Here is a 57,671-nt window from a genome sequence, read left to right on the forward strand (position 1 = left end):
AATGGTTTTGGCGTTGGTAATGGTACTGTCGCTGCCTTTGATATGAATGGCGGTACCGTTAGCCTGAATATTCCCGCTATTCACCAGGTGGCCGTTGTTCAGGCTGATGGCCGTATGGTCAGCGCCTAAAGATAAGTTGATGGTGCCTTGGTTATCAATCTCGCCGCCGTTCTCGGCCAAAAAGGCCGTGGAGCCGCTGCTGCCGTTGCCGGAGGTTACCGTGGCTTTATTTTCCACCAGGCTATGCTCACCGCTGGCTTTACCGACAATCGCCTTATCGCCGCTGATATTAAAGGCCGCGCCGTTTTCAATCACCGCTTTACCGGCGTTCTCTGCCAGTACACCGGTAGCATTAGTGCCGATAGTCAACAGGCTGCCGGTGGCCAGCGTCGCCAATGAGCCAACACCGCTTACCCGAATGCCAGAGGTGATTTTATCGCTACCCGCTTTACCTGACAGATTCAGGTTCAGTGCGCCGCCCAGCGTTGCGGTGTCAGTGACATAGAATAAGGTGGCCCCGTCGCCGTTGACCTGCGTCTCGGTAGTGCCGGCATCGGTAATAATCTGAGAGCCGTTTCCATCAACCCAGAAGGCAATCTGGTCGGCGTTATTGCTGTCAAAGTTCACCGCAACTTTATCATTCAGCGTGACGGTACTGCCTGCAGTAGCATGAACGCCCACCGTTCCTGCGCCGTTCAGATTNACNGCCGCNGCANTGANNCCATCACCGATNGTNACNGNGACCTGNCTGCCGTCNGCTAACACACCAGTGGTCCGGGTGGCATCATCCGCCCCGTNCCAGTTNCCGTTTAAGGTCAGGTTGCCGGTAGAACTCAATTGGGTTTCAAGGGTGCTGGCCGAGGCTTTGAGCCCCACCGAGCCTTGACCGTCTAAGGTGATATTGCCGCTGTTTACGCCAACCGCCCCTTCTTCCACCTGAATACCGGTGGTGTTATCNCCGCTAAANNNNATNNTACCNGAGTTNGTTAAGGTTGCTAAATTGCGGGCAATATAGCCNACNACGCCGTTAAGCGATGAGTTNAGNTTNGCNCCGGCGGTCAGCGAGGTGGCTTTTTTCTCCGCCTCGGTCATNNTNTTTTCNGCACCGGTCAGGTCATNGCCCTGCCCGTCGGCAATGCCGGCAATCGCCCCTTCGCCGGAGAGTTTTATGGTAGCAGTGCTGCCAATATTACCGGTCGCCCCGCCTTCAATCAGGAAGCCGGTAGCGTTTTTACCGTTCACATTGACCGTCATACCGCCCGAATCAACCTGGGTGCCGGTACCGGTCGCCACAATAACCGTGGAGTTATCGCCGGAGGCCGACATGGTCGAGGTGGATGCAGAAGATCCGGTAAAGGTCGCGCCGCCGTCAAGGCGCATCAGCGTAGAATTTTTAGTGGTAACGTCTTGGGCACCGCTACTGGTGTTATTGATTTTAGAACCGGCACCATAAATGTAATAGCCAATCTGGTTTTCACCATCGGCGAAAGTCACTCGTCCATTGCCGGTAAGATTTATCTGACCTTGATTCTTTGCATGAATGGCAATCGCATTATCACCGGTTACATTCACCGTACCGGAAACGGTGGTGATAGAACCTAAACTCTCCACCCACACGCCAAAGTTATTGAGCTTATTGGCAGTTTGTTTACCGACAACGTTAATATCCCCGGAAGAGGATGCTTGCGCGCCATTATATACATGCAGGCCAATGTTATTGGTGCCTTTTACATTGATGGTTCCGCTATTATTGATGCCGTAGGTTTTACCGGTGGCGGAAATACCGATATTTGATGCCGCCGTTTCTGACTTCTCACCTAAAATATCGATAGTGCCGCTGTTGGTAAAGTTAGCATTACCGACATGAGATATTCGCACAGCCGTAGAGCCCTGAGCTTTTTCACCCAGTATCATTTGACCACTATTGGTATTGGCACCGCCGGTGCTTGCCAGATTGACAATTTGTGATTCAACCGAGGTATTGACCGCCGTTCCGTCAGCCTTTAAGCCTAAGGTCATTAAACCTTGATTATCAAAGGTACCGCTGTTAGCAAAAATACCAAATACACGGCCCGGATTAACACGATCGGCATCAGAAAGGTTGATAATTCCCTTATTAGTGACCTTTCCACCATTGAAAAGGAAAAAACCGTAGCTTGAGTCTATCGTGAAGCTCCCGCCCGGTGATAAATTAATGATTCCCTGAGTATCATTAATGTAATGGCTGTTCTGACCGTTGACTCTGCTTAAGTAGGTAATAACCGGACTGTCATTATTGTTGATTAATCCCTGATTGATAAAGGTACTGCCACTTTTAACAATCACGCCATAGCCGAAACCCCAACTGCTTATCCTACCTTGGTTAATACCGGTACTGCCATTTTCCAGCATCACCATACTGATGCCTTCATTACTGTTGTGATTCACCGTACCAGTTAATGAGCCGGTCAATACGGCTGTCGCTTTGCTGCCGCTGGCATGAAGTGGCGCAAAAACACCCACGTCGGCAGTTAAAATCGGATCGTTAACGACAGTACCAACAGGGACTGGGTTAACAAGATAGGTCACATTTCTAACGGTATACGCTTTGGCCAATTGGCTATCGTACGCTGTACCTGCCAGTTTTCTGCCCTTGACCTGTTCGATTAGCCAATTGTTATAATTTCTTAATCCGGCTAAATCTTTAATCTCGATAGTTGAGCCATCAAATGCGGTTATTGAATTGGCATAAATATAGTATGAGGTTTGGGCAGTTTCTTGAGTTGCACTGGTGACATTAGCGCCCTGAGCAACAATATTGTCAGATGCCCAAATCACTTTTGCATCAGTGGTCGTACTCACCGCAGAAGCTAACTGAGTATCCTTAAAGCTGGCGCTAATTCTGGGGGCAACAACGTTGATAGTTGCTTCACCGTTAGTTACCTTTACGAAGCCGGCTTGATAATAATAGGGAGCGGAAGTAACCGAGAGATCGATAACGTTAACCACAGGGTTTCTGAGGCTTTGTGTGATTTTATCTGAGTGATACATATTGACCGTTGAGGTCACGCCGGACTGCGGGTCAGTTACCACAGCCGTGTTATCTTTATTGCCAAAAGCGATTAACGGTTTACCGTTCGATTTTTCCGTCGTATTGGTGATATAGCCTTGATCTATGGCGTCATCAGCGGTCATCAGTATCCTGCCGGAACTGGTATTGTCATTAAAAATTGAAGGTCCGCTGACGGTATAATTTTTACCATCATTGACGAACATGGTTTCCGCACCGCTATTGGCGAAAACGAAATCCCACGAACTGGTCAAATCACAGGTTAATGCCGTAGTGTCACAATGAGGTGATGAAAATGCGGAGGCGGATAATAGCGACAATCCAAGTCCTATTCCTGCCAGCGTCTTATTTGTAGAACTTTTAACTTTTCCACGTCCTAACTCAGAAGTAACAGTCCAAGTTCCTAACACGTTGTTCCAAATAATTCGATAGATTTTATTCACAGATACAATTCCCTATGCTCAAGTCCAATAAATCGATAGAAATCTACTTATGGACTGCTTAAAACCACACAAAGGGAATTATCATCCATAAACAAAATCGTCCTATATACAGCGACAATAGTAGATCACTATCGATTTTTTAATAAATTGTTAATAACGATCGATTAACATCATTTGATAAACATAATCTATCAAACAACTTGTATCGATCGTCACATTCAATTTAAAAGCATTCTAGCATGTGTTGCAGAGTAAGTAAAAAACACGGAAAATGATTACATCTATTTGATTAATAAATATAAATTATGATTTCATTGAAGTATTGACTTAGAATGGCATAAAAAATAGCCACTCACACAAAAGAGTTAAAACCTCTTATTTTTAAATAAAACTAATGCGTTATAGGCATGAAATATAGAATAAAAAAACGCATCTTAATATTAAGATGCGTTTTATTTTTTATAATATTAAAAGAGCGTTATTTAACCTAAAAATAGAATGGGAGTTATATAATCACCCTTCGTTATATAATTCTAAGTTTTCTGCGTTATGATGATCGATATCTGCTTTAACGTCATCATTACGTAATGAATCTAAATAATCCAGATAGTTCTGATCGATATCCTTGGTGACATAAATGCCATCGAATACTGAACATTCAAACTGTTGAATGTCCTGATTATCATCACGGACGGCGTCTATTAAATCGCCTAAGTCCTGAAATATTAAAGCATCGGCTCCGATGATTTTGGCTATTTCGTCTACTTCTCGTCCGTGGGCAATGAGTTCATTGGCGCTGGGCATATCGATGCCATAAACATTAGGAAAACGGACTTCAGGCGCAGCAGAGGCCAAATAGACTTTCTTCGCGCCTGCTTCACGAGCCATTTCAACGATCTGCTCAGACGTTGTCCCGCGTACAATTGAATCATCAACCAACAAAACGCACTTATCGCGAAATTCGGCACGATTAGCATTGAGTTTACGCCGCACCGACTGCCGACGGGCCTGCTGCCCCGGCATGATAAATGTACGGCCAACATACCGGTTTTTCACAAATCCCTGACGATAAGGCTTATCTAAAATTCGGGCGATCTCTAAGGCTATATCACAGGAGGTTTCAGGAATTGGGATCACCACATCGATGTCTAAATCATCCCATTCACGGGCAATCTTTTCACCCAAGGTTTTCCCCATACGAACCCGAGCGCTATAGACCGAGATCTTATTCATAAACGAATCAGGGCGAGCAAAATAGACATATTCAAACAGGCAAGGATGATTTTTAGGGTTATCGGCACACTGCTGGGTAAACATTTGCCCTTGTTCTGTCACGTAGACGGCCTCTCCCGGCTCCACGTCACGCATAAAGTCGAACCCTAAGGTATCAAGCGCAACGCTCTCAGAGGCAACCATATGCTCAATACGGCCATCGTCTAATGTGCGTTTACCAATGACCAGCGGTCGAATGCCGTTAGGATCGCGAAATGCCAGCATACCGTGACCAATAATCATCGCAACGCAGGCATAGGCTCCACGAATTAATTTATGGGTGTTACGGACTGAAGTAAAAACGTCGTCTGGTTTCAAAGGATAGTGGCGGAAATTATCCAACTCACTGGCCAGAATGTTCAGTAAAACTTCGGAATCAGAAGTGGTATTGATATGGCGGCGGGCGACTTCAAAAATTTTCTTTTTTAACTCATGGGCATTAGTCAGGTTGCCGTTATGAGCCAGCGTAATTCCATATGGAGAGTTAACATAGAAAGGCTGAGCTTCAGATGCCGTAGAACCACCCGCTGTAGGGTAGCGGACGTGGCCAATCCCCATATTGCCCTGAAGCCGCTGCATATGCCGCATTTCGAACACATCTTTGACCAGTCCGTTGGCTTTTCTTAGCCGAAAGCAGTTGTTCGCATCAATAGTGACAATGCCTGCGGCATCTTGTCCACGGTGCTGTAGCACCGTGAGAGCATCATAAATGGATTGGTTAACAGGTGTAAAACCAACAATACCGACAATACCGCACATGCTGTCTTTTCCTCATCAGTATCACCGCCCTCCCACCTGACGACTGTGTCTATTGCAGGGAATGCGGCAAGAAACTCGAAGTGCTCTGCAAGTAGTCAAAAAACCACTTGATGATATGACTAAATTGCGGGATTAACTGAGACTGCTTCCAGTCTGTTGTCTGCGAGAACGATGTAAATGAGTCGAGGAAAAACAACATAGCAGCAACAATCAATACCCCACGCAGCGCACCAAAACAGATGCCCAGAACGCGGTCAGTACCGGAAAGTCCGGTGTGTTTAACCAAAGAGCCAATCACATAGTTAACAATAGCACCCACAATCAGCGTAGCAATAAATAGCGCGGCAATCGCAATTCCGTTACGAACCAACTCGTCTTCGAACTGCGTGAAGTACAGGGTCAGATATGGATAAAACTGGCTGGCAATAAAAAAGGCTGCTATCCAGGTTACCAGCGACAGGGCTTCACGGACAAATCCGCGAATCAGGCTTACCAGCGAAGAGAAAGCAATCACGCCGATAATCACATAATCAACCCACATCAACATACACACATCCATGTATTCATATCATGATACTTCATAAAATCAGCCTATATAAATGCTACGCCGTCTGATTTGCAGCGCATTCTATCAGAAAAAGAAAACGTTTGCGTAGTGGAATTACGCCTTAAGCAAACGTTACCGTACGGTGCTATATGCTTTAACTTGTCCATTCAAGCCGGTGAGTTGTTTCAACTCAGGCAAGGCAGCTTCAAGTTTTTGTTTTGATGTATCCGGTCCGACTACTAATCGGGTGACTTTTCCCTGAACCGGCGTTGCCGGAACCGTATAGACCCGATAACCGGACAGCCTTAAAGTGGCGACAATTTCGTTCACTTTATCTGCATTTTTCAATGCACCAAGCTGAACAATATAGGCCTGCCCTACCGGTGGTTTTTCAGCTTCAACAGGCTTGCTTGGTTTGGCTTCAACGGGTTTAGTTTCAACGGGCTTAACGTCAACCGGTTTAGTCTGTGGCTTATTCTCAGCGGTCTTTGGCTTAACCTCTACCGGCTTTGATTCTATCGGTTTGGGATCGACAGGCTTAGTTGGCGGTTGTGGCTCAGGGTTGGCCTCCGGCTGGTTATTTCCTGCCGTTGCAGATGGAACCAACGGAGGAGGTTCAACGCTTGTCGGCCGTTGTGCTGAATTTGCACCAGCCTGACCATTTGAAGCGGCTTCGGGAGCATCGTTATCAGCAGACAAAGAATGATTTACCGTTGGTAAAATATCGGTATTTTGATCGTCGCCTTCCTTAGGAACTAAAGGAATAGAGGCGAACTCCTCTTCGTAATGCTTTTTCTTACCATCAAACAGGCTGGGAAGGACAATCACGCCAACGGCGACAATAACCACCGCTCCAATCAGCCTATTTTGAAATTGACTAGCCACACTGTTCTCCTGTGAATGACTCCAGCGCTTCCATAACATGCGCAACGGTATGGAATGAACCACAAACGATTATCACATCCTGCGTATTCGCATCCAGCAAGGCCTGCTGCCAGGCGCGCTTTACGTCAGGGAAACATCGGGATTCAGGTAAATACTGCGCCAATTGCTCAGCCGTAGCGCCGCGCGGCCCTTCAAGAGGGGCACAGTACCAAGCGTCAACCAGCGGTTTAAGCAGGGCCAGGGTACCTTCGATATCTTTATCTGAAAGCATGCCAACGACGGCATAGACCTTCCCCCCCAGATCGGGTAACGCAGCAAGACGTTCCGCCAGATAGCCTGCGGCGTGCGGGTTATGGGCAACGTCTAAAATTCGTAGCGGGTTTTCACCTACGGTTTGAAAACGCCCCGGTAATGATGCCTGCAACAGCCCCTGGTGAATGGCCTGTTCACTAACTTGAAGTGAAGAATAGTGTAAAGCAGCCAGAGCCGTTGCTGCATTGGCCAACGGAACGTTTGGCAACGGTAATCCAGTAATCGTTTGATTATCCGACTTCCAGCACCATTCGGATGCCGGTAAATTTAGCTCAAATGACCATTCATAGCCGCGTCGATAAAGCGGTGAATTCAGCCCGTTAGCCACATCACCAATAGTCGATGGCATATCAGGCTCTCCGACAACTGCCGGTTTATTTGAACGGAAAATGCCCGCCTTTTCACGCCCGATGCTTTCCCGATCGCTGCCCAGCCAGTCAGTATGATCCAGCGCTATGCTGGTCACTACCGCTACGTCGGCATCGACAATATTTGTCGCATCCAGACGCCCGCCTAAACCAACCTCTAAAATAACCACGTCTAAGCCAGACTGTTTAAACAGCTGAAGCGCCGACAATGTACTGTATTCGAAGTAAGTTAAAGAAATGTCTTTGCGGCCGGTTTCTATCAGGGAAAAAGCTTGGGTATGCAGCTGCTCAGGCAGCTCTTGCCCCTGAATTCTGACTCTTTCTGTATAACGAATCAGATGCGGGGAGCTGTAGACGCCAACGCGATAGCCCTGAGCTATTAGAATGGTTTCAAGCGTACGGCACGTTGTGCCCTTACCATTAGTACCGGCAACGGTGAATACATAGGGGGCGGGTTTGAGCAACCCAAGGCTGTCTGCCACAGAACGAACGCGATCTAAGCCTAACTCAATCGCTTTGCTGTGCAGATGCTCAAGATAGTAAAGCCACGAGGCAAGAGGCGACGTGGCTTGGGGTATATCCAGATCTTTCATGATTCCCGTTCACTTAGCTACGGTTTCATTTTTTGCAGCCCGCTGGTAATAAAATACCAGCGGGCTGTGCGTTTATCATTAGCTGTTAACTAATCAGGCATGCTCTGCATCTTCTGAAGGTGATTCAGGTTGAACCTGCTCCACTTCATGTGCCTCATGCGGCTGCGGTTGATTGGTTAATTTTGCTAAAACACTGGCTAACCGTAAGCGCATTTCCGGACGACGAACGATCATATCAATCGCGCCTTTTTCAATCAGAAACTCACTACGCTGGAAGCCCGGCGGTAATTTTTCACGCACCGTTTGTTCAATAACGCGCGGACCGGCAAAACCAATCAGCGCTTTAGGTTCAGCAACGTTAATATCACCTAACATCGCTAAACTGGCAGATACACCGCCCATAGTCGGATCGGTAAGCACTGAAATATAAGGCAGGCCGCGCTCTTGCATTTTCGCTAATGCAGCACTGGTTTTTGCCATCTGCATTAAAGAAAACAGGGCTTCTTGCATACGGGCACCGCCGCTGGCAGAGAAGCACACCAGAGGACAACCGTCTTCCAATGCTTGTTCTACGCCACGAACGAAGCGCGCACCGACAACCGATGCCATTGAACCGCCCATAAATGAAAACTCAAACGAAGCAACAACAATAGGCATTCCATACAGAGTACCTTTCATTACCACTAACGCGTCTTTTTCACCCGTTTCTTTCTGTGCAGCAGACAGACGGTCTTTATATTTTTTAGAGTCTTTAAACTTAAGCAGATCTTTTGGCTCAAGCTCGCTACCCAGCTCAACTTCACTTCCTTTATCAAGGAAGCTATGTAAACGCACGCGGGCGGTCATACGCATATGGTGATCGCACTTAGGGCAAACGTCCAAATTGCGATCTAACTCGGCACGGTAAAGTACCTGTCCACAGCTGTCACACTTAGTCCAAACACCTTCAGGGATGTTGGCTCTACGCGTCGGTGCGCTACTTTTACTTAAAATTCGTTCAATCCAGCTCATTGATGACCTTTCTGTTTGAACCTAGCATAATGCTGGTCTGTTATTCAGACGGATATCTACCCGTTGCGACAATCAGTGTCTTACACGGATAAGCCGCCCATTAAACCATATTGGCCCGAGAGAGTGGACTAAAAACTTATCAGTCCCCTTTATTCTCGCACCCATAAAAATTAATACATTGAATTATCGAGTATTTTTATTTTTTGCAGCTGCTCGTCTATGGCGTAAAACCTCAATAACGCCGGGAAGAATAGAGATAATAATAATCGCCACTATCAGTAATTTTAAATTATCTTGTACGATCTTCAAGTCGCCAAAAATATATCCTGCATAGGTAAAGAGTAACACCCACAGAAAAGCACCGATAACATTATAAGCAGCAAAACGACGATAGCTCATATGGCCCATACCGGCAACAAAAGGTGCAAATGTCCGAACGATAGGCACAAAACGGGCCAAAATAATCGTTTTACCACCGTGTTTCTCATAAAACTGGTGAGTTTTATCGAGATAGCTCTTACGGAAGATCTTTGAATCCGGATTTTTAAACAGGCTCTCGCCAAAAACCCGGCCAATCGTATAGTTGACGGCATCGCCTAAAATAGCGGCAATTAACATCAGCACAATCATCAGGTGAACATTAATATCGTTAGTTGGTAAGGCTGATAACGCCCCCGCAACGAATAACAGTGAATCACCCGGTAAAAATGGTGTTACTACCAGCCCGGTTTCGCAAAATAAAATCAGGAACAGAATGGCATATACCCAAATACCGTAATCCGCAAAAATCTGTGCCAGATGCACATCAATATGAAGAATGAAGTCGATTAAGAAAGTGATGTATTCCATAGGAGGTTATCAATCATCCACAAAGGTTGTTATCTAAGAATAGCGGACCTAAAGAGACTTCAGGCAAATTAAAATGGTCCGGGTAATCCACTGAAACTAAGTATAGCCCTTCGGCCTTTCCTGTAGCAGCGGCCAGTTTGCGATCTTTCGCCGCCAGCAATTCTGCCATCCAGTTTTCATTTTGATTGCCACAGCCAATCTCTAGCAGGCTGCCGACAATATTTCGTACCATATGATGAACAAAGGCATTGGCCTTAATATCCACCACAACATAATTACCCTGACGGGTTACTTTTAAATGTTTCACATTGCGCCAAGGTGTACGCGACTGGCACTGTACCGCGCGAAAAGAGGTAAAATCATTTTCCCCTAATAGGCTCTGACCTGCCCGATGCATACGCGCTTCATCCAAAGGCAAATGAAAGTGAGTCACACCATGGCTTAATATTGCCGGCCGAAAACGATGATTATAAATCACGTAGCGATATCGACGAGCGGTGGCACTAAAGCGAGCGTGAAACTCACTATTCACCTCAGTTACCCAACGCACGGCAATATCTGAAGGTAAGTTAGCATTTACCCCCATCGTCCAGGCGACCTCTTTACGCATCGCCTGAGTCTCAAAATGAACAACCTGCCCGGTAGCGTGAACGCCGGCATCGGTTCTGCCGGCACAGGAAACGCTGATAGGTTCATTAGCCACCTGAGTCAAAGCCTGTTCCAGATGCCCCTGAACGCTGGCAACCTCTTGCTGGCGTTGCCAGCCATAGTAACGGCTACCATCATACTCAATGCCAAGCGCAATCTTGATTTTGCCGTCGGCGGACATTAGTACATATACTCCTGGATCATCAACTCTGCCGTTTCAACGGCCATTAACGCGCCGCCAAAGCGGACGTTATCAGCAACTGACCAGAACTGAATAAGCTCAGGAATTCCGTAGTCAGTACGCAGACAGCCAATGCTCAGATGCGGATTGCCTGTGGCATCACCCACCTGAGTCGGATAATCATCGCTTTCGCTAATTTGAATATCAGGCGCATTGTCTAAGGCTTCGGCCGCTTCTTGTGCTGATAACGGGCGCAGGCCTTCCAAATGAACAATCTGGGCATTGCCATAGAAAACAGGAGACTGAATACAAGAAACTGAAATAGGTAATCCACTATCCTGTAATACTTTTCGAGCTTCATCAACTAATCGACGCTCTTCTTTTACGCTGCCTTCAGTATCAGGCAAGAGCGGTAATAAATTAAATGCGAGCTGCTTTTGGAAGAAGCCTTCTTCAACCGGTAACCCATTGAGTAAGCGTGCACTTTGTCCGGCTAAATCGTCGACGGCAGCTTTACCGTGAGCAGATGCCGCTAACATCACGGTAACCTGTAAACGAGCCAAATCGGCCAGGTCAGAAAGTGGTTTAATCGCGGTTAAAAGCTGGCTGGTTAAACTATCGGCTACGGCAACAATATTACGGTTGCGATATTCAGCCAGAGCCTGCGGATTTACACTAGGTACCACTAGCGGTACATCAGGTTCAAGTGAAAACAGACCGCTGTTATCAATCACTAAACAGCCATTACCCGCAGCCTCTTCAGCGTACAAATTAGCCGCCTGAGGACCGGCAACAAAAAAGGCCAACTGAGCCTGTGACCAGTCAAACTGGGCGGCATTTTGAACAATAATACTTTTACCGTTATAACGAATGGTTTCGCCGGCGCTACGTTCGCTGGCTAAAAGATAAAGTTCTCCTACCGGAAAATTACGCTCTTCCAATAATTCGAGCAGCGCTTCCCCTACTGCTCCGGTGGCACCAAGTACGGCAATTTGCCAACCATCAGTCATGCTAAACTCTCCGAAAAAATAACAATCAATCGTTCTGGAGCGAAATTATCTGCTGTTTTTCAAACAGAGAAAAGCGCCGTGATATAACCACGAACCCTATTGTGCTGAATTATATAAGTTTGGTACTAAAGCCAAGCTGTTGCAGTAATATTTGGCTATCAGCGTTATCGCATTTGACAGTCAAAGAAGACCACTCCCGGCGTTCAACATAGTCTTTGCGTAAACGATCAAACTCACCCGGCTGACCACCGACGGCTCTTAATGGAGCATCATCACGGCGCACATCATACACCAGATGGATCAATCGTTTGAGTCTGCTCTCATCCAGCTCGCCTTTAAATAGGATTCGGCTAAACTCCGCCTCAGGCAGTAATGAAGAAAGCTCAACGCTTTCAGGCCGTCCGAGATGCTGGCTGAGGGCGTGATAAATTTGTGTGGTTCCGCGCGCTTTGCCTTCCAGCGAGTAACCAGCAATATGAGGAGTGCCAATATCAACCCGAGCTAATAGCGGTAAAAGTAACTCGGGCTCTGGCTCCCATACGTCTAAAATAGTACTGAGTCGCTTACCCTGTTCCAGAGCCTGTAATAACGCGACATTATCGACAACCGGGCCTCGGGAAGCATTAATCAGAATTCGCCCCTCTGGCAATGCGGCTAATAATTCAGCATCAACCATATGATAGGTTTTATCCTGCCCGTCACGATAAAGTGGCGTGTGAAAGGTTAAAACATCGGCCTCTTTAACCAGCTTTTCTAACGGCCAGAAGGTTTCATTACTGTCGATACGCGCTCTTGGCGGATCGCATAATAACGTATTCACACCCAATGCCTTTAATCGAGCATTCAGACGTGACCCCACATTGCCGACACCAACAATTCCTACGGTTTTATCTCTTAGTTCAAAGCGATCCCGCTCAGCCAGCATTAATAATGCAGAAAACACATACTCAACCACCGCAATCGCATTACAACCCGGAGCGCCAGAAAAGCCAATCCCCTGCTGCTTCAACCATTGGTCATCAACATGGTCAGTACCTGCGGTAGCGGTGCCGACGAAACTGACATGAGAGCCCGCCAGTAGTGCCTGATTAACCTTAGTTACCGAACGTACCATTAGGGCGTCGGCATCTGCCAGCGTACCACTGTCTAATTGCCGACCGGCAACTAAACGCACATCCCCTAGTCGCCCAAACAAAGTTTTGGCATAGGGCATATTTTCATCAGCCACAATTTTCACGTTATTTTTCTCTTATGCATTCCGGCAGAACACCGGTGGTTTCATATTATTGAGACTATCCATCGTAAAACATGGCATCATAGCCGCCCTATGGTTCTGGTTAGAATTTGCAACTTTGCAGACCTTGGGATCCCTTTGTGCTCAAGCTTGCCATGTTATCAGCCTGACTATGCAACACAATCAAATTAAAAATAATGTACTGGTATACACCCAAAATCATTCGAGTTGCAGGACAAAAGGCCCCGGCCTTTTTTAAATAGCGCATCAGGTTGTAGCGGCTCATTATATCTGAAGAAATATCATCTTCTGCTATTGCAGCAAAAAATTAGACTAATATCGAAAATTACGGAGTTGAGATGAAACGTGCAGTAGTTGTTTTTAGCGGCGGACAGGATTCAACAACCTGCCTTATTCAAGCCCTTAAACAATATGACGAAGTACACTGTGTTACTTTTGATTATGGTCAACGCCATCAGGCTGAAATCGATGTCGCCAGAGATTTAGCTATCACTTTGGGCGCTAGCGCTCATAAAGTAATGGACGTCGGGTTATTAAATGAATTGGCTATCAGTAGCCTGACGCGTGACAATATTCCGGTTCCTAAAACCAGCGGTGACGATATTCCGAGTACCTTTGTTCCCGGTAGAAATATATTATTTCTGACACTGTCCGCTATTTACGCCTATCAAATTAAAGCCGAAGCCGTCATTACCGGCGTTTGCGAAACCGACTTTTCTGGTTATCCGGATTGTAGGGACGAATTTGTTAAATCCCTCAATCATGCAGTCTCCTTAGGGATGGCCTATGATATTCGTTTTGAAACGCCGCTAATGTGGCTGGATAAAGCAGAAACATGGGCTCTGGCTGACTATTACAGCCAACTAGATCTCATTCGTCACCAAACTTTGACTTGCTATAACGGCATCAAGGGCGATGGCTGTGGTGAATGCCCGTCCTGCCATTTAAGAGCTAACGGACTCAGCCGCTATTTAGACAATAAACAAGCCATTATGGGCAGTTTGAATACTAAGCTAATGTTGGGATCGGTCAAACCTGATTAATCTCGTCTATGTACCGCATACGATACCGTTCGGTGAAGTATGCGGTTCGTTCAGCTCACGACTAAAGCTTCAGCCGGGATAGATTACGCTCCACGGTGGCAATCCCGATACCGGGAACTTCCTGAAGCTGTTCGATTGAAGCAAACGGACCATTCTTTTCCCGATAGCCAATAATATTCTGCGCCTTTTTCAGTCCGATACCCTCCATGACCTCGGCCAGTTGCTCTGCCGTAGCCTGATTTAAACTTACCTGAGATTCTTGTGATTCGTTCTGTTCTTGCATCATCACACTGGTCGGCGAAGCAGATTCTTTAGCCGTCGATTTGGCCGGAGCCGAGTGGCTGATAGCCGGAATCAACAGTGCGCTGGAGAGTAATAAATGAATAAAGAGAGAAGATGATTTTTTCATACGGGCATCCTTTTAAAAGTTAACTGTGCCTGTTGGTCACAGAGCCCATACACTGCCGATGTCATCGCACAGCAACAATTAGGATATTCCAGATATGCAAAAGGCCACACAGGTGGCCTTTTGATATTGTTAGCTATTACAAAAATTTGCGAAGCCTACTGCACATTTTACCTACTGTGCATCACCGATATCGCCCATCTTAATTTTTGCCTGCTGACGAAGATTGCTCACCAGTGAATCCAGAATAACACCGCTGGTTTGCTTCACTAACTCATCGCTAAAGGCTTTAGCCTCTTCACCAGGAAGGACTCCGGCCTGAACGGCGTCAAGTGCCACTAAAACAACTTCGTCATCTTTATTCATTGATACGCCGTAAGTTGGCTTGCCGTCCTTTGGTGGCGCTAAGGCAAACACGCTGTCAGTCAATTGGGCATCATCTGAACGACGGGTAATGACTTGCTTATCACCAAACTTAACGTTAGCGGCTTTAAGCGCCTCATCAGCCTTATCGGTGTTTAATGCAGCCAGTAGCTTATCAGCCTGCTCACGGGCCATTTTCAGTACTTTCTGACGCTTCAGTAACCCGGCAATATCAGCAGATACTTGCTCAAATGGCTTAATCGCTTCCGGACGATGCTCTGCAATACGCAGAACAAAAGCACGATCGCCATCAACGGTAATTACATCAGAGTTTGGTCCCGGAGCTCCGTTAACGCCGAACAGGCTACCGCCAAAGATTTCTTGAGCGATTTCAGGATAGGACAACTCTTGAGGAATAGAATCACGGGTAAACCAATCACTCTGAACGGCTTTCAGGCCAGAAGCCTTTTCAGCATCTTCCAGTGACAGTTTGTTGCTCGCAGCACCATCGATCAACTTGGTCTGCAGGTCTTCATATTGGTTATATGATTTATCCTGCAGTAAGTTTTGTGCAATTTCAGCTTTAACATCTGCCAGCGGGCGCTGTTGCTCTGGCTGAGAATCATTCAGACGAACAATTAAGTAACCTAAGTCAGAAGGAATAATGCCTGAAATTTGGCCTTTCTCAGTCAGCTTAGCTTTAGCAATATCATCAGTTACTGCGCTGGCTTCAAGCCACCCAAGTTCGCCGCCTTTAGCCGCAGAATCTTTCTCAATCGATTTCTGTTTAGCGACATCAGCAAAATTAGCGCCGCTGTTTAACTGTGCTAAAACAGCCTTAGCATCATTTTCGTTTTCCAACACAATAATGCTGTAGTTGAAGCGAGGCTTTTGCATGTACATCGGTTTGTTCTGGGTATAGAACTCTGCGATTTCTTCGTCGGTGACTTTAATACCGTCATTCAGCGATGCAGCATCTACTTCGATATAATTAATTTTTACGCTTTCAGGAGCGGTAAACCGGCTCTTATTCTGCTCATAAAAATCTTTAATTTCTTGCTCTGTCGGCTCAGCATCTTTTTGAGCTGCCAGCGCTTTCATATCAATGTTGGCCGTGCGTATATCACGCTTTTGGTCAATCAGAGCAATAACCGACTGAGCTTCAGAAGGCAGTGCAAAGTTAGTACCTGAATAGCCTTCTAACAGTTGTTGAGTCAGAAGCTGCTTACGCATCAATTCAGCATATTGCGCAGGCTGATACTGAAAACGGTTTAACAGGCTAAGGTATTTATCGTTATCAAACTTACCGTCGGTCTGAAACTCTGGTGACGATTGGATAGCCAGTTTAACCTGGTCATCACTGATCATCAGACCAATCTTTGTCGCATATTGATCGAGTAGAGTGTCATTAATCATACGATTCAATACTTGCTGACGCAGTTGCTTCATATAGCCTTCGTTAGAAGCTAACTGGGAGAATTGCTCACCTAACTGTTGCTGTAAGCGACCACGTTCACCGGCTAAGGCCTGTTCGAAATTCGCACGACCGATCTCTTGCCCGTTAACTTCGGCGGCATACTGCTGGGAATCACTCCCCATATAGCTACCAACGCCGGTTAATACAAACGACAACATAATCAAGGCAAGGAGAACTTTAAGCACGACGTTATTAGCGGCCGCGCGTAGATTGTCCATCATAGGGTGACAACACTCCGCTGTAATAGGCTAAACCATGAAACCATTAAGCAGGTGAAAACACCGGCAGGTTTGCATTCTTACCTATGCATTGTTTTGCATAAGTCATGGTTATTGGGTTTATAATCACCTTCAAAAAAAGGCATAAAAAAAGCGCATCTTAATGATACGCTTATATTCTATCAGTTCATTGCCATTAGGTAATGCTTTAGCGCTAAAAATAATAGGCGCAATGAAGCAATAACCGACAAAAACTTAGTTAACTGCGTCTTTCAGTGCTTTACCAGCACGGAAGGCAGGAACTTTTGCTGCTGCGATTTTGATTTCTTTGCCAGTTTGTGGATTACGGCCAGTACGTGCAGCACGCTCACGAACAACAAATGAACCAAAACCAACTAAAGCAACCTGATCTCCGCTTTTCAGCGCTTCAGTTACAGCTTCAATAATTGCATCTAATGAACGGCCAGCTGCAGCCTTAGAAATATCTGCACCCGCAGCAATTTGGTCGATCAATTGTGACTTATTCACTATGGAATCCCCTTTACGATAAATTGTCGTCCCTGATCATCGATAGGGATACGACGCCACTGCTGTTATATCAAAGCAAGACCTGTCATAGCAAGTCATGCCGACGCACTAATTTAACGGCACATAAAAAAACTGGCAAGAGAGAATGCTCTTGCCAGTACCATTTTTATCTAGAATATTTGCTGTCTGTCACTGTTTTGGACTTACAGGTTGGGCTCCAAGAGGTGGATTAACCAGCGCAAGGGCTAATACTTCCTCAATTCGCTCAACCGGATGGATATCCAAATCAGCAATAATGTTGTCCGGAATATCTTCCAAATCACGTTTATTCTCAAAAGGAATCAGAACAGTTTTGATTCCACCGCGATGAGCGGCCAACAATTTCTCTTTCAAGCCACCGATTGGAAGCACGTGTCCACGTAAGGTAATTTCACCGGTCATGGCAACGTCGGCACGAACCGGATTCCCCGTCAGACAAGACACCAGCGCGGTACACATCGCAGTACCGGCACTTGGCCCGTCTTTCGGCGTTGCACCTTCTGGCACGTGCACATGAATATCACGCTTTTCGTAAAAGTCAGCGTTAATACCTAACTTTTCCGCTCTGGCGCGAACGACGGTTAACGCAGCCTGAATCGACTCTTGCATAACTTCACCCAGAGAACCGGTATAAGTCAGCTTACCTTTACCCGGAACACAGGCCGTTTCGATAGTCAGTAAATCACCACCGACTTCGGTCCATGCAAGACCGGTGACCTGCCCGATACGGTTTTCGTTGTCCGCACGGCCATAATCAAAGCGTTGAACGCCTAAGAACTCTTTCAAGTTATCGCCATTAACGGTGATATGCTTAACGCTCTTATTCATCAACAGTGTTTTCACGGCTTTACGGCAAACTTTAGATATTTCACGTTCCAGACTACGTACGCCAGCTTCGCGGGTGTAGTAACGAATCATCGACACTATCGCCGAATCATCAAGGGTTAACTCACCCTTTTTCAAAGCATTACGCTCAAGCTGTTTCGGCAGTAAATGCTGCTTAGCAATGTTTAACTTTTCATCTTCGGTATAGCCTGACAAACGAATTACTTCCATACGGTCCAGTAACGGCGCAGGAATATTCATCGAGTTTGATGTTGCCACAAACATGACGTCTGACAGGTCATAGTCCACTTCTAAATAGTGGTCGTTAAATGCCACGTTTTGTTCCGGATCCAGCACTTCTAGCAGTGCAGATGCCGGGTCGCCACGCATGTCCGAAGACATTTTATCAATTTCATCCAGTAGGAAGAGTGGGTTTTTAACCCCGACTTTAGCCATTTTCTGGATCAGTTTGCCCGGCATTGAACCGATATAAGTCCGGCGATGACCACGAATTTCGGCTTCATCACGAACGCCGCCTAATGCCATACGTACATATTTACGTCCGGTCGCGTTGGCAATTGACTGACCTAAAGATGTCTTACCCACGCCCGGAGGCCCGACTAAGCATAAGATAGGTCCTTTAATTTTGCTTACCCGGCTTTGAACTGCCAGATACTCAAGGATGCGATCTTTGACCCGGTCAAGACCGTAATGGTCGGTGTCTAGAATTTCCTGCGCTTTATTCAGGTCCTTTTTGACTTTACTACGGGCGTTCCATGGAACCTGAAGCATCCAGTCAATATAGCCACGTACCACGGTTGCCTCAGCGGACATCGGTGACATCATTTTTAACTTTTGCAGCTCAGCTTCGGTTTTTTCCCGCGCTTCTTTTGGCATCTTAGCCGCTTCGATTTTACGCTTCAGAGTTTCATTCTCATCAGGCGCATCATCCATTTCACCCAGCTCTTTCTGAATAGCTTTCATTTGCTCATTCAGATAATACTCACGCTGGCTTTTTTCCATCTGCTTTTTGACGCGGTTACGGATGCGTTTTTCCACCTGTAACAGATCAATTTCAGATTCCATCATAGCCATCAGAAATTCCAGACGCTCTCCGACATCTGTCATTTCCAAAACGGTCTGCTTATCGCTTAATTTAAGCGACATATGAGCAGCGATGGTGTCGGCCAGTCGAGCCGGATCTTCAATACCGTTTAACGAAGTCAGGACTTCCGGCGGGATCTTTTTATTCAGCTTGATGTAACCATCAAACTGATTGACCGCCGTCCGAATCATCACTTCTTGTTCTTGTTCATCAATACTGGTGCTTGCTAAATATTCAGCCTGTGCGGAGAAATGCTCTCCGTTATCAGCCAGCGTGGTAATGCGCGCACGTTGAATCCCTTCGACCAGTACTTTTACCGTACCGTCTGGTAATTTCAGCATCTGTAAAATAGAGGCTACTGTGCCCACAGAAAATAGATCGTTAACGCCCGGCTCATCCATAGTGGCGTCTTTCTGCGCAACCATAAGAACTTTTTTGTCCTGATCCATAGCGGCTTCAAGACAGCGAATCGATTTCTCCCTACCCACAAATAATGGGATAACCATGTGCGGATAAACCACTACATCTCGTAATGGCAGTGCCGGGATTTCAATGCGTTCGGAACGCTCAGCATTCATAGAGCTCTCTCTTTGTTTGTTTCCATTAAAAACATCAACGGAAAAGGGATACGCCATTAACGTAATACATAGAAGAGTATATGGGGACAATTAAATGACATTCAACGGTAGATTTAGATAAAAAATCAGGATAGTTGAAACACCTTCAAATAGTGTCTGCTCTCCCGCCTGTTATCCACCGAGATCGGGACCGATCAAGCGTCTTATCTATGGTATAGAATAGGATAAAAATAAATAAAATCAATATGTAAAAATGACTATCTGGTTAGTTATATTCAATTAAAGCTAGGAAAAATAGACACGACCAACCGAAAATGAAAGCCGGTTACCCATTGCTTCTGCACTCTGTTGCATCACGATAGATTTTATTTCTCTGAGGTTTCTGCCGGGAAATGATCAAATGCGGGAAGGCTATATTTGTAGCCCCGGAAAGGGGCTACAAAGGTACTTTACTATTCGCCAGAGGCCTGAGCTTCCGGTTTTCCGTAAATCAACAGAGGTTCTGAATTAGATTCAATCACCGATGCATCAATTACCACTTTCTCAACGTTTTCCATTGAAGGAATTTCGTACATGGTATTAAGCAATGCGGCTTCAACGATAGAGCGTAAGCCACGAGCACCTGTCTTACGGGACATGGCTTTCTTCGCTATTGCGACTAAAGCCTCATCACGGAACTCAAGCTCAACGTTTTCGAGATTAAACAATGCCTGATACTGTTTAGTCAGCGCATTTTTAGGCTCATTCAGAATCTGAATCAAGGCTTGCTCATCCAGTTCGCCTAACGTAGCGACTACCGGTAAACGACCGATAAACTCAGGGATCAGACCAAACTTGATCAAATCCTCAGGCTCAACCTGTCTGAACAATTCACCTTCAGTTGCTTTATCAGAAGATTTCTTCACCGTTGCGCCGAAACCAATACCGGTACCGGTTTCAACCCGCTGTGCAATGACCTTATCCAGACCGGCAAAAGCACCACCACAGATAAACAGAATTTTTGAGGTATCAACCTGCAAAAACTCCTGCTGCGGGTGTTTGCGTCCGCCCTGAGGAGGAACTGCGGCAATGGTACCCTCAATCAGTTTCAGCAGTGCCTGTTGTACGCCCTCGCCTGAAACGTCACGAGTAATCGATGGATTATCTGACTTACGTGAGATCTTATCGATTTCATCAATATATACGATGCCCCGCTGCGCTTTCTCAACGTCGTAATCACATTTTTGCAGCAGTTTCTGAATAATATTTTCGACGTCCTCACCCACATAACCCGCTTCGGTCAGCGTGGTGGCATCAGCCATAGTGAAAGGAACATCTAGCAGACGGGCCAATGTTTCAGCCAACAGCGTTTTACCGCTACCGGTCGGGCCTATCAATAAGATATTACTTTTAGCCAATTCCACGCTGTTGCTGTTACCAGCACTGCGTAGGCGCTTATAGTGGTTATAAACCGCTACGGCTAAAACTTTCTTTGCCTGTTCCTGACCAATAACATAGTCATCCAGGTGGTGACGAATTTCATGCGGTGTTGGTAGCGCACTACGATCTTTGTGCGGCACCAGTTCTTTAATCTCTTCGCGAATAATATCGTTACATAAGTCGACACATTCGTCGCAGATATACACTGACGGCCCAGCGATCAATTTGCGAACTTCGTGCTGGCTTTTTCCACAGAAAGTGCAGTACAGCAGCTTTCCTGAACCGTCTTTGCCCTTATCTGTCATCAGTAGACCTCATAAATTTAATCTTAATTCTGTGCATCCTGCGTGACTCACCTGCTCTGGCAATAGCAGCCTATTTTGCCGTTACTATGACACGCTTTGGATCAAGTAACGGCATAAATATCGCTTATTAGATACTACGACTATAGACGAGTAGATAAAACTTCATCAACTAAACCGTACTCCATCGCTTCCTGTGCAGACAGGAATCTATCACGATCGGTATCGCGTTCAATCGTTTCTAACGGCTGGCCGGTATGTTTAGCCATCAGCTCATTCATCAGACGCTTAGTTTTTAAAATTTCCTCAGCGTGAATCTGAATATCTGAAGCCTGCCCGCGGAAGCCACCTAAAGGCTGGTGAATCATTACGCGTGCGTTCGGCTGGCAAAAACGCTTACCTTTGGCTCCGGCGGCTAATAAGAAAGAGCCCATTGAGCAAGCCTGCCCCAGACACATGGTACTAACGTCTGGTTTGATAAACTGCATGGTGTCATAGATTGACATGCCCGCAGTAATCACGCCGCCCGGCGAGTTGATATAAAGGAATATATCTTTTTCAGGATTCTCGGCTTCTAAAAATAGCATTTGCGCCACAATCAGATTAGCCATGTTGTCTTCAACCTCACCGGTTAAAAATATAATACGTTCTTTTAACAGGCGGGAAAAAATGTCATAGGAGCGCTCCCCGCGAGAAGTCTGTTCAACGACCATCGGCACTAAGGCCATGCTTGGTGAAAAATTATCTTGATTGCCACTGTAAGACATGAGGATCTCCTAATAGAAAAATGGCCCGGAAACAAAGCGCCCGAGCCATAGTTAGCAGAAGTATAGAGACTAAGTCAACTATCTAACCTGCTCTCGAAAGAAGCATTATGCAGCTGGAGTCTGATTCATCAGCTCGCTGAAAGTTGTCGCTTTTTCGGTTACTTTAGCTTTAGCAAGCAGGGTTTCAACCGCTTGTTCTTCCAGAGCAACGTTACGCATGTTGTTCATCAGCTCTTTATTCTTGCTGTAGAACTCAATAACTTCTTGCGGATCTTCATACGCAGAAGCCATCTCTTCAATCAGTGCGTTAACGCGGGCTTGATCGGCTTTCAGCTCATTCTTGCTGATCACTTCACCTAACAGCAGGCCAACAACAACGCGGCGTTTAGCTTGCTCTTCAAACAGTTCGCGTGGTAATTCCATCGCTTGCTGTTGGTTTCCGCCAAAACGCTGTGCAGCTTGTTGACGCAGAACGTCGATTTCACCGTCAACTAATGCAGCCGGCACATCGATTTCGTTCGCGCTAATCAGACCATCAATAACCTGTGTTTTCACACGGTTACGAATAGCACCTTTCAGCTCGCGCTCCATGTTTTTACGCACTTCTGCTTTTAAGCCTTCCAGCGTACCGTCAGCGACACCGAAACGAGAAATAAACTCTGGCGTAAACTCTGGTAATTCGCGCTCTTCAACCTTCTTAATAACTATAGCAAATTTAGCTGCTTTGCCTTTTAAGTTTTCAGCGTGGTAGTCTTCTGGGAATGCAACGTCGATAGTGAACTCGTCACCCGCTTTATGCCCGACAACACCGTCTTCAAAACCAGGAATCATGCGGCTTTGGCCCATAGCCAATACGAAATCTGTTGCTTTACCGCCTTCAAACTCTTCACCGTCAATAGAACCAACGAAGTCAAGAGTAACGCGGTCTTCAGCCTGTGCTGCAGCATCAGTTTCTTTCCAAGTTGCCTGTTGCTTGCGTAAGGTGTCCAGCATTTCCTGAACATCTGCATCGCCCACTTCAACAACGGGTTTTTCAACTTCGATGCTTTCTAAATCTTTCAGTTCTACTTCCGGATACACTTCAAATTCAACAGCATAGTTGAAATCTTCGCCCAGCTTATATTCACCCGGTACATACTTAGGTGCGCCAGCCGGATTAATCTTTTCTTTCACGATGGCATCAATAAAATGACGCTGCATCAGTTCGCCCAGAACGTCTTGACGTGCTGAAGCACCATAGCGTTGAGCAATGATGTTCATTGGCACTTTTCCTTTACGGAAACCGTCAATGCGTACTTTCTTAGCAATATCTACGAGTTCTTTTTTTACTGCTTCTTCAATTGCGTTGGCCGCAACAACAATTGATAGACGGCGCCCAAGGCCTTGAGTTGTTTCAACTGAAACTTGCATCTTGTTACCTCAAAAAATCACAGTGCTCGGTCAACTCCAGAAGCCATTTTCAATATATGCACTGAGCTATTTTGAAAAAGCCTCTTAAAACAAGGACGGCCGCATTGCGGTACCTTGTCCCCTGTCGTCAGAAGCATCCCGAATAAAGTCCGGAAAATTAGACGCGACATTATAGCCGCGCATTGTTAATGAGTCGAGAAAAGAGCAAATATTGATGAGAGATAAATAATAATAGCTTCCCTCACCTGCTCCCGACTCAAGGTCTCAATAAGACAAAAAGGCTGTCAGAACAGCAGTCTAACACTAATAAAGCCATTTATCCTAAACGACTACCGCCGCGACATGCCGGCGAGTCTGGTGCACCATTTTGCAGCAATTCCCACTCTTTTGGCGTATATGTATGCAAAGCCAGCGCATGAATCTGCTGTTCCAGCTCTTCTTTCAGCAATTGATAAATGATTCGATGGCGGGCTAACAGACGCTGGCCTTCAAAAGATTCACTACTGATAACCACCTTAAAATGGCTTTCTGCACCAACCGGAACGCTATGCTGATGGCTTTCATCAACCACTTCGATATAAGTTGGTGACAAAGCGTCTATCAGTTTTTTTTCAACTCGATCCCGCATCATAAAAGCCTCCGGGGATTATGGCTAGCTAACAGGCAAGTCACGACATATGAGTCAAACAGACTTAACCAGTATCCTGACCCATTTATTTACAGCCCCTAATAGTAGCTGTAGTCGCTGTTTTTTGCACTGAACTGATATAAAGCGCGTTATTTTTACCAAGACGCCAATAAAATAACGATAAATTGAGTAAAGAATTTGAATTTTACCTAATGATTTAGCATCCTGCCTCTTCCTCAGCCTACGAGCAGTGATATGATATGCGCTGCTTGATATAAAGCGGGTAAAAACTAAGACACCAGATCGGCGCATTGAATAGTAATTAAAACCTGATATCGAACAAAAAGTACGGTTACACAACCAAGTAACTATTGGTAGATGCCAATAGAGTATGTATCGACTGATGATGCCATTATCAATCCGGTACACATGGAAAATAAATTAAATTTTAAAAGGTCTACCGTGAAAAAAATGACTACGCTCCAACGCCTTCTTTTCCCTTTATTGGCGCTGTTTATTCTTGCCGGTTGTTCAAACCGTCCGGAAACAACATTGACCATAGATCCGCCGATGGTTATGCCAACCCAAGATCCTGGCCTGATGGGGGCAACTATCAGCGTTAATAGCGCCGACCTTCGTCAAGATGCGGCTTTAGCCAAAGTTAACCGTAAAGGTCAGCTACTGGTATTAACCCCTTCACGGGATCTGCGTTTCTTAATGCAAGAAGCGCTTGAAAAGCAGATGCGTGCCCGCGGTTACATGGTTGGTCCTGACGGCAGCATTAACGTCCAGATCGTTATTAACCAGCTCTTCGCTGACGTACAAGAAGGCGATCTTCGCTATAACATTACCACCAAAGCTGACTTCTCTATTATCAGCCAGGCAAAGAACGGCGCTTCACAAACCAAAAACTTCCGTTCAAGCCATAGCGTTTCTGGTGCATTTACTGCCACCAACAAAAATATTGAGAAAGTCGTGAATGAAGCTTTAGCCGATATTTTTAACGAAATGGCTCAGGACACCAGCGTAAGCGAATTTATTAAACAAAATGCTCGCTGATTTCTTTATCCCATCCCCTGACTGCGCTAGCGGCAGGGGAATATCGCTATCATGATGAATAACAATCTGAAATCCTCTAAGCGGCGCGATACTCTTATACTGCTGCTGCTTGGTTTTGCCTCAGGGCTGCCTTTAGCGTTAACCTCGGGCACCTTTCAGGCATGGATGACCGTTGCCGGTTTAGATTTAACAACCATCGGATTTTTCTCATTAGTTGGCCAGGCTTACGTATTTAAGTTTCTCTGGTCACCTTTGATGGATCGCTATCATCTGCCGTTTCTTGGCCGCCGCCGTGGCTGGTTGTTGTTAACCCAGGTGGCGCTGGTTATTTTGATTTTTGCCATTGGCTGCCTGAATCCTCAAAGCGATCTCTGGCTGATGGCCGGTCTGGCTGTGCTCATCGCCTTCTTTTCTGCTTCACAAGATATTGTCTTTGACGCCTATAAAACCGATATTTTGAGCGCCGACCAAAGAGGTAACGGTGCAGCCGTTTCCGTCTTGGGCTATCGGATAGCTATGTTGGTTTCCGGTGGCTTAGCGTTATGGATTGCGCACTACTATCTTGGCTGGCGATCAACCTACTGGTTGATGTCGGCGTTAATGATTATCGGCATTATTGCAACCTTAAATGCCCGAGAGCCGACAACAGAGATACCGACCCCTCGCACAATTGAACAAGCGATTCTCGAGCCTTTAAAAGACTTCTTCGGCCGTAATAATGCTTGGCTAATTTTATTGTTGATTGTGCTCTACAAGATGGGCGATGCCTTTGCGGGTAGCCTGAGCACCACATTTCTGATCCGCGGAGTTGGATTTAACGCAGGCGAAGTCGGTCTGGTCAATAAAACTCTCGGTCTGCTGGCGACGATCGTTGGTGTACTCATCGGCGGTATGTTAATGCAGCGGTTAACCCTGTTCCGCGCTCTGATGATATTTGGGATCCTTCAGGCCGTATCAAACTTCGGCTATTGGATTTTAGCGGTTACCGATAAGAATATTATCACTATGGGTAGCGCTATTTTCTTCGAAAACCTCTGCGGGGGAATGGGAACAGCGGCCTTTGTTGCTCTGCTGATGACCCTATGTAATCGCTCCTTCTCCGCGACCCAATTTGCCCTGTTATCGGCATTATCTGCCGTTGGGCGGGTTTATGTCGGCCCGGTAGCCGGTTGGTTTGTCGAACTGTATGACTGGCCGCTGTTCTATCTGTTTACCATTGTTGCCGCCGTTCCCGGTCTACTTCTGCTGGCTATTTGTCGTCAGACGCTGGAATACACACAACAGACGGACAGTTTCTTGCCCAGAAACCTCTTCCCTGCCCAATATAATCTGGCGATTAAGTTCTTGATTGCCGGTTGCTATATGCTGGCTATCAGACTGCTTTTATTGTTCTGGGATCTGATCTTCGCCAAATTACATCCTCTGAGCTCAATGGAATCCAACCTAATGGCATATCTGAAAGAGTTTTTGATGGGTGGCGGAATGCTACTTTGCATTATCGGAGTGGTACTGGGCTGTCTGCTGGATTATATCTCGATTAGGCGGAAACAAACTCTGTGATAAAAAAAGCGCACGGCCAGTTGGCAATGCGCTTTTTTACTCATCAGTGAATGACTTACTGACCGTAATAGGCATTCTTTCCGTGTTTACGCAGATAGTGTTTATCCAATAACTCTTGCTGCATCGGACCTAAGTCAGGCGCCAATTGAGAAGTAAACAGATTCATATAGGCAATCTCTTCCAGTACCACCGCGTTATGCACGGCATTATCCGGATCGGTTCCCCAAGCAAACGGCCCGTGAGAATTAACTAATACCGCCGGTACATCTTTCGCTGTGATCCCTCTGGCGGCGAAGGTATCTACGATCACATTACCGGTTTCACGCTCATACTCACCGGCGATTTCCTGATTTGTCATACGGCGAGTACAGGGAATTGCGCCATAGAAATAGTCAGCATGAGTGGTTCCCCAAGCGGCTAAATCACGCCCGGCCTGAGCCCAAATAGTGGCATGGCGAGAGTGAGTATGAACAATTCCGCCAATTTCAGGGAATGCACGATACAGCACTAGGTGAGTTTCAGTATCTGATGACGGTTTTTTAGTTCCTTCCACCACTTTGCCGGTTTCCAGACTCACCACAACCATATCGTCAACGGTCATATGCTCATATTCAACGCCCGATGGCTTAATCACAATCACGCCGTGTTCACGGTCAACGCCGCTGACATTACCCCAAGTGAACGTCACCAGATTATGGCGAGGCAAAGCCAAATTAGCGTCAAGGACCTGTTGCTTTAGTTGGTTATACATAGAAAAAACCTTATAGAAATAGATATTTGATAAAGCCATTTTTTGAGAAAAATAAACCAGAATAAATGATTCAGTGGCCGTTCTCTTAGTTTTTGGCCTTTGCCCTTATCAATGAGCACTTGAACTCAGCTGACATAAAAAATTTAGCATCAGCAGCATGGATGCTGCGAAAGACAAAGCGACCTGAGTTCCCGTGCGGGGACGCGGGTCAAGGGGCCACTATGGCCCCTTGTCGATCGCGTGTAATGTGGGTTATGGAAACGGTTCACGATTGGCGAACCAACCTCTCGGTATTCTTACCTGTAATTACCCATCACTATTAACGACAGATTTTATAATAAACCTCATTCCAGCGGATCTGATTCTTAAAGTCCGGAATTCGGGTTTCATTATCAATCAGCAGCAGCTCGATACCACACATCTCAGCATAAATACGTAAATGCTCAATATCCAGCGACTGAGTGAATACCGTATGGTGAGCGCCACCGGCCAAAATCCACGCCTCAGCGGCAACGGCCAGCGATGGCTGAGTTTTCCATACCGCATGAGCAACCGGCAACTTAGGCAGCGCATGAGGTGGCTCAATAGCATCTACCGCATTAACCAACAGGCGGAAGCGATCGCCCATATCAATCAGGCTGGCATTCAACGCCGGACCGGCAGGTGCAGAGAAAATCAGGCGCGCCGGATCGTCTTTACCGCCAATGCCTAAGTGCTGTACATCCAGCAGCGGTTTTTCTTCACGGGCAATTGACGGGCACACTTCCAGCATATGTGAACCCAGTACCAAATCGTTACCCGGTTCAAAGTGGTAGGTGTAATCTTCCATAAAGGAAGTTCCACCTTTCAGGCCGGATGACATAACTTTCATAATGCGTAGCAATGCTGCGGTTTTCCAGTCGCCTTCCGCTCCGAAACCATAGCCTTGCTGCATCAGGCGTTGCACTGATAGCCCCGGAAGCTGTTTTAAGCCATACAAGTTTTCAAAGGTGGTGGTGAAAGCCCCGAAGTTACCCTGCTCTAAGAACTTTTTGATTCCCAGCTCAATACGGGCAGCATCTAACAGGTTAGCGCGCTTAGCGCCATTAACTTTAACTACGTCAGTCAGGCGATAGCTGGCTTCGTACTCATCAATCAACGCATTGATGTCGCCTTGAGACACCGCATCAACCACAGAGACTAAATCACCGAGCGCATACCCATTAACCGCATAGCCGAATTTAATCTGCGCAGCGACTTTATCACCGTCGGTTACGGCAACTTCACGCATATTGTCACCAAAACGGGCAACTTTTAAATTCTGGCTTTCATACAGACCGGCCGCAACGCGCATCCAGCGATCCAGCTTGTGGTGAACGTCTTTGTCTTTCCACGAACCAACAACCGCGGTGTATTCATTACGCATACGCGCACCGATAAAACCGAATTCACGGCCACCGTGGGCAGTCTGATTGAGGTTCATGAAATCCATGTCCATGGTGTCCCATGGAATTTCATTACGATATTGAGTATGCAACTGCAACAACGGTTTTTCTAACAGGCTTAAACCTGCAATCCACATTTTTGCCGGAGAAAAAGTGTGCAGCCAAGTGACGATACCTACGCAACTTTTTGCATAGTTAGCCTCACGACACAGCGTGACAATCTCATCCGGCGTGGTTGCCAGAGGCTTAATCACCAGCTTAATTGGCAATTTAGCTTCTTTATTTAAGCCATTAACAACTTCGTCAGCTTGCTGAGTGACCTGTTTCAGAGTCTGTGGTCCGTACAGGTGTTGGCTACCAATAACAAACCAAACTTCTAACTGATTAAAGACGTTCATATAAACTCCCATTATTGTGGCCTACTCTTCAGCAAGCTAATCGTAAATTCAGAGATTAACTATTGGGTTGTACGGCGTAGCAAGGCTCCGCTGCGGCACCCCATTGTTGGTAACGTTGATACAGTTTTTCGTACTGTGCTGCGCGAACCGGATCCGGCGTCAAAGTGCGTTCAATCGGGCTGGCCATATGTTCCTGAGCTTCAGGAATTGAACCATGAACGCCTGCGGCTACGGCAGCAAAAATTGCTGCACCTAACGCACAGCACTGGTCTGATTCGACAATCTGTAGCGGACGATTCATTACATCGGTACACACTTGCATAATAACCGGTGACTTACGGGCAATACCGCCCAGAGCCAAAACGTTTTCAACCGGAATATCCTGATCGATAAAGCATTCCATAATGGCTCTGGCGCCAAATGCGGTTGAGGCAATAAATCCGCCAAATAGGGTTGGTGCATCAGTGCCCAAATTCAGATCGGTAATCACGCCTTTCAGGCGCTGGTTGGCAAATGGCGTTCTGCGGCCGTTAAACCAATCAAGCACTACCGGTAACTTATCCAGCGACGTTTGCTGAGCCCATGCTTCAGTCAGTGCAGGTAACAGATTTGATTCGACTTGTTTAAGTGCCGGAGCCAGCTCCGGGTTTTGCTCAGCCGCATGTTGCAGCGGCCATGACAGTAACCGGCTGTACCAGGCATACATATCACCGAATGCCGATTGGCCGGCTTCCATACCGATAAGCCCCGGTACTACGCTGCCATCAACCTGACCACAAATACCGGCAACGGCACGATCACCGACTAATTCATTATCAGCCAGCAAAATATCGCAGGTAGAAGTACCAATAACTTTAACCAGTGTATAAGGCTGTGCACCTGCACCTACCGCACCCATATGGCAGTCAAACTCGCCGCCGGAAAGCACAACGGTATCCGGTAGGCCAAGGCGTTGAGCCCATTCTTTAGTGATACGACCAACCGCCTTCTCAGCGGTATGGGTTTCAGTGAACATCGGATAAGTCAGATTTTCGACCAGAACAGGATCCAATGCCTGCAAGAAATCCCGCGGAGGCAAGCCGTTCCATTCAGGGTGCCATAACGCTTTATGACCGGCAGCACAGCGGCCGCGCATAATATTATCCGGAGCTTGTGTACCGCTTAGCAATGCAGGAACCCAGTCGCAAAGCTCAACCCACGACGTAGCGGCTTCACTTACAGCGCGGTCAGCACGGGATACATGAAGAATTTTCGCCCAAAACCATTCAGAGGAGTAAATGCCACCGATATAGCGGGAGTAATCACCGAAACGCCCGCTATGACAAAGGCGGTTAATCTCTTCAGCTTCTTCTATTGCCGTATGATCTTTCCATAAAACAAACATCGCATTGGGGTTATCGGCAAATTCAGGCCGGAGGGCTAAAACACGGCCTTCACTGTCAATAGGCGCCGGCGTTGAACCGGTAGTGTCTACGCCGATACCAACAATATTCAGACGCTGTTCAGGCGTTAGCATCGCCACTACCGCCTTAATAGCCTGCTCCATAGACTCAATGTAATCTAATGGATGATGGCGGAACTGGTTTTCCGACGCATGGCAAAACAACCCCTGTTTCCAGCGCGGGTAATAAACCACTTCGGTGGCAATTTCAGAGCCTTCTATGCAGTCGACCGCCAGGGCCCGTACGGAATCACTTCCAAAATCAAGTCCAAGGGTAATAGCGCCTTTTGACATAAAAACCTCTAACGAATAAATGGATAAAAGACTATGGGATACCATAAGAAAATCCCACAAAATCAGCGAGGAGTCATTAGCTAGATATATGAACAATCCTGCTTTCGTAGACAAGATTGTGATCTAGTTCAAAGGATAAATACATCACATTTCCACTGAATACATGAACAATCTTGCTGTAATTTTTATTTGTGATGCCGGTCTGATAACTGTGGGTGTTTTATGGTTAAAACTTACCCTACGTTATTTGGCCAAATAAAAAATCTTCCGATAAAACAATTTATATCAGTCTATTATTTTATTCAGCCAATAGCTTAGCAATAGTGAATCTCGCTGTATCGATACCAACATGACGAAATTTCGCCACACAGAAAAGCACAGGAGAGATAAAAGATATGCATAAATTTACTAAGGCCGTTGCTGTTATAGGATTATCGCTGATTATGTCACATTCAGCTATGGCTGAAACGATGAAGCTCGGATTTTTAGTCAAACAACCGGAAGAACCTTGGTTCCAAACTGAGTGGGCATTTGCCGATAAAGCAGGAAAAGATCTTGGCTTTGATGTTATCAAAATTGCCGTTCCTGACGGTGAAAAAACCCTCAATGCAATCGATAGTCTGGCCGCCAGTGGCGCAAAAGGCTTCGTTATTTGTACACCAGATCCTAAATTAGGCTCAGCCATTATGGCAAAAGCCAATAGCTACGGTTTAAAAGTCATTACCGTTGACGACCAGTTTGTTACTGCCAAAGGCAAACCGATGGAAAATGTGCCGTTAGTTATGATGGCTGCCAGCAAAATCGGTGAGCGTCAGGGTAACGAACTGTGGAAAGAGATGAATAATCGCAAATGGAATGTGGCTGAAACTGCGGTCATGGCCATTACCTCAAACGAACTGGATACCGCTCGCCGCCGCACTAACGGTTCAATGGATGCATTAAAAGCCGCCGGCTTCCCGGAAAAACAAATCTATCAGGTTCCAAGTAAATCTAACGATATCCCTGGATCATTCGACGCCGCAAACTCAATGTTGGTACAACACCCTGAAGTTAAAAACTGGCTGATTGTCGGCTTCAATGACAACACCATTCTGGGTGGCGTTCGCGCAACTGAAGGCCAAGGGTTTAAACCTGAAAACGTTATCGGCATTGGTATCAACGGCGTTGATGCGGTCAATGAATTATCTAAATCTAAAGCAACCGGCTTCTATGGCTCACTGCTACCAAGCCCGGACATTCACGGCTATAAGAGCATTGAAATGCTTTATAACTGGGAAACTAAAGGGGTTGAGCCTGAGAAATTTACTGAAGTTACCGACGTTGTATTAATTACCCGCGATAACTTTAAAGCGGAACTGGAAAAGAAAGGCCTGAATTAATCGTTATACCGGCAGGCTGATCCAATTGGCCTGCCGATTCTCCACCATACCAATGACATAAATAGAAAGCACTGAATCCGCCTATTTAGGTGTTATCCCTGCACATTAAAAGCCGGATGCAGTCGAGCTGTAAGTCATACGAGCGTTAAGGAATATATTATGCCAACGCAGCAACCACCTTATCTCGAATTCTGTAATATCAGTAAAACATTCCCGGGTGTAAAAGCCTTACAAAACATTAGCTTTAGCTGCTCGACCGGTGAAATACACGCGCTAATGGGTGAGAATGGTGCGGGTAAATCGACGCTGCTAAAAATACTCAGTGGTAATTATGATGCCACCGAGGGTGAAATAAAAATTAAGGGCCAGCCGGTAAAGTTTAATAACACCATGGATGCCCTGAATGCCGGAATTGCCATTATTTATCAGGAGTTACATTTAATTCCGGAAATGACCGTTGCCGAAAATATTTATCTCGGACAACTTCCGACCAAGGCCGGCATGGTAGACAGAAAAATTCTCAATTTTGAATCCCGCGTTCAGTTAGAACATTTAGGGTTGGATATTGACCCGGATACGCCGTTGAAATACCTCTCTATTGGCCAATGGCAAATGGTTGAAATCGCCAAAGCACTCGCCCGAAATGCCAAAGTCATCGCCTTTGATGAACCAACAAGCTCCCTTTCAGCCCGCGAAATAGAACAGCTGTTTCGCGTTATTCGCGAACTCAGAGCGGAAGGCCGGGTCATTTTGTATGTCTCCCACAGGATGGAAGAGATCTTTGCCCTGAGTGATGCCGTAACCGTATTTAAAGACGGTTGCTATATGAAAACCTTCACCGATGTGCCAAACCTTACCCACGATGCTTTGGTTCAAACCATGGTAGGACGTGATATCGGTGATATTTATGACTATAAACCTCGCCCGCTTGGCGAAGTTAGATTTGAACTGAAATCGGTTAAAGCGCCGGGTGTTAAGCATCCGATCAGTTTTCAAGTTCGTCAGGGAGAAATCGTCGGTCTGTTTGGTTTGGTAGGCGCGGGCAGAAGTGAGCTGCTTAAGTCTCTGTTTGGTGCCACCCGCATTACCGGTGGCAGCATTGAGCTGGACGGCCACCCCATTAACATTACTACCCCTATCGACGGCATTACCAAAGGCATCATGCTTTGCCCGGAAGATCGTAAAGCTGAAGGCATCATCCCGGTACATTCAGTTAAAGACAATATCAATATCAGCGCCCGTCGTAAGACGTTAACCGCCGGTTGTCTGATCAACGAAAGCTGGGAAAACGAAAACGCGGATATCCGCATCAATGAACTCAACATTAAAACACCAACGGCTGAGCAGCTGATTATGAACCTGTCCGGCGGTAACCAACAAAAAGCGATTCTTGGCCGCTGGCTGTCTGAAGAGATGAAGGTCATCTTGCTGGATGAGCCGACAAGGGGAATCGATGTGGGTGCTAAGCACGAAATTTATAACGTGATTTATGAACTGGCTAAACGAGGTATTGCCGTGGTATTTGCCTCCAGCGATCTGCCAGAAGTCCTCGGCCTTGCCGACCGAATTCTGGTTATGCGTGAAGGTTCACTGTCAGGAGAATTAACTCATGACGGCGCAACTGAACAGAAAGCATTGAGCTTAGCCATGTTAAATACTACCGCTGATGCGGTTGCCTAACAGAGAAGGAAAATCTTCATGTCGACCATACCAACAACCTCAGTATCAGCAAAAGAATCTGGCGCCAAAGCCAGTAATCAAATGAGTCTGTCAAAAATTTGGGACAGCTACGGCATGCTGGTGGTTTTTGCCGTACTGTTTATTGCCTGCGCCCTGTTTATTCCTAATTTTGCATCCTGGATTAATATGCGCGGGTTAGGCCTGGCTATTTCAATGTCAGGCATGGTCGCCTGCGGAATGTTATTCTGTCTGGCCTCCGGTGACTTTGACTTATCCGTCGCCTCTATTATCGCCTGCTCCGGCGTAACCGCTGCCGTGGTGATAAATCATACTGAAAGCATCACCTTGGGCATCGCCGCCGGCTTGCTGCTCGGCGTAGCCTTCGGTTTACTCAACGGCTTTGTTATTGCTCGTTTGAAAATCAACGCATTAATTACAACGCTGGCAACCATGCAAATCGCCCGTGGTTTAGCCTATATCATTTCAGATGGTAAAGCGGTTGGCATTGAAGATGAACGTTTCTTCACGCTGGGAAGCACCAGTTGGCTGGGGATGCCTCTTCCTATCTGGATAACGCTGTTCTGCTTTATTCTGTTCGGATTCCTGCTCAACAAAACCACTTTTGGTCGCAATACGCTGGCGGTTGGTGGCAACGAAGAAGCCTCTCGTTTAGCCGGCGTTCCGGTAGTTCGGACTAAGATTATTATCTTTGCATTATCAGGCCTGATTTCCGCTGCTGCAGGCATCATACTGGCTTCGCGTATGACCAGCGGCCAGCCAATGACATCGGTTGGTTATGAGCTGATTGTTATCTCTGCCTGCGTATTGGGAGGAGTGTCACTAAAGGGTGGTATTGGTAAAATATCTTATGTTATTGCTGGCGTATTGATTCTAGGTACGGTAGAAAATGCGATGAACCTTTTGAATATCTCGCCGTTCTATCAATATGTTGTGCGTGGTCTAATATTACTTGCCGCCGTTATTTTTGACCGTTACAAGCAACTGGCGAAACAAAAAGCCTAGTAGCCAACAGCCCTGAGGAAACAACGTGTATCAACGAATTGCACCTGACTCACAGCCAGATCCTCTGCTTCCCGGATACTCATTTAATGCGTATCTGGTCGCAGGCTTGACACCCATTATCGTTGACGGGCCCCTCGACTTCTTTATCGATCGGCCCAACGGAATGAAAGGTTATATTTTAAATTTAACCATCAAGGGACAGGGCCAGATTTTCGATGGCCAGGATGCACTCTTCTGTAACCCCGGCGATATGCTGTTGTTTCAACCCAAAGAATCACACTACTACGGACGTTCACCAAACAGTGACTGTTGGTATCATCGTTGGATCTATTTCCGCCCTCGGGCATATTGGGCTGATTGGTTAGAATGGTATAGCCAAACCCATAAAGTTGGCCGCATGGCTCTTCCGTCTGAGGCTTTACAGGATGAATTTGAACAGCTGTTTATTTCCATTGAACAAACTCATCAGTCCGGCAGGCGATTGTCTGAAGAGTTAGCGATGAATCTACTTGAGCGCCTGTTGTTGCGCTGTATGGAAGAAGATCCTCAGTCGCCGCAGAAGATAATGGATCCGCGCATTATTGAAGCCTGTCAGTATATGACCAGCAATCTTTCTGACGATGTGCGTATTGAAGATATTGCCAATCACGTTTGTCTGTCCCCTTCCCGCCTTGCCCATCTGTTCCGCGAGCAGGTGGGTATCAATATGCTGCGCTGGCGTGAAGACCAGAGGGTTATTCGGGCAAAACTGCTGTTGCAAACTACTCAGGAATCGATTGCCAGCATCGGACGTATTATCGGTTATGACGACCAGCTCTACTTTTCACGGGTATTCCGTAAGCGGGTCGGAGTAAGCCCTAGCGACTTTCGGCGACGTAACATGGAATTGACGACTTATCCTGAATCTGCAGAGTCGCTCTAGCAGATAAATTCAACGCTTCTAATACAAAAATACTCAGCGGGAAGATAAGTAAATTATCTTCCCGTTATTTTATTATCGCATTCTCTTTATCTGGAGAGCCTTATATTATATATAGGTGCCACGTTTCAGCTTTATTAATAGCAAATAACATTATGCTCATTTATTATGCGTATTTATCTTTCATATTTTGCTGCTTATTAATAATAGTAAAAACTCATCTTTTCCATGATACTGAGTTTACTTACTACACATATAGATAGCCTGATAAGCGATTATCTTCACAACGATAAAAAATAGCTGATTAATCCCTATAGACTGAAAGGTAAACCTCGCTGAATTAACAACCAACTAATTTGTGATCGCCGTCCCAAAATAGAATGGCAGCGTAAAAATCCATGTAAATAGCGAATATTTACATAACCATTTCACCATTAAAACTCTACAGTCCTCATGCAATAACAACATCAATAGCGGCTTTAACTAAAACGGTTAAGCTTTACTAAATTGTATTTAGTTTTATTTTGTAGCTAACTTTTACATAACACCACGTAGTATAATATGGAAGATTCAGTTTTTTCCCCGCAGTATGTGACGGAAAAAGAACACAGCATCCGCCGATCTAACGGTAAAGGATGTTTTATCTGTTTGCTATATTTAGCACCAGCCAGAGGTATACGATGAGTAAAATGAATTTAAAAAAATTATTATCCGTCAGTTTGCTGGGAATAATGGTTTATTCCACCGGAGCAATGGCAAAAGAAGTGGAAGTCGTTAATATTTCAAAAATAGCTGGCATGCCTTGGTTTAACCGTATGGGTGATGGCGTTACTGATGCTGGTAAAGATTTGGGAATTAAAGCCTATCAGGTTGGCCCTTCCAGTACTGATGCCCCACAACAAGTTAAAATCATTGAAGATTTAATTGCTAAAAATGTCTCGGCAATTACCATTGTTCCGAATGACGCCGATGTGTTGGAACCAGTATTCAAAAAAGCACGCAGTGCCGGAATTGTTGTACTGACTAACGAATCACCGGGACAACCAAGCGCAAACTGGGACGTTGAAATCATCGACAATGCTAAATTTGCAGCAGACAACGTTGAAGAAATGGCTAAAGCCATGGGCGGTAAAGGCGGTTACGTTATCTACGTTGGTGGATTAACCGTTCCTCAGCACAACCTTTGGGCTGACCTGTTTGTTAAATACCAGAAAGAACACTATCCGGAAATGTTTGAAGTCACCAGCCGCATGCCGGTTGCTGAAAACATTGATGATGCCCGCCGTACAACCTTAGATTTAATGAAAGCTTACCCGGAAATGAAAGGCGTGATTGCTTTCGGTTCTCAGGGTCCGATCGGTGCCGGCCGTGCAGTTAAAGAAAAACGCGCTCGTGATAAAGTATTCGTCTTCGGCATGATGATTCCTTCACAAGCGGCGTCTTTAGTTAAGAGCGGTGATATCGCGATGGGCGTAACCTATGATCCGGCATCTGCGGGTTATGCGTTAACCGCCGTTGCCAACAAAATTATCAAAGGCGAAGAAATCACTAAAGACTTAGAGATTCCAAACCTGGGTAAAGCTGATGTCGATATGGAAAAACGCGTAATTAAGTTCCATAAAGTCCTGCGCGTAACCAAAGATAACGTTGATAGCTTGTATTAATGGATTGATACCCAAGTGACCGGCGTTATCGCAGTGCTACATATAGCTCGCTGCAACAGCGCCAAATACTCAGGGTAACTAATACGTCCTTGCCGATAACCTGCGGCAGGGACGTATTCTATGGATTCGCATAAAATTGGTACATCCCTAAGTTACTTCGAGATGCAGGTAGGCGGCAATTGAAAGAGTCCCAATGACTTACTCCAGTAAGTGATTCGCGGGAGTAAGTGCAGCCAACACCCCAACATTCTGAAGGGCGACGGGTATACAGCCAGTAAGAGGTAGAAATGACACCCTTTATTTCACTGGGAAACATCAGTAAGACCTTCTATGGCGTGAAGGCCCTGGACAACATGGCATTAACGCTGATCCCTGGAGAAGTCCACTGTTTGGCCGGGCAAAATGGCTGTGGTAAATCAACGCTGATAAAAATCATCTCCGGTGTTTATCAACCGGACGCCAACGCTGAAATCATTATTGATGGCAAACAATACACAAATCTCTCTCCAATAGACTCCGTCAAAGCGGGCGTTCAGGTTATCTATCAGGATTTGTCGTTGTTCCCTAACCTGACCGTGGCTGAAAACATCGGTATTAACCAGTATCACCACCATATGCTGGTTAACAAACGTGAAATTCGCCGTATCGCTGAACTCACAATAAAAAGCATTGATGCCAAACTGGATCTTGATGCCACGGTAGAATCCCTGCCAATCGCTCAGCGCCAGATCGTGGCCATCTGCCGGGCACTGTCTCAGGAAGCCAAGCTGATCATTATGGATGAGCCTACGGCCTCATTAACCATGCAGGAAGTAAAAGGCTTGCTGCGTGTAGTTCACGACCTGAAAAAGCAGAATATCTGTGTGGTTTTTGTCAGCCACCGTTTAGATGAGGTTATGGAGATTTCTGACCGTATTACCGTGCTAAAAGACGGAAAGTTGGTTGGTACCTACCCTGCATCAGAAATAGACAATAAGAAACTGGCCTTCCTGATGACAGGAAAAGAATTCTCTTATGCCGTGCTGCCACCGATTACCCAAAATAATGATGTCGCACTGGAAATCAAAAATCTCAGCCGCGGTGAAGAATATAAAAACGTATCCCTTAGCGTTCATAAAGGTGAAATCGTTGCCATTACCGGGCTGTTAGGCGCTGGCCGCACCGAGCTTTGCCTCAGCCTGTTCGGTTTAACTAAACCGGATTCAGGTCAGATTCTGTTGGAAGGAAAACCGGTCAACTTTTCCAGTAACCGCGATGCGGTAAAAGCCGGTGTCGGTTATGTCTCTGAAGATCGGATGAGCACCGGTCTGGTCATGGAGCAATCCATTAACGACAACATTATTTCAACCGTGCTCGAACGTTTAAAAACTCCGCTGCAACTGCTCGATAAATCTAAGGCCGATAAAGTCGTTAGCGATTTAGTTGAACAGTTAACCATAAAGATTGGTAGCGTTCATTTACCGGTCAATACCTTATCTGGTGGTAATGCTCAACGTGTTGCCATTGCAAAATGGCTGGCAATTAATCCTAAGGTTCTCATTTTGGATGCGCCAACCGTGGGCGTCGATATCGCCAATAAGGCAGGGATTTATCAGATTATTTCTGCCCTGTCGCAAAAAGGAATCGCCGTACTCATGATTACCGATGAGATCGATGAAGCATTCTTTAACAGTCATCGGATTTTAGTCATGCGTAAAGGCGAGATTACTGCCGAGTTTTTACCGGGACAAACAACGGAAGCCGCACTGGCAGAGGTAGTAAATGGTTAATAAATTAGGGATAAAACCCCATGAGATATTTCTGGGCTTAACCATATTGGTGATTGGTGGATACCTTTCATTCGCCACCGCTGACTTTATGACGTTTGGCAATATCTACGATTTAGTCAATAACTACGCGATGTTGACTATTCTGGCCTGCGGTCTGTTCATCGTACTGATTTCAGGCGGTATTGATATTTCATTCCCGGCAATGACGATCATTTCACAGTACGTTATGGTGACGCTGATTCAGGGAACAACCGGCAACTTTGCCATCGCTTTTGCCCTGTCTGGCGGTATTGGTCTGCTGCTGGGGCTGGTCAATGCGGTATTAGTTAATCGGTTAAAAGTCCCGTCGATCATCATAACTATTTCAACGCTGAATATTTTCTATGGCCTGTTGCTTTATCTGACCAAAGGTATCTGGCTGTATAGCTATCCTGAGTGGTTTGAACAAGGTATTTCACTGTTTCAGTTTACCGCCGCAGATGGTTATGACTATGGTCTGAACTTACCGATCATTACGCTGGTTGTTGTCGTTGCCCTGACGGGTTTCATCATGAACCGGACCAGCATTGGCCGAATGATTTATGCCATGGGCGGTAATAAAGAAGCCGCTTCCCGTATGGGGTTTGGCATTCTTAAATTACAGCTGTTTGTCTATGGCTATATGGGGCTGATGTCCGGCGTTGCGGGCGTTGTTCAGTCAGCAACGGTCTTAACCGTCGCGCCTGATTCACTATTAGGTTATGAGTTAACGGTTCTGGCTGCGGTAGTGCTTGGCGGAACCAGCATTGTGGGCGGCCGGGGAACGCTATTAGGCACCCTGCTGGGCGTTATTTTATTAGCCGTATTACAAAATGGACTCAACCTGTTAGGCATCTCCTCTTACTGGCATACGGTGGTTACGGGTTTAGTTATTGTCGTAAGTATTAGTATGACGGCATGGAGCCAGCGTAAAGGTCAGGGGGCATAACCATGAGCGCAAGAAAAGTAAAAGATAATGTAGAGATCTACTTAAGCCTGCTGATTGGTGTTGTGGTCGTTGCCTTCAGTATCCTTATGCCTGATATTTTCTGGTCATCGGCTAACTTCCAGTCTATCGCCTCTCAGATGCCGGTGCTTGGCGTATTAGCGCTGGCCATGGCGGTCACTATGCTGACAGGCGGAATCAACCTGTCGATTATTGCCACCATGAATGCCTGTGGTTTAGTGATGGCCTGGGTAGCGACTAACTACCCACCGACTATTGGCAGCATGGCGCTGGTCGTTCTGGCCGGTATGGCAATGGCGATTATCATTGGTGGTATCAACGGATTTTTAATCGCGGTAGTTAGGGTTTCACCGATTCTGGCCACGCTGGGAATTATGACCCTGCTTAACGGTATCAATATTTTGATATCCAAAGGCTCGGCGATTTCTAACTTCCCGGATTATATTCTGACCATCAACAGCACTAATCTGCTGGGGATTCCGGTCCCGCTATTGGTGTTTTTAGCCGTAGTTGCGGTTATGTGGGTTATTTTAGAGAAGTCAGCCTTTGGCCGGACAATCTATCTGATCGGCTCTAACGAACAGGCAACCCACTATTCCGGTATTAATACCCGTAAGACGATCGTTTGGGTTTATATCCTGTCATCGATGCTATGCGTAATTGCAGCCCTGCTTATGATGTCAAAACTTAACTCAGCGAAAGCCTCTTACGGCGAGTCTTATCTGCTGGTATCGATTCTGGCTGCGGTATTGGGCGGTATTAATCCCGATGGCGGATTCGGTAAAGTCTTCGGCATGGTAATGGCACTGATACTGCTGCAAATGCTGGAGAGCGGGCTGAATATTCTCGGCGTAAGTAGCTATATTACTATGGCTCTCTGGGGCGGGCTGTTGCTGGCGTTTATCTTCCTGAAGGGGATTAACCTTTCGCAGCTGTTTAAGAAATAAGATTTCTCTTCCGTGAAAAAGGCCCGATAAATATCGGGCCTTTTTAGTCTAATGGCGAAATAGCTTAATTTAATGACAGCGTAAATTTCGTCCGTAAAGAGAAAGACGGTTACTGCGGGTGCTCCGATGGCTTACGCCACTACGACCCGAGCGGCGGCCTCACCCTCAAATTAACTATTTTTAACACCATTCATGCTGAAGTTCCGACTAATCTCTAAAGTTATTAAACTGGAACGGTTGCCCCAGTTCAGCGCCTCTGATCAACGCCATTACGCCCTGTAGATCATCACGAGCCTTGCCGGTTACCCGCACCTGATCGCCCTGAATTTGAGCCTGAACTTTTAACTTACTGTCTTTGATCAGCTTAACCACTTTCTTTGCCATTTCGGCTTCAATACCCTGCTTGAGCTTCACTTCAACGCTGTAAGTTTTACCGCTGTGTACAAACTCTTCTGGAATGTCTAAGGCACCGGCATCAATACCGCGCTTAGCTAACTTCTCACGCAGAATATCCAGCAGTTGCTGAACCTGAAATTCTGATTCGCTGGTTGCCTTAATAGTTTCATTCTTTTCATTAAGATCGAAGCTGGCCGGTACGTTGCGGAAATCCCAACGCGTTGTGAGCTCACGGCTGGCATTCTCTACGCCGTTACGCACTTCAGGCATATCAATTTCAGAAACGATATCGAAAGATGGCATAAAATTCTTCCTTTTTAATAATGGGTCTTTTAATGAAAATTCTACCCAAATTAATTAACGTTGCAATAAGATAGCCAGCGAGAGAGACTCGATGAGCTTACTAACGTAAGTGATTCGGGTGAACGAACGCAGCTAACGGCGGTGCAACTTCAAGTAAGAAAGGTATAATGTTATGCATGATACCCGTTATCCACCGGCCTGCAAAACTTCAGGCTGAAAATCCTGATTAAAAGGACCTCAAAATGACACCTAGAGCGCTGGTTTGTCTGGCTCATGGCAGTGAAGAAACCGAAGCCGTTACCACTATCGACCTGTTAGTCAGGGCCGGTATTCAGGTTACTACTGCCAGCGTTGAAGGCGATGGCTGTTTGCAAATCGTCTGTTCACGGGGAGTCAAACTACTGGCTGACTACCCGCTGGTTGACGTTGCCGATGAACACTTTGATGCGGTCATTCTCCCCGGTGGCGTAAAAGGCGCTGAGTGTTTTCGTGATAGCCCTTTACTGGTAGAGCGAATTCGCCAAACTCACCTGAGTGGCAATATCGTTGCGGCCATATGCGCCTCTCCGGCCTTGGTGCTGGAACACCATAAGTTATTCCCGCTGGGCAATATGTCGGTCAATCCGGATTTCAAACACCTTATACCGGAAAATAAGTGGGTAGACCGCAGGGTCACTTATGATGAGCGGGTAAATCTGGTCACCAGTCAGGGCCTAGGTACGTCAATTGACTTTGCTCTTAAGCTAATCGAGCTGCTGGTGAGTAGAGAGAAAGCGGCTGAAGTGGCGGGCCCGCTGATGGTAGCACCGGGGATTTACGCCTATATCTGATGATTAAAATCGGGCGCAAACAACTAAGTTGGTCACGCCCGTTTATTACTGGAATTAAATAGCTGGCCGGCTTATCAGCCTTAAGCCCGATAAACCTTCACATTACTATGACCCTGTTCGATCAAATAAAGTGCCTGCAGGCGGCTCATTACGCCACGATCGCAATACAGCAAATAGGTCTTTGATTTATCCAGCTCGCTGAATGCCGTTCCCAGCTTGTAAAACGGTATCTTTTCTACCGTCACGTCTTCAAGTTTCAACGGCTGACTATCAGCTTCATCCGGTGCACGGATATCCAGAATCACGTCATTGGTACCAAAAGCCGCCACGGTTTCAACTTCAGCCACCTGAGCCTGAGTCTGTTCTGCAATCTGGCGGATATCGATATTAACCGCTTCATCAACCACGCGATCCAGAATCGTAAAGTCGAACTTAGCCTCTTCAGCTTCAATTTTGGCTTTTATCGCTTTAACCGTCGGGCTCTTAGAGATCACACCGCAATATTCAGGCATGGTTTTAGCAAAATCTTCAGTGCCGATTTTGCGAGCCATATCAATGATATGTTCTTTATCGTGGGAAATTAACGGACGCAGAACTAACGTATCCGAAGCATTATCAATCAGTCGCAGGTTGGTTAATGTCTGGCTGGAAACCTGACCTAACGCTTCACCGGTAACAATCGCCTGAACGCCATAACGCTCGGCCATTGCAGAAGCTGCGCGGACCATCATACGTTTAAGCACCACACCCATCTGGCCGTCATCCACATTCTCCAGAATTTCCCCCACTACCGGAGCAAAATCGATCGAGATAAAGCGGACTTTATGCGAACTACCGAATCGGCTCCAAAGATAGTGAGCAACCTGCTTTACCCCAATCTCATGAGCTGCACCGCCCAGATTAAAGAAGCAGTAATGAACCCGACAGCCACGGCGCATCAACATATAGCTGGAAACACCGGAATCGAAACCACCGGAGATCAGTGACAGAACGTCTTCCTGAGTGCCTATAGGGAAACCGCCCAAGCCCGCATAGCGGCCCTGAACCATAATCAGGCGATCGCCTTCTATTTCCAGATTAACCGTCACGTCAGGGTGATTTAACTTAACTTTAGCCGATTCGATATGTTGATTTAAGCCGCCGCCGACGTAGCGCTCAACGTCCTGAGAGTTAAACTCTTGCTTACCGCGACGCTTAACCCGTACGCAGAAAGTCTTACCTTCTAACTGGTCGCGAAAGTTAGCCAGAGTTTGCTCGAAAATATCATGCATATCGGTATAAGGTGTGTCATCCACGGCAAGAATATGGTGGATACCGGGAATTCTCATTAGCTCGTCACGAATTATCGGGCACTTAGACTGATCTTTGGTGGTCACTTCCAGATGGTCCCAGTGGCGGATAACTGAACATTCTTCGTCGTGTTGTCTCAACACATTACGGACGCTCCCGGTTAAGATTTTGATAAAGCGCTTACGTACAGTGACGCTTTTAATTGTAATTTCCGGGAATAGCTTAATGATAAACTTCATGATAGTTGCGATTACTTACGTAGTTAGAACGAATGAAAAGGGATGATATGGCGATAATGACCATAGCGTTTCTGGGCGTGGAGTATACACCCGGATTAGGGTTTTAGTCACAGATCTTCTGTCAGGAAGAGAAGATTTATCAGCTAGCATGAGTGATTAAAACATCAGAAAAGCGGTAGTTTACCCGCCCCTTATTTCGTTCAACTTCTCGCCGCTAACGGAGACACCTAAAGCATAGATATCACCGATGCGGCGGAAATTTTCTTTATTAACCAAAATATTAGCTGGAACAGGAAATCTCTAACGTCTTACCCCAGTCCGGGGGCAACTGAGCCAAGTCGTCATATTCCGGTGACTCAGAATAAGGATCCATCAGTCCGTGATGCAAATGTTCCAGCACGCTGACATCATCATTTTCAGCCGCCTCTATCGCCTGTTGGGCCAGGTAATTACGCAGAATTCTTTTAGGATTAACGCTATTCATGACCTGCTGTCGATGTTCGTCGCTGACCCGATCTTGCTGAAGGCGAGCTACCCATTGCTGATACCAGCGATCAAATGCCTCGCGATCGATAAAATCATCCCGCAGAGCAATACTAGAGCTGGCCTGCTCTACCGTACCCAACAATCGGAAAGTCTGAGTGTAATCCCGCTTTTCTTTGGCCATTAAATCAAGCAAGCCGTTAAGCAAATCATTATCCTGAGGATCCTGAGTAAACATCCCCAGCTTTGCCCGCATCTGTCGGCCAAAGGCCACCATTAGCTCCGGCTCATAGGCGGCAAGCCCGGCCTGAAGTTGTTCCATCGTCATCAATCCTGATAACGCATTAGCCAGCTTATGCAAATTCCAGTAGGCCACAGCGGGCTGATTAGTAAAAGAATAACGCCCCTGATAATCGCTGTGGTTGCAGATATATCCCGGATTGTAATCATCCAGAAAGCCATAAGGCCCGAAATCTATTGTTAAACCAAGAATCGACATATTATCGGTATTCATCACACCGTGAGCAAAACCCACTGACTGCCATAGCGCAATCAGTCTTGCCGTCCGTTCGGCGATATCTTTAAACCATAAGAAATAGCGATCTGCTTGCTGTTTAAGCTCCGGCCAATGATGTTCAATTGCATAGTCTGCCAACTGGCGAACCTGCTCAGGCTGATTTCGATGATAGAAATGCTCAAAGTGGCCGAAACGGAGATGGCTGTCAGCCACCCTAAGCAACATCGCCCCGCGTTCCGGCTGCTCGCGGAATACCGGATTTTGACTGGTGACGATAGTTAATGCCCGGGTGGTCGGGATACCAAGATGATGTAATGCCTCTGAAGCAAGGAATTCTCGGATAACCGAACGCAAAACCGCCCTGCCGTCTCCCATACGGGAATAAGGCGTTAGCCCCGCGCCTTTCAGATGCCAGTCCACCTTTTTACCGTTAGCAAGCAGTTGCTCACCCAGCAAAATACCGCGCCCGTCGCCCAATTGACCGGCCCATGAACCGAACTGATGGCCGCTATATACCTGAGCCAGAGGTTTCATGTCAGGCAGGAGGTGTTCCCCGGTCCATAGCCCGCAACTTTCATCACTAAATAGCGAGTCATCCAACCCCAGCTCAGTTGCCAGCGGTGCGCTATAATAGAACAGTCGGGCATCTTTTAAGGGCGTCGGATTGAGGGGGGTATAGAACCCGGCCAGTTGGTCGTGGTAGGTATTAACAAATTTCAGCATGGCTACTTGGCATCGCATTATTCCTTGAATAACAATCAGTGTAGAACTTGTTACCATTGATTAACACTGACTAACCGTAGGGAAATTGACAATTGGTAGAAATAATCTTTTTTAACAAATGATTACTTTGATGCCATGCCCCGTCTGACCGGCTAACCTTTAATAGGTAAATTGCCATAATTCCGGACAAGTGCACAAATTCATCCTTAATTATCCTTTTTATAAATCGTTTAATGATAAACTGTGGCACAGATAAGATTCTCGTTAGCCGTTACTCAGCCTATATCCTTAGTCAGTTTGTGAAGATAATGGCCTGTTTTTAGTGGCGCTACGATAACCGGTTACAGCTTAATCAGGCTATTTCCCTATAAAAATACAGAACGTCATCAGGATAGCGCTTTCTGCTACTGGTATACGCTAGCAATAGCTTTATACTGGTGCGGTTATTTTAGGTATAGCTACGGCTATGAATCAGAACGACAACATTTAATCGAAGCAATATTAATATGCCCAAAATGCCAAAAAAAGCGCCACAATCAGCCAGTTTTGAAACTGCATTAAACGAGCTAGAACAGATCGTTAACCGCCTTGAAACCGGTGAACTTCCGCTGGAAGATGCGCTAAACGAATTTGAACGTGGTATTCAGCTTGCCCGTCAGGGCCAGCAACAGCTTCAACAAGCAGAACAGCGGGTACAAATACTGCTCAACAGCGATCCGGACGCATCTTTAACACCGTTTAACCCGGATGAAGCCTAATGCAGCCGTTATTTACTCAACTTCAGACAGAATGTCGCCATCGCGTTGACAGCGCGCTTAAGCAATATATCGATGCTCTGCCCTTTAATCAGGCTCCGCTGGTAGAAGCGATGCGCTATGGGGCTCTGCTTGGGGGAAAGCGTTTACGTCCATTTTTAGTCTACGCCACGGGCGAAATGCTCGGGCTATCGCTGGATAATCTGGACGCTCCCGCTGCCGCCATTGAATGTATTCATGCTTACTCGCTAATCCATGACGATTTACCGGCTATGGACGACGACGACTTACGCAGGGGCCAGCCAACCTGTCATATTAAGTTTGGTGAAGCCCACGCAATTTTGGCCGGTGATGCGCTACAAACTTTAGCTTTCTCTATCCTTTGCGATGCTGATATGCCCGCGGTAGCAACAATCGACCGCTTGGCAATGGTCAGCGAGCTCGCTCGCTCCAGTGGTGCAGCTGGTATGTGTGCCGGTCAGGCATTAGATTTAGAAGCGGAAAAACGGAAAATTGATCTGTCTGAACTGGAACGTATCCATCGCCACAAAACCGGAGCGCTGATTCGGGCGTCGATTCGGTTAGCCGCTCTGGCGGCAGGTGAACGCGGAAAAGCAGCCCTACCGCTGCTGGATCGCTATGCGAACGCCATCGGTCTGGCTTTTCAGGTTCAGGACGATATTCTCGACGTTATCGGGGCAACAGAGAAAACGGGAAAACGTCAGGGTTCTGATATACAACACGAAAAAAGCACTTACCCTGCGCTGCTCGGCCTTGATAACGCACAGAAAAAAGCACTGGACCTGTATCAGGAAGCCATGGATTCATTGTCTCTATTAGCTTCACAGTCTTATAATACGAGTTCACTGGAAGCGCTTGCCGGTTTTATTATCGAACGTGATAACTAAACTGAACTTTTAAGCCACTATTTTAGATGAGTTTTGGATGAGTCTTGATATAACCCAATATCCAACGTTGGCGTTAGTTAATAATCCCGACGATTTGCGCCTGATATCAAAAGATAAGCTGCCGAAGCTGTGTGATGAGCTGCGGCAATATCTGTTGAACAGCGTTAGTCGATCCAGTGGCCATCTGGCTTCTGGCCTTGGTACTGTAGAACTTACGGTTGCGTTGCACTATGTCTACAATACGCCATTCGACCATATCGTCTGGGACGTAGGCCATCAGGCCTATCCGCACAAGATCCTGACCGAACGCCGCGATCGTATGCCAACCATCCGTCAAAAAGATGGCCTTCACCCGTTCCCGTGGCGTGAAGAGAGTGAATACGATGTGCTGTCGGTTGGCCACTCATCAACGTCTATCAGTGCCGGCCTCGGGCTTGCCGTTGCGGCCCAACGTGAAGGCAAAGGACGCAGAACGGCATGCGTTATCGGTGATGGTGCAATTACCGCCGGAATGGCTTTTGAGGCGATGAACCACGCCGGTGATATCAAACCCGATATGCTGGTTATTCTGAATGACAATGAAATGTCGATTTCAGAAAACGTCGGCGCATTAAACAATCATCTGGCTCAGATTCTGTCAGGTAAGCTTTATTCATCTCTGCGTGAAAGCGGAAAAATAATGCTTTCCGGATTACCGCCAATTAAAGAGCTGGTCAAACGTACCGAAGAACATCTGAAAGGTATGGTGGTTCCGGGCACATTATTTGAAGAGTTTGGCTTTAACTACATTGGTCCGGTAGACGGGCATGACGTACAGGCTTTGGTACAAACGCTAAAAAATATGCGTAACCTAAAAGGCCCGCAGTTACTGCATATCATGACCAAAAAAGGTAAAGGCTATGCGCCTGCCGAAAAAGATCCCATCGGTTGGCATGGCGTACCTAAGTTTGATCCTGAAACCGGTACTCAGCAAAAAGGCGGCAGTTCATACCCGAGTTATTCCAACGTGTTTGGTGACTGGCTATGTGAAACAGCGGCAACGGATGACAAATTAATGGCCGTCACGCCGGCAATGCGTGAAGGCTCCGGGATGGTACGTTTTTCTAAAGAGTACCCTGAACAATATTTTGATGCGGCTATCGCTGAACAGCATGCGGTCACCTTTGCTGCGGGTCTGGCCATTGGCGGATTTAAGCCGGTGGTTGCTATCTATTCAACGTTCTTACAGCGTGCCTACGATCAGGTTATCCATGATGTCGCGATTCAAGGTCTTCCGGTCATGTTTGCTATTGACCGTGGCGGCATTGTTGGAGCTGATGGCCCGACCCATCAGGGGGCGTTTGATCTCAGCTTCCTGCGCTGTATTCCGAATATGGTCATTATGGCACCAAGCGATGAAAACGAATGTCGCCAAATGCTGCATACCGGTCATCAGTATCAAGATGGTCCGGTTGCCGTACGTTATCCTCGCGGAAACGGTACCGGTGCTGAATTAGAACCTTTAGCTATGCTGCCCATTGGCAAAGCGAAAGTTCGCCGTCAGGGCGAAAAGCTGGCAATTCTTAACTTTGGTACACTGCTGCCTGATGCCCTGAAAGCGGCAGAACAGCTGAATGCTACCGTAGTTGATATGCGCTTTGTTAAACCGCTGGATCAATCACTAATCCTCGAGTTAGCACAAAGCCATGATGCCTTAATTACGCTGGAAGAGAATGCTATTATGGGCGGAGCCGGCAGTGGTGTTAATGAACTACTAATGGCTCACCGTAAAGCGATTCCGGTATTGAATATTGGCCTGCCGGATAACTTTGTTCCACAGGGCGGCCAAGATGAAATTCGGGCCGATCTGGGGCTGGATGCTGAAGGTATTGTAAAGCAGATTAATACTTGGCTTGGCCAATAAATACTGACTACAGGTAGTAATTGGCGCCAGATAACGTTGATGAGCACCCACTCATCAACGTTATTTCAAACATACATAACTCGCTTATCTAGCAGGCATGATTTTCCTGTGAGCCACTGGCAAAGTGATCATATCCACTTAAATCCAACGACACCGGCTGATTATTATCACACAGCTGAAAACCGGTATGTTCCGGCATAATCTGCCCAATACAGGTAAATGGAATGCCTAAATCTGTCAGTGCCGTATCGATCATTCCGCGGTTTTCTTCAGCGACAGTAAAGCATAACTCGTAGTCTTCACCACCCGATAATGCCCATGTCAACGCCTGTTCACGGCTACAGCTGGACTTTAACGCGTCTGATAATACCAAACGATCCAAATGGATTTTTGCCCCGCACTTACTGGCTTTAAGAATATGCTTTAAGTCTGAAATTAAACCGTCAGATAAATCAATCGCCGATGTAGCTAACTGACGAATGCCTAATCCCATCAGAATGCGAGGCTGAGGCCTGAGGTGGCGTTTAACCAAATAGTCGCGCACCTCGTCATCTTCGACGCTCAGGCGGTTTTGTAAAATGGCCAACCCAGCAGCGCTATCCCCCAGCCAGCCGGTGACATAAATCCAGTTGCCAATTCTTGCACCGCTTCGGGTTAGCTCTTTCCCTACCGGAATCCAGCCATTAATCGTCAACGTTAGGCTAAGCGGGCCCTTGGTAGTGTCACCGCCAATAAGCTGCATGCCATAATAGTCGAGCACACTAAAGAAGCTGTCACTGAAGCTTTTAAGCCAAGTCTCATCTATTGACGGTAGCGTCAGCGCCAGAGAAACCCAGGCAGGATCGGCCCCCATCGCAGCCAAATCACTTAGGTTAACCGCCAGTGATTTATACCCCAAATCGGCAGGATTGATATCAGGAAGGAAATGAATACCGGAAACTAACGTGTCAGTACTTATGGCTAAATACTGTTTTTCAGCAGGAATAAGCAACGCGCAATCATCACCAATACCTAAACGAACGTCTTTTCGGGAGTTACCCTGCCGGTTAAAATAACGGGCAATAATATCGAACTCACCACATGACATAATAGCAATACTCCAAACAAACTCAGAAATAAGGCCGGCAATGCCGGCCTTACTAGTATCTTAATTGTCAAAAACAAATCTATTAAGTCGCGACAAACTATTTCGCATTCCGTACGCGGATACGAGGAACTACTTTATCCAGAACCCCGTTCACAAACTTGTGACTATCTTCAGCACCAAAGGTTTTCGCTAACTCAATTGCTTCGTTGATCACAACTTTATAAGGTACATCTTCGCGCTTACTAAGCTCATAAACAGCTACGCGTAAAATTGCTCTTTCAATCTGGCCCAATTCGTCAAGCGTACGGGACAAATAAGGAGCCATCAGCTTATCCAGTTCGCCAGCGTTGATTGCCGCTCCGGTAAAAAGCTCACGGAAATAGGTCAAGTCAACGTCTTTGACATCCTGTTCAGTCAGAAATTCTAACTCGACATCAGCGATATCATTTTTGGACAACTGCCAAGAGTATAACGCCTGGACGGCGCACTCGCGGGCGCGGCGGCGAGCTGCAGGTTTCACGGAATTCCCCTTAAATAAAGTCAGACAATCTAATTCAATTGAGCATAATCGCTCTTACGATTTGATTGCCTTAATAACATTAATCATTTCCAACGCGGTCATCGCAGCTTCTGCACCTTTGTTACCGGCTTTTGTTCCGGCACGTTCGATAGCTTGTTCGATGTTTTCAGTGGTTAACACACCGAATGAAACTGGAATTTTACTGTTGATAGCAACGCCGGACAAACCGGTACTTGCCCCACCAGCAACATATTCAAAGTGAGCAGTACCGCCACGGATTACAGTACCCAGTGCGATAATTGCATCGTACTTACCGGTATCAGCCAGAGTTTGGGCCGCTAAAGGTAGCTCATATGCGCCCGGAACCCACACCACCGTAATATTTGAATCAGAAACCTGACCAATACGTTTTAGTGCATCAATAGCCCCGTCAAGCAGGCTATCGTTAATAAAGTCGTTGAAACGAGCAATAGTAATAGCAATACGAGCTTGCGGTGCTGCAACAATACCTTCGATAACGTTCATAAAAGCATTTCCTTGGTTTCTTGATTCAATAACCCGGCAAGGGGGCGGATTCTATCATATTCTTTTAACTGCTGCGCTTCGGATTTACTTCCCGGTGCAGAATTATACCCTAAATAATTGGCGTTGCCTCGCAACGTCAAACAAGCCAGTCTCAGCATAGCTAACAAAGAGACAGCTTAAAGTATCGCGGGTAGCCTGTTATTACGTTTGCGGGAGCAAACGTAACCGCAAATCATTTCCTACCTGCTGCACATCAGCTAACTTAAATTCCGGAGCCTGAGATAAGGCACTCAGCCCGGGAAGTTTGCACAACCCACGGGCATCATCACCCAGCAACTTAGGTGCCATATAGAGTACTAACTCATCGACCAGCCCAGCCTGCAATAGTGCCCCGGCAAGCGTTGGGCCCGCTTCAGTCCATATGGTATTAATCTGCCGCCGACCCAGTTGCATCATTAAAACAACCAGATCGATACCGCCGTTATGAGCCGGAATCACCATTTTTTCAATGTTATCAGGCCAACGCTCATCGCCTCTCTCGGTCCGCACCAGCAGGATATCACCGGGCAGTGAGAACAACCGCAAATCCGGCGTCACACGGTTGTGTCCATCGAGAATAATGCGTAATGGCTGGCGTAAATCCCTCTCAGGATACTCCTGACGTATGCCGTTACTTAATTCACTCCAACGGACATTTAACGAGGGGTTATCCGCGATAACAGTCGCACTGGTGCTGAGAATGGCAGAGCTTTCAGCTCTGAATTGTTGAACGTCTTTTCTGGATGCTTCTGACGTTATCCACTGACTTTCTCCCGAAGCCATGGCCGTTTTACCATCCAGAGAAGCGGCAAGCTTAAGCTGAAGATAAGGAAACCCGGTGCGCATGCGTTTAAAAAAGCCTTGGTTAACCCGTTCGGCTTGCGCCATCATTAACCCGTGCTCGACTTCAATACCCGCCTGCTGCAGTCGAAACAGCCCTCTTCCGGCAACTTCAGGATTAGGATCCTGCATGGCGGCCACAACCCGTTTCACACCGGCACTAATCAGTGCATCAGCACAGGGGGGCGTACGCCCATGATGGCTACAAGGCTCCAGAGTTACATAAGCTGTAGCACCCAACGCTTTTTCACCAGCCATACGCAAGGCATGAACTTCAGCATGGGGCTCACCGGCCCGTAAATGAAAACCTTCTCCTACAATCTGGTCATTGAGGACAATAACACAGCCGACATTAGGGTTTGGCGAAGTGGTAAAACGACCCAGTTGCGCCAGTTCCAGCGCCCGGGCCATATAAACGGCATCATTTTGCATTAGATAATCAGTCCTGCAGTTTTGCGATCTCTTCGCCAAATTCACGAATATCTTCAAAGCTACGGTAAACAGAGGCAAAGCGAATATAGGCGACTTTATCCAGCTTTTTCAGTGCTTCCATCACCAGATTACCGACCATTGAGGCTGATACTTCCCGTTCTCCGGTAGCCCGTAGCTGAGATTTAATATGGCTAATAGACATTTCAATATCGTCAGAATTTACCGGACGTTTCTCTAATGCTTTGAGCATGCCACGACGCAGTTTTTCTTCATCAAAAGGCTCGCGAATCTCATTGCTTTTAATAATGCGCGGCATGACTAACTCAGCAACTTCAAAGGTAGTAAAACGTTCATTACAATCCAGACATTGGCGGCGACGGCGCACCTGCGAGCCGTCACCGACCAAACGTGAATCTATCACTTTGGTATCAACCGCGGCACAAAATGGACAATGCATAACCTCTCCTGAAATAATGACTGAATCAAAGGCGCATTTGTTAATTAACCCATATTCTAAACGGCTACGCTCAATAGTGATATACCTAGCCTGACTGAAAACCTATTTTATCGCGGTTCTCAATGGCTTTATCTACCTATAAAGAGAATATCGGCCAAAATTGCCCTATTTTTGGCCGCACTATTAACCGAACGCTGAACTATACCCTAAGTAATGTGCGTTGCAGGACGGGATATATTCATCTTCTCACCGCTGAAGGAGAGATAATCCATGTTTTATGTACCCACAGGGATAACAGTAGGATGGCACCTCCGGTAAGGGTTTTTGCCCATTCAGGCGTTTCCTGCCAGATAAGGAAATTTATCATCAGGCCTACCGGGATCATGGCATTATTCATAATGGCCAGCGTCCCTGAATCTACTTTTCCGGCGCCATAGTTCCACATAAAATAACCAAGACCTGAAGCGCCAAGGCCCAGCCAAATAAGAATCCCCCACTGCAGGCCGGTGGTAGGCAATCCGTTGCTGTCCCCGAGCAATAACCACGCGATCGTAGCTACACATAAGGCTCCGCAATAAAACCATGCGCTACTCTGCAATGGCGGTAATGGATAAAGCTCCATCGCGCGTTTGTAGCCAACTTGCCCTAAAGCAAAGAAAAAGTTAGCGATTTGAATAATCAATAAACCAAACCAAAACTTTTCCCCCGGATGGCTATAGTTAATCACTCCTGCTCCAACCACTGCCAGCAACGCACTAAACAGATAGCCTACCCGCAAAGCGTCACCACGTAGCAGGTCATAAATCAGGGTAATGTAAATCGGCATGGTAATCCCGAACATCAGAACCTGTGGAACGGTTAAATATAGAAATGATTGATAATAAAATAGGTACATAATCCCGAGCTGGCAGGCTCCGGCGGCCGCAAAAGCCAGCGCAGATTTAGCCTCAGCGCGACGAATGCGAATAAATGGTACAAAGACCAATGTAGCTAGCCCGACTCTCATCAGAATAGAAAACCAAGGATCGACATGGCCCGCTAAATAAATCCCAATCAGACTAAAAGAGAATGACCATATTACGGTAGTAATAATAAGAAATGGCATGCTGCGTTCCTGAAGCTAAAAGTTATCATCTCGAGAATATTCATTCGCTTAACCGAACGTTATCTCCGGCTCAGATAGCGCATTACCAATAGCATCAGTTAGTCTGACAAGCTGTTCTGGCGAGATAATATAGGGAGGCATAAGGTAAATTAGCCTGCCAAAAGGCCGGATCCATACCCCCTGCTTAACGAAGAATTGTTGTAACTTTGCCATATTCACCGGGCGGACTGTCTCAACCACGCCTATAGCCCCCAAGACCCGAACATCTTTGACATATTCAGAGTTCAGCAGCGGCTTTAATTGCCGATTTAATATCAATTCAATATCAGCAACCTGCTGCTGCCAGCGGTTTTCGCTCAGTAGAGCTAAGCTGGCACAGGCCACTGCGCAAGCAAGAGGATTAGCCATAAAGGTGGGTCCGTGCATAAAACATTTAGCTTCGCTCTGGCTGATAGCGTCTGCCACTTCCCGAGTGGTTATCACCGCCGATAGCGTCATATAACCACCGGTTAGCGCCTTACCCATACACTGAATATCCGGCACGATCCCGGCATGCTGACAGGCAAACAGCTGGCCGGTGCGACCAAATCCGGTAGCTATCTCATCAGCAATCAACAAGATTTGATATTTATCGCAAAGCTGACGTACTCGTTTGAGGTAGTTAGGATGGTAGAAACGCATTCCCCCCGCCCCTTGCACAATAGGCTCGAGTATCACGGCGGCGATAGTTGTGTGATTGCGTTCCAGCATATCGGCAAAATTATCCATTTCGCCCTCCTGCCACTGACCGCCAAAAATCACATCTGGGGATTCAGCAAACAGATTACTCGGCAGATATCCCTGATAAAGGCGGTGCATAGAATTTTCAGGATCGCTGGCTGACATCGCACCAAAAGTATCGCCGTGGTAACCATGTTTAAAGGTCATAAAACGGTGACGGATCTGACCTTTTCCCTGCCAATATGTCACGGCCATTTTCATCGCGACCTCTACCGCGACCGAGCCGGAATCAGCTAAAAAAACGCATTCCAGCTCACTGCCAGTCATATCGACTAAACGCCGACACAGCTCGATAGCCGGCCGGTGGGTTAGGCCACCAAACATCACATGCGACATGCTTTTTAATTGTTCTGATACCGCCTGATTAAGCCGGGGATGGTTATAACCATGAATAGCGGCCCACCATGACGACATGCCATCAACCAAAATAGAGCCGTCTGCAAGCTGAAGTTCAACCCCCTGCGCACGGCTTACCGAATAGCAGGGTAAAGGTTGGGTCATAGAAGTATAAGGATGCCAGATGTGGCGACGATCAAACTCAAGGTCAGAAAGCATAAAGATCACTTGTAAACTAAATTGACATATTTTTAGTTTACAATTAAAGTTTTATTAAAACCAAGTAAAATTTAATTGTAAATAACGAGATATCATTTTTATGAGCAAATCATTGCGCTGGACACGAGAACAAACGCAGGCTCTGTTTGAGCAACCGCTATTAGAATTACTCTTTAGCGCACAGCAAATACATCGCCAACATTTCGACTCGCGCCAGATTCAGGTCAGTACTCTACTCTCCATTAAAACCGGGAGTTGTCCGGAAGATTGTAAATACTGCCCTCAAAGTGCCCGCTATAAAACCGGATTAGCGGCTGAACCATTGATGGAAGTTGAGCTGGTTTTAGCCTCAGCCAGACAGGCAAAAGCCGCAGGTTCAAGCCGTTTTTGTATGGGTGCCGCCTGGAAAAACCCTCAAGACCGAGACCTGCCCTATCTGGAACAAATGGTGGCCGGCGTTAAAGCGTTAGGAATGGAAAGCTGCATGACGCTGGGGTCATTGACTGACCGGCAGGCTCAGCGTTTAGCCGATGCCGGGCTCGATTATTACAACCATAATCTGGATACATCGCCGGAGTATTACAACAAAATCATTACCACCCGCAGCTATCAGGAACGGCTAGATACGCTGGATAAAGTGCGGCAAGCAGGAATAAAAGTCTGCTCAGGCGGCATCGTCGGGTTGGGTGAATCAGTTACCGATAGGGCTGAGTTACTGATGCAATTGGCTAACTTGCCAGCGCCTCCGGAAAGCGTGCCCATCAATATGTTAGTTAAAGTTGCCGGTACCCCGCTGGAACATACCGAAGACGTTGATCCCTTCGACTTTATTCGCACTATTGCCGTAGCCAGAATCATGATGCCGACATCTTACGTTCGGCTTTCAGCCGGGCGGGAAAAAATGAGCGAGCAGACTCAGGCTATGTGCTTTATGGCCGGGGCTAACTCAATTTTCTACGGCTGTAAATTGCTGACCACACCAAATCCGGCTCAGAACAGCGATCTTAAGTTGTTCAAAAAATTGGGGCTGAATCCGGAAAACTCCGTTATTGAACAGACCGGCAGTGAACTGGTTGCTCAAGTAAACAAACAGATGCTGGAAGCGGACACTGAGCTGTTTTATAACGCCGGTCGCTAAATATGGGTCGATAAGTGAGTCACCTTTTCCGGAGTAGCATATGTCTAAATCCTGGTTTATCACCGGTACTGATACCAGCGTAGGAAAAACCATCGCCAGCTGTGCCCTGCTTCAGGCCTTATCAGCTAAAAGACATCGGGTATCTGGCTATAAGCCGGTCGCTTCAGGCTGCGACTTAATGCCGGAAGGCTGGCGCAATAGTGACGCTCTGTCACTACAGGCAAATTCATCTTTCAGCCTCACCTACGGTGAAGTCAATCCTG

Annotated in this window: 48 protein-coding genes (1 of these 48 running past the window's edge); 17 read left to right on the forward strand and 31 right to left on the reverse strand. The window is 46.6% G+C overall.

Annotated features, from left to right (window positions below; translation table 11 throughout):
- The 10 genes from YWE_RS0113115 to pdxB all read right to left on the reverse strand — a co-directional run.
- Positions 1-3,492: beta strand repeat-containing protein (locus YWE_RS0113115; protein WP_029094951.1), on the reverse strand; the 3,492-nt coding region annotated here is incomplete at its 3' end.
- 513 nt (positions 3,493-4,005) lie between these two features.
- A complete protein-coding gene (gene purF / locus YWE_RS0113120) occupies positions 4,006-5,523 on the reverse strand; it encodes an amidophosphoribosyltransferase (protein WP_029094952.1) in 1,518 nt (505 codons plus the stop codon).
- A gap of 49 nt (positions 5,524-5,572) precedes the next feature.
- Positions 5,573-6,067: a colicin V production protein gene (gene cvpA, locus YWE_RS0113125; protein WP_029094953.1), complete on the reverse strand. Its 495-nt coding sequence runs from the start codon at positions 6,065-6,067 to the stop codon at positions 5,573-5,575.
- Positions 6,068-6,202: 135 nt separating this feature from the next.
- Entirely contained in the window at positions 6,203-6,955 is a 753-nt protein-coding gene (gene dedD / locus YWE_RS0113130) for a cell division protein DedD (RefSeq protein ID WP_029094954.1), read from the reverse strand.
- Positions 6,948-8,228, reverse strand: coding sequence for a bifunctional tetrahydrofolate synthase/dihydrofolate synthase (gene folC / locus YWE_RS0113135; protein ID WP_029094955.1), 1,281 nt, complete (start codon positions 8,226-8,228; stop codon positions 6,948-6,950). The genes dedD and folC overlap by 8 nt, the downstream gene beginning before the upstream one ends.
- A gap of 93 nt (positions 8,229-8,321) precedes the next feature.
- The gene (gene accD, locus YWE_RS0113140; protein WP_029094956.1) at positions 8,322-9,239 is read right to left on the reverse strand and encodes an acetyl-CoA carboxylase, carboxyltransferase subunit beta; all 918 of its coding nucleotides are present in this window, start codon (positions 9,237-9,239) and stop codon (positions 8,322-8,324) included.
- Between the two features lie 183 nt (positions 9,240-9,422).
- The gene (locus YWE_RS0113145; RefSeq protein ID WP_029094957.1) at positions 9,423-10,088 is read right to left on the reverse strand and encodes a DedA family protein; all 666 of its coding nucleotides are present in this window, start codon (positions 10,086-10,088) and stop codon (positions 9,423-9,425) included.
- 13 nt (positions 10,089-10,101) lie between these two features.
- A complete protein-coding gene (gene truA / locus YWE_RS0113150; protein ID WP_029094958.1) occupies positions 10,102-10,917 on the reverse strand; it encodes a tRNA pseudouridine(38-40) synthase TruA in 816 nt (271 codons plus the stop codon).
- A complete protein-coding gene (locus tag YWE_RS0113155; protein WP_029094959.1) occupies positions 10,917-11,927 on the reverse strand; it encodes an aspartate-semialdehyde dehydrogenase in 1,011 nt (336 codons plus the stop codon). Before YWE_RS0113155 ends, truA begins: the two co-directional genes overlap by 1 nt.
- Before the next feature lie 109 nt (positions 11,928-12,036).
- On the reverse strand, positions 12,037-13,164 hold the full coding sequence (pdxB, locus tag YWE_RS0113160) for a 4-phosphoerythronate dehydrogenase PdxB (protein ID WP_029094960.1): 1,128 nt from the start codon (positions 13,162-13,164) through the stop codon (positions 12,037-12,039).
- A gap of 356 nt (positions 13,165-13,520) precedes the next feature.
- Between pdxB and queC the strand changes: the two genes are divergently transcribed.
- Complete coding sequence (gene queC, locus YWE_RS0113165; RefSeq protein WP_029094961.1) at positions 13,521-14,225, forward strand: 7-cyano-7-deazaguanine synthase QueC; 705 nt, start codon at positions 13,521-13,523, stop codon at positions 14,223-14,225.
- A gap of 61 nt (positions 14,226-14,286) precedes the next feature.
- On the opposite strand, the gene YWE_RS0113170 is transcribed toward queC, so the two are convergent.
- The 8 genes from YWE_RS0113170 to bolA all read right to left on the reverse strand — a co-directional run bounded on the left by YWE_RS0113170 (position 14,287) and on the right by bolA (position 24,293).
- Positions 14,287-14,634 (reverse strand): ComEA family DNA-binding protein, encoded by a 348-nt coding sequence (locus YWE_RS0113170; RefSeq protein WP_029094962.1) that lies wholly within the window; start codon positions 14,632-14,634, stop codon positions 14,287-14,289.
- Between the two features lie 171 nt (positions 14,635-14,805).
- Positions 14,806-16,692, reverse strand: coding sequence for a peptidylprolyl isomerase (gene ppiD / locus YWE_RS0113175; RefSeq protein WP_029094963.1), 1,887 nt, complete (start codon positions 16,690-16,692; stop codon positions 14,806-14,808).
- 252 nt (positions 16,693-16,944) lie between these two features.
- Positions 16,945-17,217: a nucleoid-associated protein HU-beta gene (gene hupB, locus YWE_RS0113180; protein WP_029094964.1), complete on the reverse strand. Its 273-nt coding sequence runs from the start codon at positions 17,215-17,217 to the stop codon at positions 16,945-16,947.
- 189 nt (positions 17,218-17,406) lie between these two features.
- Complete coding sequence (gene lon / locus YWE_RS0113185; RefSeq protein WP_029094965.1) at positions 17,407-19,764, reverse strand: endopeptidase La; 2,358 nt, start codon at positions 19,762-19,764, stop codon at positions 17,407-17,409.
- A gap of 452 nt (positions 19,765-20,216) precedes the next feature.
- The gene (gene clpX, locus YWE_RS0113190; RefSeq protein ID WP_029094966.1) at positions 20,217-21,488 is read right to left on the reverse strand and encodes an ATP-dependent protease ATP-binding subunit ClpX; all 1,272 of its coding nucleotides are present in this window, start codon (positions 21,486-21,488) and stop codon (positions 20,217-20,219) included.
- A gap of 140 nt (positions 21,489-21,628) precedes the next feature.
- Entirely contained in the window at positions 21,629-22,252 is a 624-nt protein-coding gene (gene clpP / locus YWE_RS0113195; protein ID WP_029094967.1) for an ATP-dependent Clp endopeptidase proteolytic subunit ClpP, read from the reverse strand.
- A gap of 105 nt (positions 22,253-22,357) precedes the next feature.
- A complete protein-coding gene (gene tig, locus YWE_RS0113200) occupies positions 22,358-23,662 on the reverse strand; it encodes a trigger factor (RefSeq protein ID WP_029094968.1) in 1,305 nt (434 codons plus the stop codon).
- A gap of 316 nt (positions 23,663-23,978) precedes the next feature.
- Positions 23,979-24,293 (reverse strand): transcriptional regulator BolA, encoded by a 315-nt coding sequence (gene bolA / locus YWE_RS0113205; RefSeq protein WP_029094969.1) that lies wholly within the window; start codon positions 24,291-24,293, stop codon positions 23,979-23,981.
- Between the two features lie 468 nt (positions 24,294-24,761).
- Here bolA and YWE_RS0113210 point away from each other — a divergent pair, with 468 nt between their 5' ends.
- Both YWE_RS0113210 and ampG read left to right on the forward strand, forming a co-directional pair.
- Positions 24,762-25,349, forward strand: coding sequence for a YajG family lipoprotein (locus tag YWE_RS0113210; protein ID WP_029094970.1), 588 nt, complete (start codon positions 24,762-24,764; stop codon positions 25,347-25,349).
- Positions 25,350-25,400: 51 nt separating this feature from the next.
- Positions 25,401-26,909, forward strand: coding sequence for a muropeptide MFS transporter AmpG (ampG, locus tag YWE_RS0113215; RefSeq protein WP_029094971.1), 1,509 nt, complete (start codon positions 25,401-25,403; stop codon positions 26,907-26,909).
- A 55-nt stretch (positions 26,910-26,964) separates the two neighbouring features.
- Here ampG and araD read toward each other — a convergent pair whose 3' ends face one another.
- The 3 genes from araD to YWE_RS0113230 all read right to left on the reverse strand — a co-directional run bounded on the left by araD (position 26,965) and on the right by YWE_RS0113230 (position 31,217).
- On the reverse strand, positions 26,965-27,660 hold the full coding sequence (gene araD, locus YWE_RS0113220; RefSeq protein ID WP_029094972.1) for an L-ribulose-5-phosphate 4-epimerase: 696 nt from the start codon (positions 27,658-27,660) through the stop codon (positions 26,965-26,967).
- A gap of 319 nt (positions 27,661-27,979) precedes the next feature.
- Complete coding sequence (gene araA / locus YWE_RS0113225; protein WP_029094973.1) at positions 27,980-29,482, reverse strand: L-arabinose isomerase; 1,503 nt, start codon at positions 29,480-29,482, stop codon at positions 27,980-27,982.
- Positions 29,483-29,537: 55 nt separating this feature from the next.
- A complete protein-coding gene (locus tag YWE_RS0113230; protein ID WP_036016032.1) occupies positions 29,538-31,217 on the reverse strand; it encodes a ribulokinase in 1,680 nt (559 codons plus the stop codon).
- A gap of 395 nt (positions 31,218-31,612) precedes the next feature.
- On the opposite strand from YWE_RS0113230, the gene YWE_RS0113235 reads away from it, so the two are divergent.
- The 8 genes from YWE_RS0113235 to YWE_RS0113270 all read left to right on the forward strand — a co-directional run bounded on the left by YWE_RS0113235 (position 31,613) and on the right by YWE_RS0113270 (position 41,583).
- Complete coding sequence (locus tag YWE_RS0113235; RefSeq protein ID WP_029094975.1) at positions 31,613-32,596, forward strand: arabinose ABC transporter substrate-binding protein; 984 nt, start codon at positions 31,613-31,615, stop codon at positions 32,594-32,596.
- Positions 32,597-32,755: 159 nt separating this feature from the next.
- Positions 32,756-34,276 carry an L-arabinose ABC transporter ATP-binding protein AraG gene (gene araG / locus YWE_RS0113240; protein WP_036016035.1) on the forward strand — a complete coding sequence of 507 codons (1,521 nt, stop codon included), beginning with the start codon at positions 32,756-32,758 and terminating at the stop codon, positions 34,274-34,276.
- Between the two features lie 18 nt (positions 34,277-34,294).
- Positions 34,295-35,299: an L-arabinose ABC transporter permease AraH gene (araH, locus tag YWE_RS0113245; protein ID WP_029094977.1), complete on the forward strand. Its 1,005-nt coding sequence runs from the start codon at positions 34,295-34,297 to the stop codon at positions 35,297-35,299.
- Between the two features lie 25 nt (positions 35,300-35,324).
- Positions 35,325-36,221: an arabinose operon transcriptional regulator AraC gene (araC, locus tag YWE_RS0113250; RefSeq protein WP_029094978.1), complete on the forward strand. Its 897-nt coding sequence runs from the start codon at positions 35,325-35,327 to the stop codon at positions 36,219-36,221.
- A 677-nt stretch (positions 36,222-36,898) separates the two neighbouring features.
- Positions 36,899-37,882, forward strand: coding sequence for an autoinducer 2 ABC transporter substrate-binding protein (locus YWE_RS0113255; protein ID WP_029094979.1), 984 nt, complete (start codon positions 36,899-36,901; stop codon positions 37,880-37,882).
- A gap of 287 nt (positions 37,883-38,169) precedes the next feature.
- Complete coding sequence (locus YWE_RS0113260; protein ID WP_029094980.1) at positions 38,170-39,651, forward strand: sugar ABC transporter ATP-binding protein; 1,482 nt, start codon at positions 38,170-38,172, stop codon at positions 39,649-39,651.
- The gene (locus tag YWE_RS0113265; RefSeq protein ID WP_029094981.1) at positions 39,644-40,618 is read left to right on the forward strand and encodes an ABC transporter permease; all 975 of its coding nucleotides are present in this window, start codon (positions 39,644-39,646) and stop codon (positions 40,616-40,618) included. The genes YWE_RS0113260 and YWE_RS0113265 overlap by 8 nt, the downstream gene beginning before the upstream one ends.
- Before the next feature lie 2 nt (positions 40,619-40,620).
- The gene (locus YWE_RS0113270) at positions 40,621-41,583 is read left to right on the forward strand and encodes an ABC transporter permease (RefSeq protein ID WP_029094982.1); all 963 of its coding nucleotides are present in this window, start codon (positions 40,621-40,623) and stop codon (positions 41,581-41,583) included.
- A 207-nt stretch (positions 41,584-41,790) separates the two neighbouring features.
- Here YWE_RS0113270 and YWE_RS0113275 read toward each other — a convergent pair whose 3' ends face one another.
- A complete protein-coding gene (locus YWE_RS0113275; RefSeq protein WP_029094983.1) occupies positions 41,791-42,282 on the reverse strand; it encodes a YajQ family cyclic di-GMP-binding protein in 492 nt (163 codons plus the stop codon).
- Between the two features lie 242 nt (positions 42,283-42,524).
- Here YWE_RS0113275 and yajL point away from each other — a divergent pair, with 242 nt between their 5' ends.
- Positions 42,525-43,112 (forward strand): protein deglycase YajL, encoded by a 588-nt coding sequence (gene yajL / locus YWE_RS0113280; protein ID WP_029094984.1) that lies wholly within the window; start codon positions 42,525-42,527, stop codon positions 43,110-43,112.
- Between the two features lie 80 nt (positions 43,113-43,192).
- On the opposite strand, the gene thiI is transcribed toward yajL, so the two are convergent.
- Positions 43,193-44,641 carry a tRNA uracil 4-sulfurtransferase ThiI gene (gene thiI / locus YWE_RS0113285; protein WP_029094985.1) on the reverse strand — a complete coding sequence of 483 codons (1,449 nt, stop codon included), beginning with the start codon at positions 44,639-44,641 and terminating at the stop codon, positions 43,193-43,195.
- 280 nt (positions 44,642-44,921) lie between these two features.
- Positions 44,922-46,364: a protein adenylyltransferase SelO gene (locus YWE_RS0113290; RefSeq protein WP_029094986.1), complete on the reverse strand. Its 1,443-nt coding sequence runs from the start codon at positions 46,362-46,364 to the stop codon at positions 44,922-44,924.
- 515 nt (positions 46,365-46,879) lie between these two features.
- Between YWE_RS0113290 and xseB the strand changes: the two genes are divergently transcribed.
- Genes xseB through dxs form a run of 3 tightly spaced genes read left to right on the forward strand, consistent with a single transcriptional unit; the run spans position 46,880 to position 49,930 of the window.
- Positions 46,880-47,122, forward strand: a complete 243-nt coding sequence (gene xseB, locus YWE_RS0113295) for an exodeoxyribonuclease VII small subunit (protein ID WP_029094987.1) — start codon at positions 46,880-46,882, stop codon at positions 47,120-47,122.
- On the forward strand, positions 47,122-48,027 hold the full coding sequence (ispA, locus tag YWE_RS0113300; protein ID WP_029094988.1) for a (2E,6E)-farnesyl diphosphate synthase: 906 nt from the start codon (positions 47,122-47,124) through the stop codon (positions 48,025-48,027). Before xseB ends, ispA begins: the two co-directional genes overlap by 1 nt.
- Positions 48,028-48,064: 37 nt before the next feature.
- Positions 48,065-49,930, forward strand: coding sequence for a 1-deoxy-D-xylulose-5-phosphate synthase (gene dxs / locus YWE_RS0113305; RefSeq protein ID WP_029094989.1), 1,866 nt, complete (start codon positions 48,065-48,067; stop codon positions 49,928-49,930).
- Positions 49,931-50,018: 88 nt separating this feature from the next.
- On the opposite strand, the gene thiL is transcribed toward dxs, so the two are convergent.
- The 7 genes from thiL to bioA form a co-directional block, all read right to left on the reverse strand.
- Positions 50,019-51,017 carry a thiamine-phosphate kinase gene (gene thiL, locus YWE_RS0113310; protein WP_029094990.1) on the reverse strand — a complete coding sequence of 333 codons (999 nt, stop codon included), beginning with the start codon at positions 51,015-51,017 and terminating at the stop codon, positions 50,019-50,021.
- Positions 51,018-51,114: 97 nt separating this feature from the next.
- The gene (gene nusB / locus YWE_RS0113315) at positions 51,115-51,537 is read right to left on the reverse strand and encodes a transcription antitermination factor NusB (RefSeq protein WP_029094991.1); all 423 of its coding nucleotides are present in this window, start codon (positions 51,535-51,537) and stop codon (positions 51,115-51,117) included.
- A 54-nt stretch (positions 51,538-51,591) separates the two neighbouring features.
- Positions 51,592-52,062, reverse strand: coding sequence for a 6,7-dimethyl-8-ribityllumazine synthase (ribH, locus tag YWE_RS0113320; RefSeq protein WP_029094992.1), 471 nt, complete (start codon positions 52,060-52,062; stop codon positions 51,592-51,594).
- 201 nt (positions 52,063-52,263) lie between these two features.
- Positions 52,264-53,373, reverse strand: coding sequence for a bifunctional diaminohydroxyphosphoribosylaminopyrimidine deaminase/5-amino-6-(5-phosphoribosylamino)uracil reductase RibD (gene ribD, locus YWE_RS0113330; RefSeq protein ID WP_029094993.1), 1,110 nt, complete (start codon positions 53,371-53,373; stop codon positions 52,264-52,266).
- A gap of 7 nt (positions 53,374-53,380) precedes the next feature.
- On the reverse strand, positions 53,381-53,830 hold the full coding sequence (nrdR, locus tag YWE_RS0113335; RefSeq protein WP_029094994.1) for a transcriptional regulator NrdR: 450 nt from the start codon (positions 53,828-53,830) through the stop codon (positions 53,381-53,383).
- A gap of 238 nt (positions 53,831-54,068) precedes the next feature.
- Positions 54,069-54,935 (reverse strand): DMT family transporter, encoded by an 867-nt coding sequence (locus tag YWE_RS0113340; protein ID WP_029094995.1) that lies wholly within the window; start codon positions 54,933-54,935, stop codon positions 54,069-54,071.
- Between the two features lie 48 nt (positions 54,936-54,983).
- Positions 54,984-56,270: an adenosylmethionine--8-amino-7-oxononanoate transaminase gene (gene bioA, locus YWE_RS0113345; protein WP_036016036.1), complete on the reverse strand. Its 1,287-nt coding sequence runs from the start codon at positions 56,268-56,270 to the stop codon at positions 54,984-54,986.
- Between the two features lie 100 nt (positions 56,271-56,370).
- Here bioA and bioB point away from each other — a divergent pair, with 100 nt between their 5' ends.
- Both bioB and bioD read left to right on the forward strand, forming a co-directional pair.
- The gene (gene bioB, locus YWE_RS0113350) at positions 56,371-57,408 is read left to right on the forward strand and encodes a biotin synthase BioB (RefSeq protein ID WP_029094997.1); all 1,038 of its coding nucleotides are present in this window, start codon (positions 56,371-56,373) and stop codon (positions 57,406-57,408) included.
- 40 nt (positions 57,409-57,448) lie between these two features.
- Positions 57,449-57,671 carry the 5' end (the start) of a dethiobiotin synthase gene (gene bioD / locus YWE_RS0113355; protein WP_029094998.1) on the forward strand. The gene runs 458 nt beyond the window's last position, so only the first 223 of its 681 coding nucleotides appear in the window; its start codon is at positions 57,449-57,451; the stop codon falls past the right edge of the window.

The sequence above is a fragment of the Budvicia aquatica DSM 5075 = ATCC 35567 genome, from assembly GCF_000427805.1.
Classification (GTDB): domain Bacteria; phylum Pseudomonadota; class Gammaproteobacteria; order Enterobacterales; family Enterobacteriaceae; genus Budvicia; species Budvicia aquatica.

Coding starts and splice junctions, on each gene's coding strand:
- bioB (WP_029094997.1), top strand. CDS start 56,371: ATGAGCAAATCATTGCGCTGGACACGAGAACAAACGCAGGCTCTGTTT.
- araH (WP_029094977.1), top strand. CDS start 34,295: ATGTCGACCATACCAACAACCTCAGTATCAGCAAAAGAATCTGGCGCC.
- YWE_RS0113255 (WP_029094979.1), top strand. CDS start 36,899: ATGAGTAAAATGAATTTAAAAAAATTATTATCCGTCAGTTTGCTGGGA.
- YWE_RS0113210 (WP_029094970.1), top strand. CDS start 24,762: ATGACTACGCTCCAACGCCTTCTTTTCCCTTTATTGGCGCTGTTTATT.
- ribD (WP_029094993.1), bottom strand. CDS start 53,373: ATGCAAAATGATGCCGTTTATATGGCCCGGGCGCTGGAACTGGCGCAA.
- ribH (WP_029094992.1), bottom strand. CDS start 52,062: ATGAACGTTATCGAAGGTATTGTTGCAGCACCGCAAGCTCGTATTGCT.
- YWE_RS0113265 (WP_029094981.1), top strand. CDS start 39,644: ATGGTTAATAAATTAGGGATAAAACCCCATGAGATATTTCTGGGCTTA.
- clpP (WP_029094967.1), bottom strand. CDS start 22,252: ATGTCTTACAGTGGCAATCAAGATAATTTTTCACCAAGCATGGCCTTA.
- purF (WP_029094952.1), bottom strand. CDS start 5,523: ATGTGCGGTATTGTCGGTATTGTTGGTTTTACACCTGTTAACCAATCC.
- folC (WP_029094955.1), bottom strand. CDS start 8,228: ATGAAAGATCTGGATATACCCCAAGCCACGTCGCCTCTTGCCTCGTGG.
- bolA (WP_029094969.1), bottom strand. CDS start 24,293: ATGATGCGGGATCGAGTTGAAAAAAAACTGATAGACGCTTTGTCACCA.
- araG (WP_036016035.1), top strand. CDS start 32,756: ATGCCAACGCAGCAACCACCTTATCTCGAATTCTGTAATATCAGTAAA.
- truA (WP_029094958.1), bottom strand. CDS start 10,917: ATGTCCGCCGACGGCAAAATCAAGATTGCGCTTGGCATTGAGTATGAT.
- araA (WP_029094973.1), bottom strand. CDS start 29,482: ATGAACGTCTTTAATCAGTTAGAAGTTTGGTTTGTTATTGGTAGCCAA.
- xseB (WP_029094987.1), top strand. CDS start 46,880: ATGCCAAAAAAAGCGCCACAATCAGCCAGTTTTGAAACTGCATTAAAC.
- YWE_RS0113275 (WP_029094983.1), bottom strand. CDS start 42,282: ATGCCATCTTTCGATATCGTTTCTGAAATTGATATGCCTGAAGTGCGT.
- bioA (WP_036016036.1), bottom strand. CDS start 56,270: ATGCTTTCTGACCTTGAGTTTGATCGTCGCCACATCTGGCATCCTTAT.
- yajL (WP_029094984.1), top strand. CDS start 42,525: ATGACACCTAGAGCGCTGGTTTGTCTGGCTCATGGCAGTGAAGAAACC.
- dxs (WP_029094989.1), top strand. CDS start 48,065: ATGAGTCTTGATATAACCCAATATCCAACGTTGGCGTTAGTTAATAAT.
- clpX (WP_029094966.1), bottom strand. CDS start 21,488: ATGACAGATAAGGGCAAAGACGGTTCAGGAAAGCTGCTGTACTGCACT.
- tig (WP_029094968.1), bottom strand. CDS start 23,662: ATGCAAGTTTCAGTTGAAACAACTCAAGGCCTTGGGCGCCGTCTATCA.
- accD (WP_029094956.1), bottom strand. CDS start 9,239: ATGAGCTGGATTGAACGAATTTTAAGTAAAAGTAGCGCACCGACGCGT.
- thiI (WP_029094985.1), bottom strand. CDS start 44,641: ATGAAGTTTATCATTAAGCTATTCCCGGAAATTACAATTAAAAGCGTC.
- YWE_RS0113155 (WP_029094959.1), bottom strand. CDS start 11,927: ATGACTGATGGTTGGCAAATTGCCGTACTTGGTGCCACCGGAGCAGTA.
- YWE_RS0113340 (WP_029094995.1), bottom strand. CDS start 54,935: ATGCCATTTCTTATTATTACTACCGTAATATGGTCATTCTCTTTTAGT.
- ispA (WP_029094988.1), top strand. CDS start 47,122: ATGCAGCCGTTATTTACTCAACTTCAGACAGAATGTCGCCATCGCGTT.
- YWE_RS0113260 (WP_029094980.1), top strand. CDS start 38,170: ATGACACCCTTTATTTCACTGGGAAACATCAGTAAGACCTTCTATGGC.
- queC (WP_029094961.1), top strand. CDS start 13,521: ATGAAACGTGCAGTAGTTGTTTTTAGCGGCGGACAGGATTCAACAACC.
- araD (WP_029094972.1), bottom strand. CDS start 27,660: ATGTATAACCAACTAAAGCAACAGGTCCTTGACGCTAATTTGGCTTTG.
- YWE_RS0113230 (WP_036016032.1), bottom strand. CDS start 31,217: ATGTCAAAAGGCGCTATTACCCTTGGACTTGATTTTGGAAGTGATTCC.
- lon (WP_029094965.1), bottom strand. CDS start 19,764: ATGAATGCTGAGCGTTCCGAACGCATTGAAATCCCGGCACTGCCATTA.
- ampG (WP_029094971.1), top strand. CDS start 25,401: ATGATGAATAACAATCTGAAATCCTCTAAGCGGCGCGATACTCTTATA.
- YWE_RS0113170 (WP_029094962.1), bottom strand. CDS start 14,634: ATGAAAAAATCATCTTCTCTCTTTATTCATTTATTACTCTCCAGCGCA.
- nrdR (WP_029094994.1), bottom strand. CDS start 53,830: ATGCATTGTCCATTTTGTGCCGCGGTTGATACCAAAGTGATAGATTCA.
- YWE_RS0113235 (WP_029094975.1), top strand. CDS start 31,613: ATGCATAAATTTACTAAGGCCGTTGCTGTTATAGGATTATCGCTGATT.
- ppiD (WP_029094963.1), bottom strand. CDS start 16,692: ATGATGGACAATCTACGCGCGGCCGCTAATAACGTCGTGCTTAAAGTT.
- thiL (WP_029094990.1), bottom strand. CDS start 51,017: ATGTCATGTGGTGAGTTCGATATTATTGCCCGTTATTTTAACCGGCAG.
- YWE_RS0113145 (WP_029094957.1), bottom strand. CDS start 10,088: ATGGAATACATCACTTTCTTAATCGACTTCATTCTTCATATTGATGTG.
- YWE_RS0113290 (WP_029094986.1), bottom strand. CDS start 46,364: ATGCTGAAATTTGTTAATACCTACCACGACCAACTGGCCGGGTTCTAT.
- YWE_RS0113270 (WP_029094982.1), top strand. CDS start 40,621: ATGAGCGCAAGAAAAGTAAAAGATAATGTAGAGATCTACTTAAGCCTG.